Genomic DNA, 55,078 nt, shown 5'->3' with positions numbered 1-55,078 from the left:
CTTTCGCGCCGCCTCCAGAATACGCACCTGGTTGGGGATGACGGTCTGGCGCAGGCGCTTGTGGTAATAGCTGTCGGCATCTTGCGGATGGGTCGGGTCGAGGTTCGGCTCGCACCAGATGCGTTGCATGTCGACGAACAGCAGCGAGGTGCGCCCAGCCTCATAGGCGCTGTCGCGCCTCAAGAGATCGTCCCCAACCTTTACAGTGACTGCACTCATTCGAATTCTCCTCGGTTTGTCTGGTTCGCCGTGACGGCGGAAAGGCTCAGCGGTCGTCCTCGACCTGCGGATTGAAGGCGTCCTCGGTGATCGCGTAGCCGCGGCGCAGCTCCTCCATGCGCTCGATGCGGCCGCGCGACTGGGTGGCAAGGCGGGCGGTCAGCGCCGCGATCAGCGCCTCGGTCTGGGCGATCGCCGGCACCATGGTGTCGTAGGGCGAGACCGTGTCGACCGGCGCCATCAGCGTCACGGTGGCGAAATCGGCGATCGGCGAGACCCAGCGGTCGGTGAAGAGCACGATGCGCGCGCCTTGCGCCGCCGCCTGGCGTGCGAAGCGGATCGTGTCGTTCTGGTACCGGCGGTAGTCGTAGACGAAGAGCACGTCGCGCTTGCCGAGATCGACGAGCTGGTCGACCTGATCGGCCTGGCTGCCGTTGATCCAGCGCGTATCGCCGCGCAGCTGCTTCATGTGCGACCAGAGGAGGCCGGCAAGAAAGCCGCTGAAACGGCCGCCGAGGCAATGGATGCGGGCGCTCATGTCGGCTGCGGCATCGACCGCGGCCTCGAAATCTTCCGAAGGCAGCATCTGCATCGAGGATTCCAGCGCATGGATGCTCGCGCGCAGGAAATACTGGTAGAAATTCTCCTGCTCCAGCGACGGGCGCCGCTCGTCGAGCATCGAGAGCGGCGAGCTCATGCGCTCCTGCACTTCGCTGAGAAGCGCCTTCTGGAACTCCGGATAACCCTCGAAGCCGAGCTTGTTGGCAAAGCGCACAACGGTCGGATTGCTGACGCCGGCGGTCGCAGCGAGATGCGCGACCGTGTTCAGGCCTGCTGCCGGATAGTTCGACAGTAACTGCCTCACGATCTTCAGTTCCGAGCGCGTGAAGGTGATCGCGCCGTCTGTCAGTCGGTCCCGGATTGCCACGATTTCTGCCTCCCAAAAATGATGGCGTGAACCCCAATTTCTGCTTTTTGTTACAGAATTGCTAGCAGAGAATGTTTTTTGAAACAAGATTGACATTTGGTCGATCTGCGATAACGTTCATTTCGGGAACGGGCCCGAGCCAAAAACATGAGGCGGGCCGAAAATTTGGGGGAATGCGGATGGTGCGCGTCAGGCGAGAAACCGTCTTTGGTATCCTTGTAACGTCGCTGCCGCTTCTGGCCGCCGCCGTGGTCGCCTCGCTGTTCTTTCCGGGCAGCGGCGAGCGCCTGGTGACGCTCTACATGATCAACGTCATCGCCGTGCTCGGCATCGGCATCTATGCCGGCAATTCCGGCATCGTTTCCTTCGGCCACGTCGGCTTCATGGCGATCGGCGCCTATGCGTCGGGCCTGTTGACGCTCAACCCGATCATCCAGAAGACGGCGCTGCCGCATCTGCCGGAATGGCTGGCGGGCATCGGCATGCCCTTCCTGCCCGCGCTTATGCTTGCGCTTGTCGTGGTCGCCTTGGTCGCGGTGCTGATCGGTATTCCGGTTGCGCGCCTTGGCGGCTCATCGGCCTCGATCGCCACCCTCGGCTTCCTCGTCATCGTGCATGTCGTGCTCGTCGCCTCGACCGACTTCACCCGCGGCAGCCAGACCTTTTTTGGCATCCCGCGCGCCGTCAATCTCTGGGTGGCGCTGCCCTTTGCCATTGCGGCCGTCGCGGTCGCGCGCCTCTACCGGGATTCAAGTGCCGGCCTGAAGCTCCGGGCCTCGCGTGAGGACGAGATCGCCTCGACCGCCGTCGGCGTCAACGTCAAGCTGCACCGGTTCTTCGCCTGGGTTCTGGGTGCCCTGCTTGCCGGTGCCGCCGGCGCGCTGCTTGCGCATTTCCTCGGCGCCTTCTCGCCCAAGGACTTCTATTTCAACCTGACCTTCATGCTGCTGGCGATGCTGATCCTTGGCGGCATCACCACGGTCTCGGGCGCCGTCGGCGGCGCCGCGGTGATCATGCTGATCGTCGAATTGTTACGTAAGCTCGAAGGCGGCGTCGATCTCGGCTTTCTGAAGCTGCCGACGGTGTTCGGCCTCACCGACATCGGCATCGGCGTCGCGATCCTCGTGGTGATGTATCGCCTGCAGGACGGCCTCTTCGGCGTGCGCGAGCTCGACGAGCGTTTCGGCTGGTTCAAGCGCTTCGCTTCAAAAAGCGCCGCCAGCTCTGCGCCGGCAACGGCTGCCCTTTCAGCCGGTCAGGGCGTGCTTCAAGTTGAAAACCTTGGCAAGAGGTTTGCGGGGCTCGTGGCGCTGGAGAACGCCAATTTCGAGATCAGGCCCGGCCTCGTCACCGGCCTCATCGGCCCGAACGGTGCCGGCAAGTCGACCTTGATCAACAGCGTTTCCGGCGTCGTTCCGCCATCGACAGGCCGCGTCTTGATCGATGGGCAGGATGTCGCCTCGCTCGCGGTCCATGCCGTTCCGGTCGCGGGTCTTGCGCGCACCTTCCAGAACATCCGCCTGTTCAAGAACCTGACGGTGCTCGAAAACGTCACCGTCGCGGCAAGTGCCCTGACGTCGAGTGAGGATCCGGCGGCGCGCGCCCTGACGGTACTGGCAGAGGTCGGGCTCGAGGACTTTGCCGACAGGCTGGCCGGCACGCTTTCCTATGGCGCCCAGCGTCGGCTCGAGATCGCCCGCGCGCTGGCGCTGAAACCCCGCTACCTGCTGCTCGACGAGCCGGCCGCGGGCATGAACCCGGCCGAGACCGACGAGCTGATGCATGTGCTCGACCGCATCCGCACGAAGTATCGCCTCGGGCTGCTCGTCGTCGAGCACGACCTGAAGCTGATCATGCGGCTCTGCGATGTTGTCGTGGTGCTCAACAAAGGCCAGCAGATCGCCATCGGCACGCCGGCGGAGATCCAGGCCAATCCTGAAGTCATCGAGGCCTATATCGGTCGCCGCCGCTCATCGGCGCAGGCGCGAAGCGAGCAGGGGGAAGTCTCCGGGCTCCCGTCCAGCACGCCGGGTCTGCGCAATCCTGCATAATCAAGAGAGGGAACTTTTCAGATGAAAAAGAACGTTCAGGCCCTGTGCCTCACCACCATGCTCGGCGGTTTCGTGCTGTCGCCGCTGCCGGCCCTTGCGGAAGACCTGGTCATCGGCCTTGCGACCGCGCAGACCGGCGGCCTCGCGCCCTATGACCAGCCTTCTCTGAAGGGCCTGGAAATGGCCGTCGAGGAGATCAACGCCGCTGGTGGTGCGGCCGGCAAATTCCCGATCAAGCTCGTCGCCAAGGACACGCGTTCGGATGCGGCACAGACGGCGCTGGTGGCGCAGGAACTGGTCGACCAGGGCGTCAAGATCATGATCACGCCCTGCGACGCCGATCCGTCGATTGCCGCCGGCCAGGTGACCCAGGCCGCTCAAATCCCGGCCTTCTCCTTCTGCGCGACGACACCGACCATGCCGCTTGCCGTCGGCGACTACATGTTCGGCAACTATCCGGCCGACAACGTCCAGGCCTCGGTGCTCGCGACCTACGCCACCGAGAAGGGCTACAAGAAGGCCTATATCCTGAAATCGCCGGACAGCGCCTATACGCTGAAGCTGCCTGAATATTTCGCCGCGGCCTTCACTGCCAAGGGCGGCGAGCTCTTGGGCGAGGGCACCTTCAGCATGGGCCAGCAGGATTTCGGCGCCGAAGTCACCAAGATCAAGGCGATGAATCCGGCGCCCGACGTCATCATGACGGCGGCCTACGAGCCTGATTTCCCGGCCTTCATCCGCCAGTTGCGCGGCGCCGGTGTGACGATCCCGATTCTCGGCAGCGACGGCATCGACTCGCCGACCACCTTCGGCCTTGGCGCGACCGTCGACGGCGTCGTCTTCACCACCGCCGGCTTTGCCAGCGAAGGCAGCCCGCTCGCCGACTTCAACGTGAAGTACAAGGAGAAGTTCGGCCAGGTGCCGGACACCGTCTACATCGCCAACGGTTACGACCTCGGCAAGGTGATCGACGCGGCGGTGACGGAAGCCAACAGCACTGATCCGGTTGCCATCCGTAACGCGATTGCTTCGCTCGAAAACGTCCAGGGCGTGACCGGCCCGATCAGCTATGCCGGCACGCAGGGCATGCCGCTGCGCTCGGTCTCGCTGGTGCGTATCGAAGGCGGCAACCGCGAACTGATCAGCCAGGGCGTTCCGGCCGCTGCCGACATTCCGGCTCCCTGATCCGCTTTCGTCCGGCGATTCCCGTTTTGTCGGGGATCGCTCCCGCTGCCTGCGTCGCCTCGCAATTCATGGCAAGGACTTTGCCCCGATGATGATGAGTGAAATTCCCGTCCCGAAGCCGCTTCTGGAATTGAGCGGTCTCAAGGTCGCCTATGGCGCCGTCGAGGCGCTGAAGGGCGTCGACCTCAGCGTCGGCAAGGGGCAGATCGTCACGCTGCTCGGCGCCAATGGCGCCGGCAAGAGCTCGACCTTGAACGCGCTCGTCGGGTTGGCTGCGAAGAAGGCCGGACGCGTCTCGTTCAACGGCCAGGATATTTCCAATCTCGCGCCGGAACAGATCGTCCGGCTCGGCATGACGCTAACGCCGGAGGGGCGGCGGATCTTTCCGAGCCTGACGGTCGACGAACATCTGCTGCTCGGCGGCGCCATGCACAAGGCGCGCGGCGCGATTTCGGAGGTGCGGGAAGACATGCTGTCGCGCTTCCCGATCCTGAAAGAGCGGCTCGCCCAGAAAGCCGGTTCGCTCTCCGGCGGCGAACAGCAGATGCTGGCGATCGCCCGCTCGATGATGTCGTCGCCGGATCTGCTTTTGCTCGACGAACCCTCGCTCGGCCTTGCGCCGCAGGTGGTCGACCTGATCTTCGATCTGATCGCAGGGCTCCGGCAGAAGGGCCTGACGATCTTGCTCGTAGAGCAGAACGTCTCGCTGTCGCTCGAGATCGCCGATACGGGCTACGTCATGGCCAATGGCCGGATCGTGCTGTCGGGTACGGCTGCCGAACTCCGCAATTCAACCGAAATCCAGGGCGCCTATCTCGGCGCCTGAGCCGAGTGCGTGGAGGGTCAATTCATGGACATGTTCCTGCAGCAGCTCGTCAATGCGCTCAGCCTCGGCGGCACCTATGCGCTTCTCGCCCTCGGGCTCGCAGTCGTCTTCTCGATCATGGGGCTCATCAACTTCGCCCATGGCGAGCTGATGACGGCGGCCGGCTACGGCCTCTGTTTCGCCCTGTTGCTGGGCCTGCCGTTTCCGCTCGCCGTTTGCGCGGCGCTGATGATCGCGATCGTGCTGGCCATGCTGATGGAGCGCATCGCCTTTCGGCCGGTGCGCGGCGCCAGCGGCACGACGCTGCTTCTGACGAGCTTTGCGGTCAGCGCCATCCTGCGCGTTCTCTTCCAGAACTTCATTTCCGCCCGTCCGAAGCCGGTGCCGATGCCCGAGAGCTTTTCCGGCACGATCGAGATCGGCGGCCTGCATCTCGGCCTCATCCAGGGCACCTCGATCCTCGTCACTATCATCATGCTTGTCGGTCTCAATCTCTTCCTGCGCACGACCGTGCTCGGACGCGCCATGCGCGCGGCTTCGGAGGATTTCGCCATCGTGCGGCTGATGGGCATCCGCGCCAATGCCGTCGTCGCCACCACCTTTGCGATCTCCGGCCTGCTCGCCGGCGTCGCCGGCATCCTTTGGGTGGCGCAGCGTGGCAGCGTCGATCCGCTGATGGGTTTCCTGCCGGTGCTGAAAGCCTTCATCGCCGCGATCATCGGCGGGCTCGGCAGCCTCTCGGGTGCCGTTGCCGGCGGCTTTCTGCTGGGCTTCATCGAGGTGTTCCTGCAGGCCTACCTGCCGGAAGGGCTGCTCAGCTATCGCGACGCCTTCACCATTCTGCTCGTCATCGGCGTGCTGCTCTTCGCACCGCAGGGCCTGCTTGCGCGGAAAACGATCGTCAAGCTCTAAACACACAGCAGCCGGTGATCGGCCGCTTTAATGCTGAACTGCAAAACGCCGCGATGGAAATCCGTCGCGGCGTTTGTCTTTGTGTAATTGATGCGGGAACCAATTGGGCCAGTTGTTCCGATCAATCGGGCAGTCGTGCGAAGCGCGTGCTTGCTTCCAGGGTGACCCAAAACGAAAACGCCGCGGGGAGGGCCGCGGCGTCTCGTTGGCGCTTTTCCCGATCGAGCAATTCCGGTCGGAGACCCTTCGGAATTGCTAAGGGATCAGCGTGCCGGCGGAGCGTACATCAGGCCGCCCTGGCTCCAGAGTTTGTTGAGGCCGCGCTCGATCTTGAGCGGGCTGTCCTTGCCGAGGTGGCGTTCGAAGATTTCGCCATAGTTTCCGACGGCGGATACCACCTGGTAGGCCCATTTCGGGTCGAGGCCGAGCGACTTGCCGGCCTCGTTCTCGATGCCGAGGAAGCGCTTCTGGGTGGTCGTCCCGCTTTCGAGCAGCTTGGCGGCATTGTCCTTGGTGATGCCGAGTTCTTCGGCTTCGACCAGCGCGAACAGCGTCCAGCGCACGACCTTGAACCACTGGTCGTCGCCCTGGCGGACGGCCGGGCCGAGCGGCTCCTTGGAGATCACCTCCGGCAGTACGACGAAGCGGTCGGGGTCGTTCAGCGTCAGGCGCTGGGCGTAGAGCGCCGAAGCGTCGGTCGAATAGACGTCGCAACGGGCGGTATTGAAGGCCTGGATCGTCTGGTCGGCCTTTTCGAAGGCGACCACCTGGTACTGGATATTGTTGGCGCCGAAATAGTCGGCCATGTTCTGCTCGGTCGTCGTGCCGGTCTCGGTGCAGACGGAGGCGCCCGAAAGTTCCTTGACGCTCTTCACGCCGAGGTCGTTGCGCACCATGAAGGCCTGGCCATCATAGTAGTTGACGCCGACGAAGCTCATGCCGAGGTCGGTGTCGCGCGACAGCGTCCAGGTGGTCTGGCGCGACAGAAGGTCGGCCTCGCCCGATTGCAGCGCGGTGAAGCGCTCCTTGGTCGATAGCGGCACGTATTTCACCTTGTCGGCATTGCCGAGCGCTGCGGCGGCTACCGCGCGGCAGAAGTCGATGTCGAAGCCGCCCCATTCGCCCTTGTCGTTGGGCGCGGAAAAGCCGAGCACGCCCTGGCTGACGCCGCAGCGAAGCTCGCCGCGTTCCTTGATGACGTCGAGCATGCCGGCGTTGGCGGCGGTGCCGGCGAGGAACGCCGCGCTCGCCAGTGCCAGAACTCCAAGTTTCACTCCAAGTTTCATTGTCCTGTTCTCCTCTTTTTCATGTTTTAAGGCATGCGCCTTCGCTGTCGGGATGCGTCCACGTCCCGGCCAATCTGTTTTGTTTTGCTGCTATTGGCCCGGCCCTAGCCGAGCGTTTTCGATACGTCCGCGAAGGTCTCTTCGAGCACCGCGATCAGATGATCGGCATCGCGTTTCGAGAAGATCATCGGTGGGCGCATTTTCAGAATGTTGTCATGCGGGCCTTCCGTGCCCATCAGCACGCCGCGGCGCCGCGCACCGTTGGAGACGGCCCGGGCGAACTCGGTTGCCGGCGCCTTCGTCTTGCGGTCGCTGACGAGTTCGATACCGAGGAACAGACCCATGCCGCGCACGTCGCCGATCACCTCATAGCGGGCCTGCATGGCGCGGAAGGCATCCATCAGATAGTTCCCGATCGTCAGCGCGTTGCCGCGCAGATCCTGTCCCTCGATCACGTCGAGCACGGCAAGACCGACGGCGCAGGAGACCGGGTTGCCGCCGAAGGTGTTGAAATACTCCATGCCGTTGTTGAAGCTGTCGGTCACTTCCCGGGTCGTGACGACGGCTGCGAGCGGATGGCCGTCGCCGATCGGCTTGCCCATCGTGACGATATCGGGCACGACCCCTTGCGTCTCGAAGGCCCACCAATGGCTGCCGACGCGGCCGAAGCCGACCTGTACTTCGTCGGCGATGCAGACGCCGCCTGCCTCGCGCACCAGCCGATAGACTTCCTTCAGGTAACCTTCCGGCAGGAAAACCTGGCCGGCCACGCTCGGGATCGATTCCGCGATGAAGAAGCCGGGGCCCTCACCCTTGGCCTTCATCGCCGCGATCAGTTCGGCAACGCTTTCGGCGAAGCGCTTGCCGTGTTCCTCGACCGGCCAGTCCCCCGGTGCATGATAGCTGTCCGGAATGGTTGCCACATGGATGTGCGGCTTCTGTCCCTTGCCGCCCTTGCGGCGGAACTTGTAGGGGCTGATGTCGATCAGTTCCTGGGTCGTGCCGTGATAGGACCAGTCGAGCGTGATCGCATTCTCGCGGCCGGTATGGGCGCGCATCAGCCGTAGCGCCAGGCTATTGGCTTCCGACCCGCTGTTGACGAAGCCGGCGACCGTCAATTCCTTCGGCAGCGTTGCCGTCAGCCGTTCGGCATAGGCGACGATGTTGTCATGCAGGTAGCGGGTGTTGGTGTTGAGGATGGCTGCCTGCTTCGCCATCGCCTCGACCACCGCCGGATGGGCGTGGCCGATGTGGCAGACATTGTTGAAGCAATCGAGATAGGCGCGGCCGCTGTCGTCGATCAGCCAGACGCCTTCGCCGCGCACGAACTTGATCGGCTTGTCGTAGGAGATCGAGAGGTTCGGTAGCAGCAGTTCCTTGCGCCGCTTGACGATCTCCTCGTGCGAGCGGCCTTTCTTCTCGTAGAATTCTTCGGCGATGCCGGCAAAGGTACGCGCGTCCGGGAACAGCTCGGCCCAGACGTCGAGAAACTGCGCCTCGCCGACGCCGAGGATTTCGGTCGCGGTCAGGCTGGTGTCGACCGAAAGCTGCAGGTGCAGATGCGGTGCCCAGCCGCCGTTTTCCTTCGGTGCTCCTATTTCGCCGACGAGTGCGCCGGCCTCCAGCCTGTCGCCGGCCTTGATGCGTCCCGTGGCCTCATGCGCCATATGGCCCCAGAGCGTGACGAAGGGCGGGCAGCCCTCGGGCTCGTGGCGCAGTGCGATCAGGCAACCGTAACCGAGCGGGTCTTTCTCGATCTCGACGCTGACGACGGTTGCGGCAAGCGGGGTGTAGAGCTTGGTGCCGGCGGCCATGAACAGGTCGAGGCCGAGATGACGGGTACGGCGGGTATGGTCGATGAAGCGCGAGACGAACATCTCGCCCGCATAGACGGTGCGCTCTTCGCCGAAGGGGCCGATGCCGAGCTCGACGCCATGCGCGCGGCAATAATCCACCCAGATCGCCTGGGCCTCATCCGGCTGTTCGCCTGATGATTTCACCGTCATCGGATGCGTCGGGTCGCCATAGGGAACCAGGGCTGCAGGATAAGTTGCGGCCGGCCGTTCGAGCAGCGGCTTCAGCGTCTTGCGGTTCTCGCGGATCCAGGAAGCGACTGCACGCGCACCGGGAACGGCCTCGAAGCCGCAGGCCTTGCGCAGGATGGCGGTGGCGAAGCGCGGGTTCATCCGGTCGAGTTTGCGCAACAGCGTCCAGGCCGGCCGTTCGCTGATCGCGAGATAGGGATTGTCGTCGGTGTGGGCCCGGCGCGAGGCCGAGATGGTCACGGAGGTCACGAGGCGCATCGCGATGAGATCGAACAGCAGGTCGACCTCTTCTTCCGTCAGTGGATATTCCGCATGGAAGCCATGGGCGATCGCGGCGGCAGCGCCGATCGGATCGGGATGGTCGAGCCCGGCATAGGCGGCGGCGATCGCCACTTCGGCGATGACGGGCGCGTGCAGCGCATCACCGAAATCGATCAGGCCGGAGATGGTGTCATGGTCGACCTTGTCGACGAGCACGTTCCAATCGTTGGCGTCATTGTGGATGACGGCGGCGCGAAGGGTGGCGAGCCGCGGCGCGACGGATTTTTCGAAACGGGCAAGGAAGCGCTCGAGCAAGGCGCGGTCCTCGGCGGCGGCGACGTGATGCAGCCGATCCGCCGAGCGGCCGGCATGGCGCATATCCCAATCGAGATCGCGCAGCGCGCCCGGATGCATGAAGCCCTTGAGCGAAGCATCGAAGCGGCCGAGCATCTGCCCGAGCGATTGCAGCGCCGCGTCGCTGCGGCCGGTTTCGGCGAGCGGCAGGCCTTCGACCCAGCTCACGAGCCGCACGCGATGCGTGACGCCGCGCGCGCTCATCGTCGAAGCGAGGCTCGAGCCCGATAGGGTCGGGCGGATATGCGGCACCGGCAGATCGGCGGCGTGTGCGCCGACGTGCTTCAGCAGTGCCGTCTGGAAATCACTTTCGACTTCGGGTTCGGCACCGTTGATGATTTTCAGGATATAGGTGTCGCCACCTTCGGCCTCGACCTTGAAGTTCTGGTCGCGTTCGCTGGCAAGCAACGACAGCGCGCCGGTCAGGCCATAGTGCTCCTTCAGCAGCGCCGCTGCGGCTTCGGTCGAAAAGTCAGGCGTCGTCTTCAGCATATCGTTCATGGGGACCCTCATCTGTTGGCGAGATTTACACGAGCGGCCCAGCGATGCATCCGGCAATGTGCCGGTTGCACCGGCACTATGTTTATAATAACCGTCATCTTGTCGGCGGGTCCCGGAGGAGCAGACATGCAGGACATAGACGCGATCGACCGCACGATCCTCAGCATTCTGTCGCAGGAGGCGCGCATCCCGATGAAGTCGCTGGCCGGCCGGATCGGTCTTTCCCGAAGTGCGACGACCGAGCGGGTCAGCCGGCTCGAAAAGGCCGGCGTCATCCGCGGCTATCGCGCCGATATCGGGCAGTTGGAGGAGGGTACGATCCAGGCCTTCCTGCTGGTGACCTTGGAGCGCACGCCGTCGATCGGCGTGCTCGACCGGCTGGCCGGCTTTTCCGCCGTCCGCAAGGTCTCCTCCGTCAGCGGCCAGCTCGATCTCGTCGTCGAGGTGGAGGTCGGGTCGATCAACGCCCTCAACGAGTTGCGCAACGAAGTGGCGACGATGGACAATGTCGAGGATCTGACGACCTCGATCGTGCTCCGGCGGGATATCGAGCGGAGCTGAAACTGGGGAATATCGGGCGGGCCTGATACCCCGGGGATATCGAACGGAGCTGATACGCCAGGAGGGTACCGGAGACGCCCGATACCCCGGGGATATCCAAAAACCTTAGCCTTCGCTCAGCATTTCCGCTTCGCCGCCCAGGCGTTCGAGCAGCGAACGGCGCACGCGGCCGATGTCGCGCATCGGCGGTTCGCCGAAATGGCGGGCATATTCGCGGCTGAACTGCGACTGGCTTTCATAGCCGACCTGATGGCCGGCATCGCCCGCGTCTAGGCTCTCCTCCAGCATCAGCCGCCGCGCTTCCTGCAGCCGGAGCTGCTTCTGGTATTGCAGCGGACTCATGGCGGTGATCGCCTTGAAATGATGATGCAGCGACGAGACGCTCATCGACACGCGGTTGGCGAGGTCGTCGATCCTGAGCGGGCGCGAATAATGCTCCTTGAGCCAGGCGACGGCGCGGCCCACCTGATGCGGCTGGCTGTCGGTCGTCGCCATCTGCCGCAGGCGGTGGCCGTGCGGACCGGTCAAGAGGCGGTAGAGGATTTCCTGCTCGATCAGCGGCAGCAGCGCCGGTCTGTCTTCCGGTCGCTCAAGCAGGCGCAACAGTCGGAGGGCTGCGTCTTCGAGATCGGCGGTGATCTTGCTCACCGTCATGCCGCGGGCCGAGGCGGCGGGCTGCGGCAGTTGCGGCAAGGAGGTGAGCAGCGCCTGGATCCTGCCGGGATCGAGCGCGAAGGCCATGCTGAGATAAGGTTCCTCCGCCGAAGCCTGGCAGACCTGGGAGAGAACGGGCAGATCGATCGAGGTCAGCAGATAGTCCGAGGCGCCGTAGATCAATGTCTCTTCACCGAGCACCACGCGCTTCGCGCCTTGCACGATGATCGCCAGGCTTGGCCGATAGGCGGAGCAATTGACCGGAGCGTCGCCGCCATGGCGATGAAGGGTCAGTCCGGAAATCTCGGTCATGTGGTCGCCGTCTCGCTCGGCGAACCGGGCAATGACATCGATCATCTGGTGGCGGGTGGTCTGTCGCGTGACTGTCATAATCTTTGGCCTTTCCAGATGCTTAGCATTGTCTGAGATGCTGCTCAGATAAGGCTGCCGTGCGACATCTCCAGCAGCCTTATCGAAAACTCGGAGGATCGTGCAAAAACTTTGCAGGATCGCTCTAACGCCCTTGCCGTCAGCGCGCCCATATTCAGCGGTGCGTCAGGCCGGGCTCCCTCCGGACCTGCACCCTTTCCCAAAATGAAGGACAGACTGATGGCCATTGCAAGAGGATATGCGGCGACGGATGCGTCGAAGCCGCTTACGCCCTTCACCTTCGAGCGCCGCGAACCGCGCGACGACGATGTGGTGATTGAGATCAAATATTGCGGCGTCTGCCATTCCGACATCCACCAGGCCCGCAACGAATGGGGCAATTCGGTATTCCCGATGGTTCCGGGCCACGAGATCGTCGGCATCGTGACGGCGGTCGGTTCCAAGGTCACCAAATTCAAGGTCGGCGACCGCGCCGGCGTCGGCTGCTTCGTCGATTCCTGCACCACCTGCGCCACGCGCGACGTGGATCTGGAACACTACATGCCGGGTTTGATCGTCACCTATAACGGTGTCGAAGCCGACGGCAAGACGCCGACCCAGGGCGGCTATTCCGACAGCATCGTCGTCAAGGAAGGCTATGTGCTGTCGATCCCTGAGAACCTGCCGCTCGATGCCGCAGCACCCTTGCTCTGCGCCGGCATCACGCTTTACTCGCCGCTGCGTCACTGGAAGGCCGGCCCGGGCAAGAAGGTCGCCATCGTCGGAATGGGCGGCCTCGGCCACATGGGCGTCAAGCTGGCGCACGCGATGGGCGCGGATGTGACCGTTCTCAGCCAGACCCTTTCCAAGAAGGAAGACGGGCTGAAGCTCGGGGCGGATCACTACTACGCCACCAACGACCCCGAGACCTTCAAGGCGCTGCAAGGCACCTTCGACCTGATCATCTGCACCGTCGCTGCCGAGATCGACTGGAACGCCTATGTCAATCTCCTGAAGGTCGACGGCGATTTCGTGCTGGTCGGCATTCCGGAAAATGCGGTGCCGGTGCATGCCTTCTCGCTGGTGCCGGCGCGCCGCAGCATTTCCGGTTCGATGATCGGTTCGATCAAGGAAACCCAGGAGATGCTCGACTTCTGCGGCGAGCACGGCATCGTCTCGGAAATCGAAACGATCCGGATCCAAGAGATCAACGAAGCCTATGAGCGGGTCATCAAGAGCGACGTGCGCTATCGCTTCGTGATCGACATGGCGTCGCTGGCGGCGTGATAAGGCGATGGCGCGGTGAATCTCCTAGGCATGCCGCGCCATTCGGGACGATGGTGGGGGCGTCATACCCCCTCTGTCCTGTCGAGCAGAGGGGATAACCTCCGAAGCAGGCGACCCGCCGCCATCGCAGCGCCCTAACTCACACCAGCGGCAGCGGCCCGTCGTTCTTGATCTCTTCCATCACCGCATAAGTGCGCGTTTCCTTGACGCCCGGCAGCGTCCAGAGCACCTGGCCGAGAAAGTTGCGATAGGCGGCCATATCCTCGAATCTCGTCTTCACCAGATAATCGAAGCCGCCCGCTACCATGTGACATTCGAGCACGGCCGGCGCCTGTTTGATGGCGGCGGCGAACTGGTCGAAGACATCGGGCGTCGTCTTGTCGAGCATGACCTCGATGAAGACGAGGAGCCCGAAGCCAAGCTTTTGCGGGTCGAGCCTTGCGCCGAAGCCCGAGACGTAACCCTCCTTCAAGAGCCGGCGCAGGCGTTCGCTGGTTGCCGTCGGCGACAGGCCGATGCGATCGGCAAGTTCCAGGTTGGTGATGCGGCCATCGGCCTGGAGGATGTTCAGAATTCTACGGTCAATCTTATCGATCTGATGCATGGTGCCTCCCGCCCGTGCCTCAGGCGGCAAGTCGCGTTTCCGCGAGCTTCACCCAGTAGGAGATGCCGTGCGGGATCGCCTCGTCATTGAAGTCGTAGGCGGGGTGATGCAGCCCGGCGGTCTCGCCGTTGCCCATGAAGACGAAGGCGCCGGGGCGGGCGAGCAGCATGTAGGAGAAATCCTCGCCACCCATCATCGGGTCGAGCGAAGGCTTCACGTTGCCTTCGCCGGCGATCTCGGCCGCGGCCTTCAAGGCGTAGCCGGTCTCTTCCGCATGGTTCACGGTCACCGGATAGTTGCGGTTGTACTGTACGGCGACGGTCGCGCCGTAGAGGCCGGCGACACCCTCGGCGATCGTGCGGATGCGGCTCTCGCCGATGTCGCGCACCTCGGGCACGAGCGTGCGTACCGTGCCGCCGAGCACGGCCTCTTCCGGGATGACGTTGTGGGCAAAGCCGGCATTGAACTTCGTGACCGAGACGACGACCGAGGCGAGGGGATCGACGGTGCGCGATGCGATCGTCTGCAGCGCCGTGACGATCTGCGTGCCGACCACGATCGGGTCGATCGTCTTGTGCGGCTGGGCGGCGTGGCCGCCGCGGCCCTTGATGGTGATGGTGAACTCGTCGGTCGAAGCCATGATCGGCCCGACACGGCTGCCGAAATGACCGATCGGCATGCCCGGCATGTTGTGCATGCCGTAGACTTCCTCGATCGCGAAGCGCTCCATCATGCCGTCCTTGACCATCTCGTTGCCGCCGCCGCCGCCTTCTTCGGCGGGCTGGAAGATGACGGCGACATTGCCGGCGAAGTTGCGGGTCTCGGCGAGATACTTGGCCGCTCCGAGAAGCATGGCCGTATGGCCGTCGTGGCCGCAGGCATGCATCTTGCCTGAAGTCTGCGATGCCCAGGCCTTGCCGCTCGTCTCGGTGATCGGCAGCGCATCCATGTCGGCGCGAAGCCCGATGGTGCGGCCCGCGCCGAGACTGCCGCGGATAAGACCGACGACACCGGTGCGGCCGAGCCCCGTCACGACTTCGTCAACGCCGAATTCCTTCAGTTTCATTTCGACGAAGGATGCCGTATTTTCGACCGCGAACAGGAGCTCCGGGTTCTTGTGCAGGTGGCGCCGCCATTCGGTGACTTCGTTCTGGAGCTCGGCGGCACGGTTGAGTATCGGCATCGGTTCGTCCTGTCGGTCTGTTCGATCACTATGTATCTGCGGTGGATTGGCAGGGGTGCCCGTGAATGGGCTTTGCCATCTCCTCGCCATATAGGCTAAATAGCCGGACGAGACGAGGCAACAGCGGAATTTCGAGGTTCTATCGTGGTGACAGCAGGATTTTTCATGCGTGGCAAGATGAAGGCGCTGGGAGTGACGGTGGCGACCTGCGCGACGCTTCTTGCGGCGCTGCCGGCTGCGGCCAATCCGAGGCTCGTCGTCGACGTCAATTCGCTGAAGGTCTACGAGCACCAGGACATCTTCCAGAAATGGTATCCGGCATCGCTGACCAAGCTGATGACGGCCTATACCACCTTCCGCGCGATCAAGTCGGGACAGCTTACGCTCGAAAGTCCGGTTGTCATGACCAAGAACGCGGCGTCCGAGCCGCCGAGCAAGATGTTCTACAAGCCCGGCCAGGCGATGACGCTCGACAGCGCGCTGAAGATGATGCTGGTCAAATCCGCAAACGACATCGCCGTGGCAATCGCCGAGACGGTCGGCGGTTCGGAACCCGCCTTCATCGAGCGGATGAATGCCGAAGCGCGCCGCATCGGCATGACCTCTTCGAACTTCATCAACGCCAACGGTTTGCCCGGCCCCGGCCAATACACAACGGCGCGTGACCTTGCCGTGCTGGCGATCACGCTCAAGCGCGAGTTCCCGCAATACGCCTCCTATTTCTCGCTGGAAGGTTTCACCACCGGCAAGAAGGATTATCCGAACTACAACATGCTGATCGGCCGCTTCGAAGGTGCTGATGGCATGAAGACCGGCTTCATCTGCGCGTCCGGCTTCAACCAGGTTTCGTCTGCCACCCGCGACGGGCGCAGCGTCGTTTCGGTCGTGCTCGGCGAGAGCAGCCTCGGTGCGCGCGCGGATGAATCCGCGCGGCTCATGCAGATGGCGTTGACGACGAGCGGCAACGGCAAGCCATCGCTGGTGCAGATTGCGCCCTATGGCGAGACGCGCGACACGGTGGCCGATGTCAGCAAGCAGATCTGCTCGAAGGCAGCGGCCAAGGTCCGCAGCGAAGGCCGCGACGAGGCCGGCCGCCAGAAGCTGCTCTCGCCCTATATCCACGAAATCAACCGGCCGCTGAAGCTCGCCTTCGCCGGCCTTATCGCCGGCAGCGGCGAAAAGGCACCGAAGGTTGCCGGCGATCCGGTCGGCCAGGGCGACGTCGCCAATGTGCCGATCCCCGTGCCGCGGCCGACCTTCTGATCGGAGTTCATGATGGTTAGTCCTTTGCCGGCGGTGCCGGTCTCGATCCTCACCGGCTTTCTCGGTGCGGGCAAGACGACGTTGCTCAACCGGCTGCTGAAAGACCCCGATCTCTCGGACACGGCCGTCATCATCAACGAGTTCGGCGACGTCTCGATCGACCACCTGTTGGTGGAAGCTTCCAGCGACGGCGTCATCGAGCTTTCCGACGGCTGCCTCTGCTGCACCGTGCGCGGCGAACTGGTCGACACGCTCGCCGATCTCATGGACCGCATGCAGACCGGGAAGATCAAGCCGCTGAAGCGCGTCGTCATCGAAACGACCGGGCTTGCCGATCCGGCGCCGGTGCTGCAATCGGTGATCGGCAATCCCATCATCGCGCAAAATTTCCGCCTGGACGGCGTGGTCACTGTCGTTGACGCCGTCAACGGCCTGCAGACGATCGCCAATCACGAGGAAGCCCTGAAACAGGTCGCAGTCGCAGACCGCATCGTCATCAGCAAGACCGGTCTCGCCGATGCGTCTGAGCGCGACGCGCTGACGGCCCGGATCCGGGTGCTCAACCCGCGTGCGCCGCTGATCGATGGCGATAGCGACGAGGCGGGACGCTCGGCGCTATTCGCCTGTGGCCTCTATGACCCGTCCTCCAAGATCGCAGATGTCGGCCGCTGGCTGCAGGACGAGGCGCATCACGATGACGGCCACCACCATGATCACCACGATCACGGTGACCACCATCATGACCACGATCACAATCACGACCACGAACATCACCACCATCATCATGATGCGAACCGGCATGGCGGCGACATCCGTTCGTTCAGCATCGTGCATGAGCGGCCGATCGAGCCGATGGCGCTCGACATGTTCATCGACCTGCTGCGCTCGGCGCATGGCGAGAAGTTGCTGAGAATGAAGGCGATCGTGGCGGTCGCCGACCGGCCGGACCGGCCGCTGGTGCTGCACGGCGTGCAGAACGTCTTCCACGCGCCGGAACGCCTGGACGCCTGGCCGGACCCAAACGACCGGCGCACGCGCATGGTGCTGATCACCAAGGGCCTGACGGAAGACTTCGTGCGCGATCTGTTCGATGCCTTTACCGGCAAGCCGCGCATCGACCGGCCGGACGCCCAGGCGCTCTCCGACAATCCGCTTGCCGTTCCCGGCATGCGGTTCTAACCAACGGATCTGAACGGACGCGGCGTCTCAGGCGCCCTTGCGGATGAGGAACCGGTGGCCGCCTTCGGCGGGCGCCGCCTCTTCGAGCTTGTGCCCGTCTTCCTTGCAGAAGTGCGGGATATCGATCACCGCCAGAGGATCTGTCGTCTCGATCTCCAGAAGCGCGCCCGGGGCGAGCGCGGCCATGCGCTTGCGCGTCTTCAAAACGGGAAGGGGGCATTTAAGCCCCCTGAGGTCGTAGATGATCTTGGTTTCGTTCGGCATCAATTGCCCCAGATCTTCCAGAAGGGGCGCTTCTTCGGCGGCTCTTCGGTGAGGACGGGCGTTTGCGCCGCCGCATCGGGGGCGGGTGCCGTGGCAACGGCTGCCGTCTGCTGCTCGGTCGCCGCCGGCGCCGCCGCACGTGCCTGCTTGGCCGTCTTTGCCGGCTCCTGCGCCTGCGGCGCGACGGCCGCCTGCTGTTCGGGGGTCTGGACCACCGGAGCGGGCGCTTCCGCTTCCGGTTCGCTCTTCGAGAACAGGCTCCAGAAGGATTTTTTCACGGGCTGCTCGACGGCCGCCTGCATCACCGGCTGCGGAATGGGGTTGGCGGCCGGAACGGGCACGTGCTTGCCGCCGTCGGTCGCCTTTTCGAGTTCCTTCTTCTGGATCTCGACGGCCTGCTTCGTCTCTTCCGCTTCCTTCTGTTCGGCGAGCTTCTTCTCGAGATCGCTCGCCTTCATCAGCTTGCCGGCATCGAAGGAGTTGCCGGTCGGCGCGTAGGCGAGCTCGCGGCCGACGCGCTGCTTGGCGACGATCGCCTTGCGCTCGGCTTCGCTCGGCTCATACCAGACCATGCCGTCATACTTCTTGAGGGCCTTGTCGTAGTCGGTCTGGTAGGTCTTCTCGAAGCCCGCCATCGCCACCTGCAGCGCCGGCGGGGTCGACATGGCCGGGCACTGGCCGCTCGGATTGAACGGGCCGGAGGCTTGCTGGTTGAAGACGTACTTCTTCTCGCAGACGTTGACTTCCGGCGGGCGCTTGGTGATCTCGAACTGGTCGTAACCGACCTTCAGCATCTTCCAGAACTCGATGTTCGGATTGTTGCGATGGCGCGCCATGTTTTCCGCCGTCATGCGGAAGGGGAAGGCCTGGAGTTGAACGCTTTCCTGGCCGCCCTTGAACGAGTCCCGGGCGAGCGCGAAGATCTCGATCATCTGTTCGTCGGTCATCGAGTAGCAGCCCGACGACGAACAGGCGCCATGGATCATCAGGTGCGTGCCCTGGCGGCCGTTCGCCTTGTCGAAGGCGTTGGGATAGCCGGTGTTGATCGCCAGATAATAGTTCGAATTGGGGTTCATCTGGTGCGGGAAGAGCGGATAGAAGCCTTCCGGCGCCTGCCGGTCGCCTTCCTTCACCTTCGGCCCCAATTTGCCGGACCAAGCGCAGATCTTATAGGTCTTCAGCAGTTGAAAGCGGTTGGCCGTGTTGGCCTTCCAGACCTCGAGCGTGCCTTCTTCCTTGAAGATGCGCAGCGCGATCGGGGCCTGCTTCTGCATCCCGAGTTCGCTCATCTTTTTGAGCATCGGTCCGGAGACCTGGTACTCGGTCTTGTTCTTGACGGACTTGAGGTCGACCGATGTCGTCGTGTCCAGCGTTTCATTGGTGCAGCCGGCAAGCGCGGCGGCAATGGCGGCGGAGGCTACAAGGTTTCTGAAACGCATCAGCGGAAGCCCATTTAAACCCAAACTCGACTACAGCGCCGCGCGTTTTTGACGCGCTAAGGACGCTGTACCACTTTAGATAGCTGCATAATTTTGTCCTTAAATCGATGCCGATTTAAGGAATTATGCAGGAGAACCCAAGTCCGCGAGGGCGGGTTCTTTAGAGAATCACTAAGCGATTATACTTCACGAATTCTTAACCCTGCAGGGGGCGCCTGCCGATGCGCTGTTCATGACCTCATGAATATGGCCAAGATTTGGCCACACTCCGCTTTGCGGTTGCGAAATCCGCTCCAACAATCGCGAACCATCGGGCCGAGATGGGGCGGGGCGCGTGGGATTTCCGCCCGCATCCCGCTCCAGCTTAGAGGTTGCGGCCGATATTGAGGTACTTCTGTCGGCGATCCGTGCGCAACTGGTCGCCATTGCGTCCGGAAAGCTCCTTCAGCGCGTCGGCGATCACGGTTCCCGTGCGGCTGATGACCGCGTTCGGGTCGCGGTGTGCGCCGCCGACCGGTTCCGGAATGATGCCGTCGATGACGCCGAGTGCCTTCAGGTCCTCGGAGGTGATCTTCATGTTGCTGGCGGCTTCCTTGGCGCGGGTCGAATCGCGCCAGAGGATCGAGGCAGCACCTTCCGGCGAGATGACGCTGTAGATCGCATGCTCCAGCATGTAGACGCGGTTGCCGGTGGCGATCGCAATGGCGCCGCCGGAGCCGCCTTCGCCGATGACGACGGTGACGATCGGTACGCGAACGTTGAGGCACATCTCGGTGGAGCGGGCGATGGCTTCCGCCTGGCCGCGTTCCTCGGCGCCGACGCCGGGATAGGCGCCTGCGGTGTCGACCAGCGTGATCAGCGGCAGGCTGAAGCGATCGGCCATTTCCATGACGCGGATCGCCTTGCGATAGCCTTCAGGACGAGGGCTGCCGAAATTGTGCTTGATCCGCGACTTCGTGTCGTTGCCCTTCTCCTGGCCGAGAACGGCCACCGGCATGCCGCGAAAGCGCGCAAGGCCGGCCTGGATGGCGTCGTCGTTGGCGAAGTTGCGGTCGCCGGCAAGCGGCGTGAACTCGGTGAAGAGCTCGGCGGCATAATCCAGGAAGTGCGGGCGCTGGGGGTGGCGGGCGACCTGGGTCTTCTGCCACGGCGTCAGCTTGGAATAGATCTCGACCATCGCGTCGCGGACGCGCGTCTCCAGCCGTTCGATCTCATCCGAAGTGTTCACGCTCTCGTCTTCGCCGGCGAGCTTCTTCAATTCGAGAATCTTGCCTTCGAGGTCCGAGATGGGCTTTTCGAAATCGAGATAGTTGTGCATGAGATGCGTTTCCGATCATTTTGCGACAAGGATATGCGGGCCGAAACCAGCTTCCCGGCGGTCCTAATCCTGTTTTTTCGCCTGTTTGGCAAGGGGGTGATGGTTTTGCACGAGGTTGTGCAGCCGTTCTTCCAGCACATGCGTATAGATTTGTGTCGTTGAAATGTCCGAATGTCCGAGCAGTTCCTGTACGGCGCGAAGGTCCGCGCCATTGGCGAGCAGGTGGCTGGCGAAGGCATGCCGCAGCACATGCGGCGAGATCATCGCGACCCTTATGCCGGCGCGGGCGGCAAGCGATTTCAGATCGCGCGCGAAGACCTGGCGCGGCAGGAAGCCCTGCTTGCCGGAAGACGGGAAGAGCCAGGGGCTTTCGCGGCCGCCCGCGTCCCCCTTCGCCGTCTCCTCGGCGAGCGCCTCGCCATAGGCCCGCATCGCCCGGATCGCGGCCTGCGAAAGCGGCACGAGCCGCTCCTTGTTGCCCTTGCCGCGGATGACCAGGAAGCGGCCGTTCTGGGCCAGCACGCTTGCCGGCAGCGAGACCAGTTCGCTGACACGCATGCCGGTGGCGTAGAGCAGCTCGATCAGCGCATGCATGCGCAACCGCGCAAGCCGGTCGGGCCCGCCTGCCGCGGCTTCCGTTTCGGCTTGCCCAATCAGCCGCGAGACGTCGTCGACGCTCAGCGTCTTCGGCAGGCTGCGCCCCTTCTTCGGGGCGTCGAGAATTCCGGTCGGATCGTCGCCGCGCATACCTTCGGCGTAGAGGAACTTGTAGAATTGCCGGAGCGCCGAGAGACGTCGTGCCTGCGACGAAGGCTTGAAGCCCTGGCCCGAGAGATGGGCGAGATAGGCGCGAAGATCGTCCGGTGTCGCCCCTGTCAGCCCGGTTCCGAGCGTGCGCAGATGCGAGGAGGCGTCCTCCAGGTCGCGCTCATAGGATTGCAGCGTGTTGACCGCGGCGCCGCGCTCGGCACTCATCATTTCCAGGAAGGCCTCGACATGGGCTGCGGAAAGATCGTTCATTGGGGCTTGTTCACCCGCTCGGACGGTATTTTCACGGTCACGTCCCGCTCCACCGGCTCGACGAAGGTGACGAGGGAGACCATCGTGCCGTAGACTATTCCGGCGATAACGGCGCAGAAGAACAGGAACCGGAACAGGGTCGGCATTTCAATCTCCTCTGCATGTGCCCTTCGATGAAGCGGACGCAAGGATACGCATGCAGGCGTTCAAACGGCCAGTGCGGTTCACGCGTTCGAAGGAACACGCGGCGCCATGGCGGGTGCCAGACCTATATGAACGCCGCTTCGGCCGAGTTCAAGAACCGTGAGCGGACGCGCGCGACGACTTGACGCTACACCCCGTTTTGTCGATACCGAAAGGGAATGGGGAATAAGAAGTCCAATGAACGACGTGATCGAACCGGTTTCCGCAACGCTTGCCGAGCGGGCGAAGCTTGTACTCGGTAAACGCAATCTCGTGTTCATCGGCCTGATGGGTGCCGGCAAGTCGGCAATCGGACGGTTGACCGCCCAGGCACTTGGCGTTCCCTTCGTCGATTCCGACCACGAGATCGAGCGCGTCTCGCGCATGACGATCAGCGATCTCTTCGCCCGCTACGGCGAGGAGGAGTTCCGCGCGCTGGAAACGCGGGTGTTGAAGCGCCTGCTGAGGAGTGGACCGCGCGTCGTTTCCACCGGCGGCGGCGCGTATATCAACGAGCGCTCACGCCGACAGATCAAGAAGGGCGGCCTGACGGTCTGGCTCAATGCCGAACTCGACGTGCTCTGGGAACGGGTCAATAAGCGCGATACCCGGCCGCTCCTAAAGACGGAAAATCCGAAGCAGACGCTCGAAAACCTGATGAACGCGCGCTACCCGATCTACGCCGAAGCCGATCTGACCGTGTTGTCGCGCGATGTGAAGAAAGAGACGATGGTGGAAGACGTTCTCGCTGCCGTCATCGAACACCAGGACAAGAAAAGTCATGAATAGCCATGCGATGCCCGCTGCCGAACGCCAGGTCCGCGTCGACCTCGGCGATCGTTCCTACGATATCCTGATCGGCCCCGGGCTGATTGCGGCCGCCGGCGAGCAGATCGCTGCCCGCCTCAAGGGGCGGAAGATGGCCGTCATCACCGACGAGAACGTCGCGCCTCGCTATCTCGAGCCGCTGATGGCGAGCTTGAAGGGGCGTGACATCGATGCGGTGTCGCTCGTGCTGCCCGCCGGCGAGAAGACCAAGAGTTTCGAGCACCTGATCCCGGTTTGCGAAACCGTGCTCGGCGCCCGGATCGAGCGCAACGATGCGGTGATCGCGCTCGGCGGCGGCGTCATCGGCGATCTCACCGGCTTTGCCGCCGGCATCGTGCGCCGCGGTTCGCGTTTCATCCAGATCCCGACTTCGCTCTTGGCACAGGTCGATTCCTCTGTCGGCGGCAAGACCGGCATCAATTCTCCGCACGGCAAGAACCTGATCGGTGTCTTCCATCAGCCGGACCTGGTGCTTGCCGATACGGACGTGCTCGACACGCTGAGCCCGCGCGAGTTCCGCGCCGGCTACGCCGAGGTCGCAAAGTATGGGCTGATCGACAAGCCGGACTTCTTCGCCTGGCTCGAAAAGAACTGGCAGGCGGTCTTTGCCGGCGGCGCGGCGCGCATCGAGGCGATCGCGGTGAGCTGCCAGGCCAAGGCCGATGTCGTCGCGGCGGACGAGCGCGAGAACGGCTTGCGCGCACTGCTCAATCTCGGCCACACCTTCGGCCACGCACTCGAGGCGGCGACCGAGTATGACAGCGCGCGGCTCGTGCACGGCGAAGGCGTTTCGATCGGCATGGTGCTGGCGCATCAGTTCTCGGCACGCATGAACCTTGCGAGCCCCGACGACGCGACGCGCGTGGAGGCACACCTGAAATCCGTGGGTCTGCCGACCCGCATGTCGGAAATCCCGGGTACGCTGCCGCCGGCCGAGCGGCTGATGGACGCGATCGCCCAGGACAAGAAGGTCAAGGGCGGCAAGCTCACCTTCATCCTGACGCGCGGCATCGGTCAATCCTTTGTCGCCGATGACGTTCCGGCATCGGAAGTCATGGGCTTCCTGAGGGAAAAACATCCGCAATGAGCGGCGAAGCCTTTATAGCTTTTCTGACGGAATACTGGCTGTCGATCCTCTCGGTCTTCTGCCTGCTCGTGCTCTCGGCGTTCTTCTCCGGCTCGGAGACAGCGCTGACGGCCGCCTCGCGCTCGCGCATGCATACGCTGGAGAACAATGGCGAAGAGCGGGCCGGCATCGTCAACCGGCTGATCGAACGGCGCGACAGGTTGATTGGCACGCTGCTGATCGGCAACAGTCTGGTCAACATTCTGGCTTCGTCGCTGACGACGAGCCTGCTGATCGGCCTTTTCGGCGATTCCGGCGTGGCGATCGCGACACTCGCCATGACCGTGCTGCTCGTCATCTTCGCGGAAGTGCTGCCGAAGAGCTGGGCGATCGCCTCTCCTGATCGCTTCGCGCTCGCGGTCGCGCCGCTCGTTCGTCCCTTCGTCGCGATCGTCGGGCCGGTCTCCAGCGTGGTCAACGGCATCGTCCGGCGCCTGCTCAACATCTTCGGCGTCAACCTCGCCGCCGACATGTCGATGCTCTCGGCGCATGAGGAGTTGCGGGGCGCGGTGGACTTGCTCCACCGCGAAGGCTCGGTGATCAAGGCGGACCGTGACCGGTTGGGTGGTGTGCTCGATCTCGGCGAACTCGAAATCTCCGACATCATGATCCACCGCACCAGCATGCGGGCGATCAACGCCGACGAGCCGCCGGAAGCCTGCGTCCGCGACATTCTCGAAAGCCCGTTCACGCGGCTGCCGCTCTGGCGCGGCTCGACCGACAACATCATCGGCGTCGTGCATTCCAAGGACCTGCTGCGGGCGCTCGCGGAGCCGAACGTCGAGCCGGAAAACCTCGATATCGTCAAGATCGCGCAGAAGCCCTGGTTCGTGCCCGACACGACCAACCTCAAGGACCAGCTCAACGCCTTTCTGCGCCGCAAGCTGCATCTTGCGATCGTCGTCGATGAGTATGGCCAGGTTCAGGGCCTGGTGACGCTGGAAGACATTCTGGAGGAGATTGTCGGCGACATTGCCGATGAGCACGACCTCGATATCCAGGGCGTTAGGCAGGAGGCGGATGGCTCGATCGTCGTCGACGGATCGGTGCCGATCCGCGATCTCAACCGCGCGCTCGACTGGTCATTGCCGGATGAGGAAGCGACGACGGTTGCCGGCCTGGTGATCCACGAGTCCAAGAGCATTCCGGAAGAGCGCCAGGCCTTCACCTTCCACGGCAAGCGCTTCATCGTGATGAAGCGCGTGAGGAACCGGATCACCAAGCTGCGCATCCGGCCGGCGGAAGACGGTGCCGCTCCGACGGTCTGAATGATACCCGATCGCTACCAGCGGGTCGTTTCGCCGGGTGCCGCCGGCTCGACCGCGAGGGCATGCAGGCCGGCATCGAGTTCCGGCTTCAGAAGGTCGTTGATCGCGCGGTGGCGGGCGACGCGGCTCATGCCGGTAAAGGCGCTCGAAACGATGCGCACCCGCAGGTGGGTTTCGCCGCCGCCATCGAAACCGGGCTGATGGCCGGCATGCATATGGCTCTCGTTGATGACCGCCAGTCTCTCGGGGTGGAAGGCCTCGATCAGCTTCTTTTCGATCGTGTCGGTGAGTGACATTCTTCCGTCCCATTTCCTTGATTGTTTGACGCCCCCTCGCGGGTCTGTCGAACCCGGCAGTCGCAGGCTTGGCGGCGCAAAATGCCCGCACAAAGCCAGCAACATTCTGCTTTGTCAATTCTTGTTGTGGCCCCGGCCAAACCCCATAATGAGCGCCATGAGACTCGATTCAAAATACTTCGATCGTATCCGCACCCGGCGCAAAGTCGAGCCGCGGGCGGAGCCTGCTGCGCCCGTCTGCCAGTGGGACGGCTGTGATCAGAAGGGCGTGCATCGGGCGCCCGTCGGCCGCAACGCCGAGGGGCAATACTTCATGTTCTGCTTCGAGCATGTGAAGGAGTACAACAAGGGGTACAATTACTTCTCCGGCCTGTCCGACAGCGAGGTTGCGCGCTACCAGAAGGAAGCGGTGACCGGTCACCGGCCGACCTGGACTGTCGGTGTCAATAAGAACGCCAGGAACGGTCCGACTCAATCGCAGACGCGATCCGGCACCGCGGGCGCCCAGGCGCGCATGCGCGATCCCTTCGGTTTCGTCAGCGAGGCGCGGGCGCGTTCCGGCCGCCCGGAGCCGCGCCAGCGCAAGTTGAAGACGCTCGAGGCGAAAGCCTTCGAAACGCTCGGTCTCGGTGCGTCGGCGACCGCTGCGGATATCAAGGCCGCCTACAAGGATCTCGTCAAAAAGCATCACCCTGATGCCAATGGCGGAGATAGGGGATCGGAAGAGCGTTTTCGCGCCGTTATTCAAGCCTACCAATTGTTAAAACAGGCTGGCTTCTGCTAACAACGCGGATTATTACAGAATTACTTTTGCAGGCGAATGCGCGGGTGCCGTCCGGTGGCCGCTCTGGAGACATGATGAGCAAGATTGACCTCGATATTTCCAACCTCCCCGACACGACGATCTCTGTCCGGGAGGTTTTCGGCATTGATACGGATTTGCGCGTTCCTGCCTATTCGAAGGGCGACGCTTATGTGCCGGACCTCGATCCGGACTACCTCTTCGACCGCGAAACGACGCTCGCCATTCTCGCAGGCTTCGCCCACAACCGACGCGTGATGGTGTCGGGCTATCACGGTACCGGCAAGTCCACCCATATCGAACAGGTCGCCGCCCGCCTCAACTGGCCGTGCGTGCGTGTCAACCTCGACAGCCATGTCAGCCGTATCGACCTCGTCGGCAAGGACGCGATCGTCGTCAAGGACGGTCTGCAGGTCACCGAGTTCAAGGACGGCATCCTGCCCTGGGCCTACCAGCACAATGTCGCGCTGGTCTTCGACGAATACGATGCCGGCCGCCCGGACGTGATGTTCGTCATCCAGCGCGTTCTGGAATCCTCCGGCCGCCTGACGCTGCTCGACCAGAGCCGCGTCATCCGCCCGCACCCGGCTTTCCGCCTGTTCGCGACCGCCAACACGGTCGGTCTCGGCGACACGACCGGCCTCTACCACGGCACGCAGCAGATCAACCAGGCGCAGATGGACCGCTGGTCGATCGTGACGACGCTGAACTATCTGCCGCATGACAAGGAAGTCGACATCGTCGCTGCCAAGGTCAAGGGCTTCACCGCCGACAAGGGCCGCGAAACCGTTTCCAAGATGGTCCGCGTTGCCGACCTCACGCGCGCTGCCTTCATCAATGGCGATCTTTCGACCGTCATGAGCCCGCGTACGGTCATTACCTGGGCCGAGAACGCCCATATCTTCGGCGATATCGCCTTTGCCTTCCGCGTAACCTTCCTCAACAAGTGCGACGAGTTGGAACGGGCGCTGGTCGCCGAGCACTATCAGCGCGCCTTCGGCATCGAGCTGAAGGAAAGCGCTGCCAACATCGTGCTCGAAGCCACTGCCTGATCCGTGGTCTGCCTTCTCCTCGGGGAGGGCGGACTGTGACGCTGTGGCAAACTCGATGATGCCCGACAGCGCCGCGCGTCTTGTCAGACGCGCAAAGATCGCGGTAGCAGTTTGAATTGCTGCATGTTTTGTCCTTTGATTGGCAACGATCAAAGGAACCATGCAGTAGCGGGGCATCATCGCCGCTGGCTGAAAGAGGAACTGTCGTGAGCTCGAACTCGAAGGCAAAGCCAACCACGCGCGAGAACGCTGCGGAACCGTTCAAGCGGGCGCTTTCCGGATGCATCCGATCGATCGCGGGCGATGCCGAGGTGGAAGTCGCCTTCGCCAACGAGCGGCCCGGCATGACCGGCGAGCGCATTCGCCTGCCGGAACTTTCCAAGCGCCCGACGCTTCAGGAGCTTTCCGTGACCCGCGGCCTCGGTGACAGCATGGCGCTGCGCAAGGCCTGTCACGATGCGCGCATCCACGCGACGATGTCGCCGCAGGGGGCGGATGCCCGCGCGATCTTCGACGCGGTGGAACAGGCTCGCGTCGAGGCTATCGGTGCGCTGCGCATGGCGGGTGTCGCCAAGAACCTGAACGTCATGCTCGAGGAGAAATACGCCAAGGCGAATTTCGCCACGATCGAGCGGCAGGCCGACGCGCCGCTCGGTGAAGCCGTGGCGCTGCTGGTGCGCGAAAAGCTGACCGGCGAGAAGCCGCCGGCATCCGCCGGAAAGGTGCTCGACCTCTGGCGGGAGTTCATCGAGGACAAGGCTGCCGGCGACATCAAGAACCTGTCGTCGACGATCAACGACCAGCAGGCCTTTGCCCGGGTCGTGCGCGATATGCTGACCTCGATGGAGGTCGCCGAAAAATATGGCGACGATGACATCGAGCCGGACGAGCAGGAGAGCGAGACCGACGAAGACCAGCCGCGCAGCCAGGAGCAGGACGAGAACGCCAGCGATGAGGAAGCCGGCGACGACGCTGCCCCCGCCGATGAAAACCAGGCTGCCGAAGAGCAGATGGAAGAAGGCGAGATGGACGGCGCGGAGATCTCCGACGACGATCTCCAGGACGAAGGCGACGAGGACAGCGAGACGCCGGGCGAGGTCAAGCGCCCGAACCAGCCCTTCGCCGACTTCAACGAAAAGGTCGATTACGCCGTCTTCACCCGCGAGTTCGATGAGACGATCGCTTCGGAAGAGCTGTGCGACGAGGCTGAGCTCGACCGGCTGCGCGCCTTCCTTGACAAGCAGCTCGCCCATCTCCAGGGCGCGGTCGGGCGCCTTGCCAACCGCCTGCAGCGCCGGTTGATGGCGCAGCAGAACCGTTCCTGGGAATTCGACCTCGAAGAGGGCTATCTCGACACGGCGCGGCTGCAGCGCATCATCATCGACCCGATGCAGCCGCTTTCCTTCAAGCGCGAGAAGGACACCAACTTCCGCGATACGGTGGTGACGCTGCTGATCGACAATTCCGGCTCGATGCGTGGCCGACCGATCACGGTTGCGGCCACCTGTGCCGACATCCTGGCGCGCACGCTGGAACGTTGCGGCGTCAAGGTCGAGATTCTCGGCTTTACCACCAAGGCGTGGAAGGGCGGACAGTCGCGCGAGAAGTGGCTGGCCGGAGGCAAGCCGCAATCGCCGGGCCGGCTGAACGACCTGCGCCACATCATCTACAAGTCCGCCGATGCGCCCTGGCGCCGCGCACGCCGCAACCTCGGCCTGATGATGCGCGAGGGCTTGCTCAAGGAAAACATCGACGGCGAGGCGCTGATGTGGGCGCATGAGCGGTTGATGGCGCGTCGCGAACAGCGCCGCATCCTGATGATGATCTCCGACGGCGCGCCGGTCGACGACTCGACCCTTTCAGTCAATCCCGGAAACTACCTCGAGCGGCACCTGCGCGCGGTGATCGAGCAGATCGAAACCCGCTCGCCGGTGGAACTGCTGGCGATCGGCATCGGTCACGACGTGACGCGCTACTATCGCCGCGCCGTGACGATCGTCGACGCCGACGAACTCGCCGGCGCCATGACCGAACAGCTGGCCGCACTCTTCGAGGACGAAAGCCAGCGCCGCGGCTCATCGCGCCATCGCCGCGCGGGATGATCCTATCGTTCGGAGGTGGCTTTGCCGCTTCCGAACGCCACTCGGCCGCAGCACGTAACGGCTCTCAGCCGAAGTCAATTTACGGACAAAGTTTTACGGTCTACCAAGCTGCTGTGATGATCTCAGTGCGCCGTGGCGGGCGTGCCTCGTGGTCGTGCTCCGTTTCATTCCCGATGCTTTCCCCTGAAGGTACTCTTCCCATGCGTGGCCGCGGACTTCTAGCCCTCCTGCTTCTGGCGTCGACCGGCTCGGCATGGGCCGCCTCGAACAGCGAAACTTTGCCGATCCGCAGCCGCCAGATCACGAGCTTTGCGGTTGGATCGAGCGACACCCGGTTCGGCGCTCTGGAGTTCGTCGGCGGGCTGGAAATGACATCGCCGAATTCCCTGTTCGGCGCCGTGTCGGCGATCCGTTTTCGACCGGATGGTACCTCGTTCGTCGCGATCATGGACACTGGCCATTGGCTAGAGGGCGCCGTGACCCGCGATGCGGACGGCCGGCTTTCCGGTCTCACGGATCTCATCGCCACGCCGATGGCCGACCGAAACGGTGACGTCGGCCTGGCGAAGTGGAAGGTGGATTCCGAAGGGTTGGTGCTCCGGTCGGGGCAGGTGGTCGTCAGCTACGAACAGGCGCATCGCATCGACATCTACCCGGACCCGGGTTTTGCGGCTTCGACGCCGATCGGCAGCCTGGCGGTGCCGTTCCCGATCAAGGAGCTGCGCAACAATGGCGGCATCGAGACCATCGCGATCGCGCCAAAGAACAGCCCGCTGGCCGGTGCGACGATCGCTGTTGCCGAGCGCAGCGTCGACAAGGCGGACAATCTGCTGGCGGGTATTCTCGACGGGCCAAAGCGTGGCGCCTTTAGCGTCGTGCGCAAGGATCCCTACGCTGTGACGGATGGGGCGTTCCTGCCGAACGGCGACCTGTTGCTCCTGGAGCGGCGCTTCTCTTTCGGTTCGGGTCTCGGAATGCAGATCCGGCGGATCGCCGGGGATACGATCAAGCCCGGCGCCGTGGTCGATGGCGAGGTCATCTTCGAAGCCGACATGCGCTACCAGATCGACAATATGGAAGGGCTCGACGTCGTCGCCCGACCGGACGGCGAAATCCGGGTGATCGTCGTTTCCGACGACAACCATTCGATCCTCGAGCGCAACCTGATGCTCGAGTTCCGCCTCACGTCGCCTCTGACGCAATAGAGCAATCCCAGGAAGAGTGCGGGGCGGTTTTCCGTCGGGCAATAGCTGGCCGCGGAAATGGAAAAGCCGCTGGCATCGGTGCATGCAACCGGCGTCAGCGGCTCGAGCCTTATTGTCGGATCGTGCCTAGATCATTTCACTGTTGAAATTACGCAATTCCGGAAGGAAAACCGTTTCACACTTTTTCTGGAATTGCTCTAGGCGGTGGCCTTTTCGGCCACCGGCATCGGCTTGATGACGCTCATCAGTGCGCCATAGGGCAGCAGCATGACGAGGCCGCAGAGGATCTTGACGCTCAGGTCGCCGATCGCCCAGGAGATCCAGCGCGGTGCCTCGGCCGCGAGCACCCCGAGCAGGGGCGCGGTTTCCAGCGCGAAGCTGTCGTTCGGGCCGAAGAACACGAAGAATGGCGCAAAGGCGAAGGAGAAGAACATGGCGGTGTCGAGCGCCGAGCCGATCAGCGAGCCGGCCAGCGGCGCATGCCACCAGCTCTGGCGGCGCAGGCGGTTGAACACCGAGATGTCGAGAAGCTGACCGAACAGGAAGGCGGAGCCCGAGGCAATCGCGATCCGCGGCGTGGCGGCGACGAAGGAGAGCAGGATGGCGACGATGAAGCCGGCGACCACCACGCGGCGCGCGAGGCGCGGCCCGAACTGCCGGTTTGTGAGGTCCGTCACCAGGAAAGCGAAGGGATAGCTGAAGGCGCCCCAGGTGAGGAGATCGCCGAGCTGCATGCCGGCAATCGAACCCGGCAGCGGAAACTGAACGAGGATATTCGAGGCGACGACCACGAGGGTCATCAGCGCGACATAGAGGAAGAACGTACGGTTGATCAGCATTTTTTTATCCTGGGAGATGCCACCAGCTAGAGGAGCGAAAGCCGGGCAAGATACCCGGCCGATGTGGCAAGCGATGCGCACGAGAAAAAGGCTTGCCGGATGAACCCGCAAGCCTTTTAAACGCGTGTCAAAGACAGTGCGCTGGCGCCGATCAGGCGGCTTCAGCAACCTTCTTGACGATCTGGCGACGCAGCAGGCGAGCACGCATGCTCAGCTCGTTCTCGTCCGACTTCAGCAGGAAGGCGTCGAGGCCGCCACGGTGTTCGACCGAGCGGAGAGCTGCAGCGGAAACGCGCAGGCGGTAGCGCTGGCCGAGAGCATCGGAAATCAGCGTGACGTTGCACAGGTTCGGCAGGAACCGGCGCTTGGTCTTGTTGTTGGCGTGGCTTACATTGTTGCCCGACTGGACGCCCTTGCCGGTCAATTCGCAACTACGGGACATGGTACACCTATTCTCTTTATCGCCGCCGGACAATGCGGTAGCGGGCCCAGAGCCCAGGCCGCGTTCCTAGGCCATTATTGGAAAGTCGCGGTTCTATAGTCAGAGACGGCCCGCCCGTCAAGCCAAACCTCTTGCATTCTCGGAAAACCCGCGGTTTTTCCCCGCCGCTCGTCGGATGTGAGGTCTGATCCGCATAGGAATAATGCCTTGCAGGACCCATTCCAAGCGGCTTTGCTATGCGCTACTTCTGGCATGCGGACGTGGGGCTACCGCGGGGCCGGCCCCACGACCGGCTGCAGCGGGCTGGGCGTAGAAAAGCCGTAAAGAGCCTGCATTTCAGGGTATTGCGGCGAAATTCAAGTGATGGATTTTTCAGGGCATGAAGTTGCGAAATGGCTTTCGCGTGGCGGCGCTACTGTCCGCGGTCTCGTTTTCCACAGCATCATCGGCCGCCGATGTCGAGCATCTGACGGATTACAGCATCTCGCTCGCCGGTTTGCCGGTTGCGCGCGCCTCCTTCCACACCGAACTTCAGAAGAATCGCTACACGATATCGGGAACGTTGAGGTCCGCGGGGCTGCTCGATATCCTCAGCCGGACGTCGGGCCAGACCCAGGTTTCGGGCGTTGTCGACAAGGATCACCTGCGGGCCTCGCAATATTCGATGTCCTATCGCAGCGGCTCGAAGGGCCGGGCGATCAGCGTCACCTATCGCAACGGCAATGTCGTGCATGCAAGCATGACGCCGAAGCGCACGCCCTTGCCGAAGAACTGGGTGCCCGTCACCTCGCGCGACATGCGCAACGTGCTCGATCCGCTTTCCGGTCTGATCATTCCCGCCGACGCGCGTGTCTGTCCGAACACGCTGCCGATCTTCGACGGCGAGTCGCGGCTCGACATCAAGCTTTCACCGAAGGGAACCAAGCCTTTCAAGACGAAGGGTTTTGAAGGCGAGGTGATCGTCTGCGGCATCCGCTTTGTGCCGAAGGCCGGCTACAAGAAGGGACGCGAGGATGTCGAGTATCTGCGTCGCCTGCAGACGATGGAGATCTGGTTCGCCAAGGCGCAAGCCGTAAACGTCTATGCTCCGGTCTATGTCCGAATCCCCACGAAGCTTGGGCCGGTCACGGTCTCGGCGACGCGATTTGGTGGTTGACGCGCGGTCGCGTGCAACTAAAAGGTTAAACACCACGAAACACCGTGATTTTATCGGCGCAGGTTTCCGTGAGAGAAGCCGCGCGAGGGGACGACTATGAAATTCAAGGCAACGCTGATCGGCTTTTCCGCCATTCTGATGTGGTCGCTGCTCGCGCTGTTCACGGCAGCATCCGGCAAGATGCCGCCGTTCCAGCTTTCTGCGATCTGCTTTCTGATCGGCAGTCTGCCCGGCCTGGTGGTGCTGGCGTTGAGGCCGGAGCGCATGGCGCTGCTCAAGCAGCCGGCCAAAGTCTGGATCACCGGCATTGCCGGCCTGTTCGGCTATCACTTTCTCTATTTCACGGCGCTTCGCAACGCGCCGGCGGTGGAGGCGGGGCTGATCGCCTATCTCTGGCCGCTGCTGATCGTCGTCGGCTCGGCCCTTTTGCCGGGGGAGCGTTTGCGCTGGTATCATCTCGCTGGCGCGCTCGCCGGTCTCGCGGGAACGATCCTGATCGTCGCGCGCAATGGTGTCGCCTTCGACGACGCCTATCTCATCGGCTACGGCGCCGCCTTTCTCTGCGCCTTTACCTGGTCGGGTTACTCCTTGATCACGCGTCGTTTCGAGGCGGTCTCGACCGACGTCGTCACCGGCTTTTGTCTTGCGACCTCCATCCTCTCCTTCGTCTGCCATCTGGCGCTTGAAACGACCGTCTGGCCGGCGACCACGTTCGAATGGTTGGCAGTCGCCGGTCTGGGGCTGCTGCCGGTCGGGGCGGCCTTCTACGCCTGGGACTTCGGTGTGAAGAACGGCAACATCCAGCTTCTCGGCGTTGCAAGTTATGCAGCGCCGGTACTTTCGACGCTGATCCTAATCCTGTTCGGCTTTGCCGAGCCGTCCTGGCGCATTGGGCTCGCCTGCCTGTTCGTGACCGGCGGCGCGGTGCTTGCGGCGAAGGATATGATCTTCCGCAAGCGTGCCATGTTGGCGCAGCCGGCGGAGTAATCGGGACCGTTATCGTTTGGGCGGCTGCCAATCGGGAGCCGCCATTTCGAAGGCGGCGAAATCAAATGCCGGCGCGACCGTGCAGCCCACCAGCGTCCAGTCACCCAGCGAAGCAGCGGATTGCCACCAATCGGCGGGGACCACGCCCTGCGGGCGCTCACCGTTCAGAATGTCGGACCCGAGCCGCAGCGTCTCGGCAGGCTTTCCGTCCTCGGCGATGCTCAGTTCGAGCGGCGCACCGAAGTGATAGTGCCAGATCTCGACGGCGTCGCGGACGCGATGCCAGTGCGAGCGTTCACCACGTTGCAGCAGATAATAGATCGCCGTCGAGTGACCGCGTGGGCCACCTGCGGCGTCGCGGAAGGTCTCGATGTACCAGCCGCCCTCCGGATGACGCACCAGACCGAGCGCCTCGATGATCTCCGTCGCCGATTGTGCCCCAGCCACTAGAAGTTATCCTTCCGCTTGCGGATTTCGGCGAAGACTGCGGCATCGCTGGCGTTCTGCATGCCGAGATGGGCGCGGATGGCGGGGTCAGCGGCGCGCAGGAACGGGTTCGTGCGTTTCTCAAGGCCAATCGTCGTCGGCGCCGTGAAGCCGCCATCACAGCGCGTTTCCTCGATCTCGGCCGCGCGCGCCTTGAGCTCGGAATTTGCTGGGTCGATCGTGACCGCGAAATGGGCATTGGAAAGCGTGTATTCGTGGCCGAAGTAAACCGTCGTGTCGTCGGGCAATGCGGCAAGCCGGCCGAGAGACTGCCACATGGTTTCCGGCGTTCCCTCGAAAAGGCGTCCGCAGCCGAGCGCAAACAGCGTGTCGGCGGCAAAGAGCAGTTTATCCTCGGTGAAATGGAAGCAGATATGACCGGCCGTGTGGCCGGGTGTCTCGATCACCTCGACGGAGCGGCCAGCAAAATCGAAATGCTCGCCATGGCGCACGGCCTTGTCGAGCCCCGGGATTTTCGTGGCTTCATTGAGCGGACCGATGATCGTGACGCCGAAGCGCTTCTTCAGCGCATCATTGGCCGCGACGTGGTCGCCATGGTGATGTGTCGTCAGGATATGCGTGAGCTTCCAGCCGCGCCGCTCCAGCGCATCCAGGATGGGCTGCTCTTCCGGCGCGTCGATCGAGGCGGTCATGCCGCTTTCGGGATCATGGACGAGCACACCGAAATTGTCGGTGCGGCAGAGGAAGAGGTCGAGTTCGAGCGCGGCCATGGCACGTCCTCCGGTCAGGAGAGAGGGAATGCTGCCGAATGTAGCGAGGCTTGCCTTGAAGTCTACCGCTTCGCAGCTAACATGTTGCGAATGCACACCGATATCGTCGACCTGCGCGAATTCTATCACTCCGAGCTCGGCCGGATGGCGGAGCAGTCCGTCACCATGGCGCTTTCGTCCGTCTGGGCGCGCCTGCCAGACGAGCGGCTGGTCGGCCTCGGCTATGCCGTTCCCTATCTCGAACGGTTCCGCAAGGATACCGAGCGCACCTTTGCCTTCATGCCGGCGGGGCAGGGGGCGGTGAACTGGCCGGTTGCCGAGCTCTCCTCGACGGCGCTGGTGTTCGATGAGGAATTGCCGCTGCCCGACGCCTCGATCGACCGCGTGCTGATGGTGCATTCGCTGGAATTTGCAGAGAGCCCGCGAGAGACGATGAAGGAGATCTGGCGGGTGCTGGCGCCCGGCGGTCGCCTGGTCATCGTCGTACCCAACCGGCGCGGCGTCTGGGCGCGCATGGAGCATACGCCTTTCGGCTCCGGCCGGCCCTATTCGCGCGGGCAGTTGACGGCGCTGCTGCGCGAGACCAACTTCACGCCCGGTGCCACGGCGGACGCGTTGTTCTTCCCGCCGTCGAAGCTCAGGGCGATCCTGCGGCTGCGCCGGGGTTTCGAGCGGCTCGGCCGCGCGCTCTGGCCGGTCTTCTCCGGCGTCATCGTCGTTGAGGCGCAGAAGCGGCTTTACCAGGGGTTACCGGTCGCCGCACGCGCATCGCGCCGGGTCTTCGTACCTGTCCTGGCGCCGCAGGGCGTACCGAGCACGCGCGAGCGGCCGCATCCCACCCGCTAACCTGCGCGGGAACCGCGGCGGACCCTCGACAAAAGGCGCTTGCGCCGCTAATGCCTTGACCTCTTTTCCTGCCTGCAGCGCCGGGCGCCTCCCAAGGCGCGCATCGGTCGCTGTGGTGCTTTGACGGCAATAGAAAGCTGACCCAATGAGCCTTGCTTCGAAGAGCCCCGAGCCGCGTTCCGGCATCCTGGATATTGCCGCCTATGTGCCGGGCAAGGAGCATGCGCCGGGTGTCGCCAAGGTGCACAAGCTCTCGTCGAACGAGACGCCGCTTGGCGCCAGCCCCAGGGCGATCGAAGCCTTCCAGGCGGCGGCCTTCAACCTGGAACGCTACCCGGACGGCCAGGCGCGGGCGCTGCGAGAGGCGATCGGCGCCGTGCACGGCCTCAACCCGGCAAACATCATGTGCGGCAACGGTTCGGACGAACTGCTCGGGCTTCTCTGCCACACCTATCTCGGGCCCGGCGACGAAGGCATCATCACCGAGCATGGCTTTCTCGTCTACAAGATCCAAATCCTGGCGGCGGGGGCGACGCCCGTTACCGTCAAGGAGAGGGATGCGCGCGTCGACGTGGACGCGATCCTTTCGGCGGTGACCGAGCGGACCAAGGTCGTCTTTCTCGCCAATCCCGCCAACCCGACCGGAACCTACATTCCCGTCGACGAAGTCCGCCGGCTGCACGCGGGCCTGCCCGAGGGCGTGCTCCTGGTGCTCGATGCGGCCTATGCCGAATATGTGCGCCGCAACGACTATGCCGCCGGCCTGGAGCTCGTCTCCGCCAGCCGCAATGTGGTGATGACCCGCACCTTCTCGAAGATCTACGGTCTCGCGGGCTTGCGCATCGGCTGGATGTATGCGCCGCCGGAAGTGATCGATGCGGTCGACCGCGTTCGCGGGCCCTTCAATCTCAGTGCCCCGGCAATTGCGGCGGGTGCTGCGGCGATCCGTGATCAGGCTTTCGTGGCAACGGCGGTCGATCACAATCTCACCTGGCTGGCGCGTGTCAGCGAAGCGCTCGAGGCGATCGGCCTGCGCGTCACGCCTTCGGTCACGAATTTCGTGCTGATCCACTTTCCGGAAGAAGCCGGCAAGCGGGCCGAGGAAGCCGATGATTTCCTGACCGGCCGCGGCTATATCCTGCGGGCGGTCCGCAGCTACGGTTTCCCCAATGCGCTGCGCATGACCATCGGCTCGCAAGAAGCCAACGAAGGCGTCATCGCGGCGCTGACCGAATTCATGGGACGGAAGTAATGGCTCAGCAGTTTGAAACGATCGCCCTCATCGGGATTGGCCTCATCGGCTCGTCGATCGCGCGTGAAATCCGCGAGAAGCAGCTCGCCGGCACCCTCGTCGTTTCCACGCGCAGCGAGGCGACGCTGAAGCGTACGCAGGAGCTCGGGCTCGGCGATCGCTATACGCTGTCGGCGGCCGACGCCGTTCGCGATGCCGACCTCGTCATCGTCTCGGTCCCGGTCGGCGCGTCCGGTGCCGTTGCCGCCGAGATCGCGGCGCATCTGAAACCCGGCGCGATCGTCACCGATGTCGGCTCGACCAAGGGCTCGGTGATCGCGCAGATGGCGCCGCATCTGCCGGAAACCGTTCATTTCGTGCCGGGGCATCCGATCGCCGGTACCGAGCATTCCGGCCCGGACGCCGGCTTCGTCGGCCTCTTCCGCGGCCGCTGGTGCATCCTGACGCCGCCGGAAGGCGCTGATGGGGAAGCAGTCGCGCGGCTCCGGCGTTTCTGGGAAACGCTCGGCTCGATGGTGGAAGAGATGGATGCCGAGCATCACGACAAGGTGCTGGCGATCGTTTCGCACCTGCCGCACATCATCGCCTACAACATCGTCGGTACGGCCGATGACCTGGAGACGGTAACCGAATCCGAAGTCATCAAGTATTCCGCCTCGGGGTTCCGCGATTTCACCCGTCTCGCGGCATCCGATCCCACCATGTGGCGTGACGTCTGCCTGCACAACAAGGATGCAATCCTGGAGATGCTGGCACGGTTTTCGGAGGATCTCGCCTATCTGCAGCGGGCGATCCGCTGGGGCGACGGCGAGAAGCTCTTCGATCTCTTCACCCGCACCCGCGCGATCCGCCGCTCGATCATCCAGGCGGGCCAGGATACGGCGATGCCGGACTTCGGCCGGCATGCCATGGACCAGAAATAGTTTGAGCAGGGCGAGAAGACCGTGAAGCGGTCTTCTTCCCGGAGTTGCGATTCTCGGTGTTTTAAAGCGTCGGCAGAACGCCGATCGGGATGAAGGCGAGAAACGCGGTGCCGTCGCGCACGTTGAGTTTCACCGTCGCTTCGTCCTTGCCGTTGGCGAGCGCCTTCAGCATGTTGGCGGTATTGTCGACGAGGTTGGCGTCGTCGGGGATCAGCTTGACCAGATTGGCCCGCCAGGCCTCGATGTTCGTCATCGTCAGCGAGAACTCGCCGGAGATCAGTCCCTGGTCGTTGACCGAGAAGGGACCGGAAAGCTTGGCGTTCATGCCGGAGCCGAGATCGAGGGTGAGCTGCCTGAGTTCACCCTTGCTGCCGCGAAACATTTCCGGCGTCGGCGTGGCCGTCATCCATGCCGCCTTGTCGGTGAAAGTAAGATCCGCGGCGACGGTGGCCGGTGGCGCGTAGCTTGGGCCTTCCTCAGGGCGAAGATCGAGCTTGTCGACGCTCAGGGCAGCATCGAGATCCGCGCCGTTCTGGCGCAGGTGCAGTTCGCCGTGGCTGGCGCCGAAGCCAAGTCCGTCGCCCGAGAGCGGCAGGCGCACTCGACCGGTGAGATTGTCGTAGGTGAGCGAGGTGCGGTCGACGCCGGACAAGGTCGCGCGCACGCTTGCATGCAGCAGGGTCCAGTCGGCGGAGACGTTGAGGCCGGGCGAGGCCCGGATTTCGGCCGGGCCGTCAAGCTCGATCACGGCATGGCCGGGCTGATAGACCTGGGCGGCCGTCCGCAGCGCTCCGAAGGAGGCCGACGTGCCGTGGCGGGTATCGTCGAGATGGACCTTGTCGCAGAAGAGGCCGATGCGGAACGGAAAGCCGCGCACGTCCATGTTCGTGCATTCGCCGCCGAGGCCGGCTGCCTGCCCATCGGCGAGACGGGCCGTGAGACGCTTCTCGATCTGATCGGCGGCGAAGAACCAGCCGGCTGAATAGATGCCGGCGACAAGCACGATGCCTGCCGTCAGCCAGCGAAACTTCCGGCTGACCGGCGAGGAATTGGAAACTGCGGTTGCCGACATGGGCGCGGATACCTCACTTTAGACCATGATGATCTTGGGTCGGCTCGACCCAAGATCACAAACGGATCGCTTCTAACAAGTTAGAGCGGGATGTGGGCGGAAAACCGCAACACCTTTCCTCACCCCACTCTAAACCGGATTGCGGCTGCCTTTCGGGTGGCGCCGCCAATCCGCAAAACTATTCTTTCGTTCGGGTGCACGAGGACGAGCTTGTCTCTTTCGTGCCGAGATGCTGTGCCGTAGAAACCGACATGGCTGACCATTCCGACGGGCCGATCATGATTCGGTGGCGAGAGCAGACAGCGCGGGTTGAATGACAGTGGATATGGACGAATTTTGGGTCTTTGGCTACGGGTCGCTGATGTGGAACCCGGGCTTTGCCTTCGAGGAGAAACTGACGGCGCGCGCCTTCGGCTATCGCCGCTCGCTCTGCGTGCATTCCTGGGTTCATCGGGGCACCGAACAGCGGCCGGGACTGGTGCTCGGACTGGACCGTGGCGGTTCCTGCATCGGCACGGCATTCCGCGTCGCGCGCGGGCAGCAGGATGACGTCGTCGACTACCTGCGCGAGCGGGAACTGGTGACGCATGTCTACAAGGAGCGCACGATGCCGGTCCTGCTTGCCGATGGGCGACGCGTGCCGGCGCTCGCCTACGTCATCGACCGCGACCACGTTCAATATGCGGGCACGCTCACCTCCTCGGAGGCGGCCGATATCGTCGCCGTTTCGACGGGAAAATCCGGTCCGAATAGCGAGTATGTGTTCAACACGCTCGCCCATTTGAAAGAAATGGGCATCCGCGATCACTGGTTGGAAGAGGTGGTCGAATTGCTCCAGCAGACGCCACGGCGCGCTCGCGCCTGATGCCTCAGGCGCGGCCTGCCGCCTTCAGTTCCTTCAACCGTTGTTCGGCTGTCGGCGGCAGCGGCAAATGCGGATTGTTCTTCACCGTTTCGACCAGCAGTTCGTCGCTGGCCTTCTCCGTGACTTCCACCAGCTTGGCAAGGAATTCATCCGGATCCATGCCGGCCTCGACCGGCGGCAGGATGCGGACCTTGAAATGCCCGGGAAAGCGCAGGAACTTGCGGCGCGGCCAGAAGAGGCCGGGATGCATGGCGACCGGCACGACCGGTACGTTCAGGTCGCGGTAGAGGCGGGCGATACCGTATTTGTACTGCGGCGGCGCGCCTGGCGGGCGGCGCGTGCCTTCCGGGTAGATGATGAGTTCGCGGCCGGTCGCCATTTCCTGCTTGGTGCGATCCATGACGCCGGTCATGGCCCTGCCGCGGGCGGCCCGGTTTACCGGAACCATGCGCTGCTTGAGGATGTACCAGCCGAACAGCGGGATCCAGGTGAGCTCGCGCTTCAGGATGTAAAAGGGGTCGTCGAGCCAGGGGAGAAGCGCATAGGCATCCCAGAAGGACTGGTGCTTGGGGGCGAAGATGTAGGGGACGTCAGGGATATTCTCCAAGCCTTCGATCTCGAAGGTCGTCCCGACCATCTTCTCGAGCAGCCAGTGATTGCTGCGCACCCAGTTCTTGGGAACGAACCAGGCCTTCTTGCGTGGCAGCAGGAAATAGATCGGCGTCAGCACGATCATCTGCACGATCAGATTGGCGTAGAACACCATGTTGAAAAGGATCGAACGCAAGACGATCATCAGGCACGCTCTCGTAGGCGAGGTCTCAAAGGCTCGGCGTCAGGCCGATTGATCGCTGCCTACACGAATACGTGGCGAAGGAAAACTGTCCTTCCTCACTTTAGGCCGGCGACGTCCCCGATGGCCTCTATTCTTCGGCCGGCGTGGCACGGGAGGGATCGGTGCGCAGACCGCTCGTCGGCCGGGCGCCGGCGAAATCGCGAATCGATGCGATCGTATATTTCCCGAATTCCAGGAGGATCGATTTCAACACCATCGGGTTGCGCAGCCAGTTCGTCGTCTTGAGATCCGAGTTGATGACCGGGTAGGGGATGAACTCCGTCTCCGGGCGGGTGCGCCGGAGTTCCAGCAGGCTGCGCGGCATATGGTAATTGTTGGTGACGACGAGCACGCTCGTATAGCCGCGATCACGGATCCATTGCGCCGTCTCCGTAGCGTTGCCGATCGTATCGATCGCCTCATGACCGATATCGACGCAGCATTTGAAAAGATCGGCGGAACTCTGGGTGTTGCGCCGGATCTGGCTGCCGGTGGTCGTCGGGTGAACACCGGAGATCAGCAGGCGCCTGCCGGCGCCACCCTTCAGGAGATCGACCGCCTGGTCGATGCGCTGGAAGCCACCGGTCAGGACGACGATCGCATCCGCCTTGGGATGTACGGGCGGCTGCAGCGATGCGACGGTGTCGGCAAAATTCAGGAAGGCGGCAATCAGGAGTGCGAGCGGCAGCAGCAGGACGAAGAAGGTTCGCCGGAGAATTTTGCGCAAGAGGCTGCGGGGCCGCCGGCGGTCGTCGGCTCTCCCCTGCCATTTGCCTCCTCCGGTCATCCCGTTTCCGCGTAATTCTCGCGCCATCATGATTCTCTTTCACATAGCCGCAGATTACGGCAAGGAATAGATCGAGGCATAGCGAAACATCAGGCGGATCAGCTCTGGTAGAGGTCCGTGCGGCCGGGGTCCGAACGGATGAGATCGATCTCGTAGATCGTGCGCATGACGGTCAAGCGCGCGGTCACGGTCGTCAGGATGGCGATGACGACGATGATGGCGGCGATACCGAGGTAGCCGCCATAGCCGATGGTGAAAGTGCCGAAGAGTGCGGTTGCCTGGTCGGTCTGCGGTGTCGCCAATGTCTGCGACTGCCAGAAGCCGGCAAGCGCGAAGGACAGCGCGGCCAAGAGGCCGCCGGTGCCGGCGCCCTTGAGACTGATCCTCAAGAAATGCTTCTGGAACTCGGAGGCGACGAAACCGGCCTCTGCACCGACGAAATGCAGCACCTCTACGATGTGGCGGTTGCCGGACAGTGCGCCGCGGGTGGCGAAGATCACGGTCAGCACCATGGCCGAGAAGACGAGCGCCAGCACGCCGGTGCCGATCATCGCCGTGGTGTTGGCCATGGCGACGAGCCGGTCGACCCAGGTGCGGTGGTCGTCGAGGAAGGCCTGCGGAATCGTCTCCGTCAGCGCCTTGCGCATGGCGGCGAAATCGGGCGGATTGTTTTCGTCGATGGTGATGATGATCAGCCGTGGCACCGGCAGCTCGTCGAGATCGAGGCCTTCGCCGAGCCAGGGCTCCAGAAGGCGCGCCGTGGCGGCGCGATCGACGATCTTGCCATCCGTCGTACCGCTGAAGGTCAGCGCCAGGTCGCGGGCGTCGGCAAGCGCCTTTTCCATGTCCAGGCTGTCGTCCGGCTTGATCTGGATGGTGATCTCGCGGGAAATCTGCGACTGCCAGCTCTGGGCCGTTGCCCGGACCATGCTGACGCCGCCGAGCGTCAGGCAGGCGAGGAACGACATGATGGCGATGACGCACATCAGCGCATGGCCGGAGACATTGGTCGAGGGCACGATCGGCCCGGTCGGCCGCACGCGCATTTCCGTCCGGCGGGGCTGCTGTTCCGGCGGCTGTTCGGCTGCGTTGCTCTGACGTTTCGTGCGGCTGTCACTCATAGATGTCGAGCCGCCCCTGCGAAAGGATCATGCGCCGCGCCTCCACCTGATCCATCAGCGACAGATCGTGGGTGGCGATCACCACCGCGGTGCCGAGCCGGTTCAATTCGAGGAAGAGATTGAGGAGACGCCTGGCCATTGGCGGATCGACGTTGCCGGTCGGTTCGTCGGCAAGCAGGATCTCCGGCCGGTCGATCAGCGCCCGAGCGATCGCCGCGCGCTGCTTCTCGCCGCCTGAAAGGACCGGCGGCAGGACATTGATGCGCTCGCCGAGACCGACCCATTTCAAGAGTTCCAGCACGTCGGCGCGGTAGCTCGATTCCTCCTTGCCGCGGACGCGCAGCGGCAGAGCGACATTCTCATAGGTGGTGAGGTGATCGAGCAGGCGAAAATCCTGGAAGACGATGCCGACGCGCCGGCGCAGCATCGGGAATTCCTCGCGCGGGATCGACGAGATGTTGCGGTCGAACATCCGGATCAGGCCGCGCGTCGGCTGCAGCGAGAGGAAGAGCAGTTTCAAAAGGGTGGTCTTGCCGGCGCCCGACGGGCCGGTCAGGAACTGGAACGACCGGCGCGGAATATCGAAGGTCAGGTCCCGGAGGATTTCCGGTCCCATGCCATAACGCAGTCCGACGTTCTCAAAGTGAATCAAGCGGCAGCCCAGTCTCTCTCACGGCCCTGCAACCGATGGCCGGTTCCGGTCCTCCGCGCATAGGACGACCAGCCTCGAAAGGCAAAACCGCCAGCGGAATCATGGTTAAGCAGCGGTTAATTTTTCATGAAAAGGCGCCGCTTTCGCGACGTCTTTCCGAAACATTAACCATTCCGGTTTACGTGTCGGAAAGATTTGATGCAATGCCTAGATTCTTGCAGGCCAAGGGTCAGCATTGCCCGATGGTTTCGCAGCCGAGGTGGTCGGTCGATTGGCCGCATCGTCTTGCTGTGGGACAGGAGGAGCTGGTCATGCATGCTTTCCGGACCAAAACCGCCGGCGCCCCGGCGGACTTCCTGCCGCCCGAACGGGGCGGACGTGAGGGAGCCGCAATGCCGCGACGCGTCGACTATGTCGATGCCGAGTTCGAGGTGATTGCTGCCTCCTCGCGCCGAGCGCCTTATCCGGTGTTCAATGACAAGGCCAGGATTGGAAATCAGAAACGGCCGAGTTTGACGGTCGTGGCCGACGAAACGTCGCCTGCCGGCCGACTGCTGAGCCTCGTCGAAGCGCGGCTTCGCGACATGCCAACGCGCCGCTTCGCCGGCTTGGTCGCCGGTTTCGCGGTTGCGTCCTTTCTGATGATCGTCGGTTTCGCGCGTGACGGGCAGGCCGACGTCCAGCCGCTCACGATATCAGGGGTGACGAGCTCACTGGATTATTCCGGCGGCATGCGCGTGCTTTCCGTCTACGGCTCCATCGACAACCGCTCGGATGCCGAACAGCGCCTGCCGCTCGTCGTGGTGGGGGTGGCAGCCAACGGCCGCCAGGTTACGACGACACGGGTGAAGCCCGAAGGCGCGGCGATCGCAGCCGGCGAGAGCCGTCATTTCATGACGCGACTGCCCTATGCAGGTGGAAAAATGCCCGATGTGACCGTTTCCTTCGCTGAAAACGGTGTTTCAGCCCGCTGATTGTGCTAAGCGGCGCGGATGGGAAGGCTTCGGTCTTCCGGATGAAACGCTGGAGAAGCCTTGATGCCCGTTGTTCGCGGTAAGAATATCGAACCTCTCTACACGGCCGAAACGATTGCAGCGCGCAACAGCGAGCTGGCCGGGATGATCGTCAACGGTCCGCACAAGGATCTGCTGGTGATCGCGGTGCTCAAGGGATCGTTCATCTTCGCCGCCGATCTGATCCGCGCCATGCATTCGGCCGGTCTTGCGCCGGAAGTCGAGTTCATCACTCTGTCGAGCTACGGCACCGGCACGGTTTCGCAGGGCGTCAAGATCACCAAGGATATCGACAGCGACGTGCATGGGCGCGACGTGCTCTTGATCGACGACATTCTCGAATCCGGCCGGACGCTGCGTTTCGCCAAGGAGCTGATGTACGAGCGCGGCGCGCGCAACGTGACGATCGCCGTGCTGCTCGACAAGCGGGTCAAGCGCAAGGTCGAGCTCGAAGCCGATTATGTCGGTTTCGAGTGCCCCGATCACTTCGTTGTCGGCTATGGCATGGATGTCGCCTATGCCTTCCGCGAGCTCCCTTTTGTCGGCGTCGTCACCGGCGACGCCGAGTAGGCTGTGTCAAAACGGCACGCCTATCCTGAAATCCGGTCGCTCAGCGTTTACCGAACACAAACGAAAAACTGATTGGTTGGGGATGCGCCGCGTGGTGATTCCCTATCGGATTCGCGGTGCTGCAGCGCCGTCAGGTCCGGTCGATGACCGACGCCCGCTGTAACCTTTTGGATCAGGTGCGGGCGCCGGCGTGAGAGCCGCGCCTCGGAAACGCGGAGGCCATGATGGCGAAGATCCTGATTACCGAGGACGAGGATGCGTTGCGTTCCTTCGTCGCGCGGGCATTGAAGCTCGACGGCCATGAGACGGTCGAGGCGGGCGACGGTGCCGACGGCCTTGCCTGCCTCCAGACCGAGGCTTTCGATCTCCTGCTTTCCGATATCCGCATGCCCGTCATGGACGGCATCGAGCTGACGCACCAGGCGTCGGCCGCCTTTCCGGCAATGAAGATCCTGCTGATGACCGGCTATGCCGAGCAACGCGAGCGGGCCGACGATCTCGCCGACAAGATCGTCGACGTCATCTCCAAACCCTTTTCCCTTCCCGATATCCGCAAGGCCGTTGCGCTTGCGCTGGCCGCCTGACGAAGCCCAATCCGGCGATTGAGTTCTATCCCGCTTGCGGGCCTCACTGCATGTCGAGCAGTCGCTCGAGATATTGGCGTTCCACTTCCGGCGACAGGTTATCCCCGAGCCGGCGGCGGATTTCTTCGAGGATCTGACGGGCGCGTTGCGTGTCGAATTCCTCGGGCACCTTCACGTGGTCGCCAAATTCCGGACCCCGGTTGTTCTGGGGTCGGCCGAGCGGATCGCGTCCGTTCTGGCCGAATTGCGGAACGCCCATGCCGGGGCCCTGACCCTGGCTCTGCATCTGGTTCATCATGTCCTGGGCGCCCTGGCGCAGGGCTTGCAGCGCGCGCCCCTGGTTGCCAACCGCCTGTTCGCCCTGGCCCTTGCCGAGCGCGCCGGAAGCGCCGTCCATTTCCCGATGGGCTTCGCCGAAGCCTTTGCCCGGCTTGATGCCCATGCTTTCAAGGCCCTTGTTGAGTTCGCCGAGCTGCTTGCCGAGCTCATCCTGCTGCTGCTTCAACTGCTTCAGTGCATCCTTCAACTGTTCGGCCGTCATGTCGTCGAGAGGATTGGGCTGGCCGTTCGGATCGCTGCGCTGTCCCGGGTCCTGCGGCATCTCCTGGCCGAAGAGTTCGTTGTCCTCGCCCTGCAAGGGATCGCCGCGTTGCATGCGGTCGCGCTGCGCCTGATCGAGCTTGAACGTCTCGTCCATAAGCTGCTGCTGCTGCTGCATCAGTTTGCCGAGCTTGTCCATCTGCTGGCGCATGGCGTCGTTCTGCTCGCCCATCTGCTGCTGGCCGCGTCCGGCCTGCAGGTTGTTCATCATTCGCTGCAGCTCCGACAGCATCTGGCGCGCCTGATCACGTGCGCCGGAACGCGCCAGGTTCTCGATCTGATTCATCATCTTTTCGAGATCCTGTTGGCGCAGGATGTTGTTCGGGTTCATTTTTCCGGCCATGCGCGGGTCTTTCGCCGCCTGCTGGGCGAGGGCCTGCATATATTCCTGCATGGCCTGGCGCAGCTCCTGCATCAGCTTGGCGATTTCCTGGTCGGAGGCGTTGCGCTCCAGGGCGTCCGAGAGCGCCTGCTGCGCGTCACGCAGGCGCCGTTCGGCAAGCGACAGGTCGCCGTCTTCGATACCGAGTGCAATCTCCCAGAGGTATCCGGCGGCGTCACGCAGCATGTCGTCGTTGTAGGCAAGCGCCATGCGTGTCCGCGCCGACTTCAACAGCAGGAAATGCGTGAGGTTCGGGATCCAGTCCTCGGCAAGGGAGGCCACGGCGTCGTTCAGGTCGATGGCGCGTGGCAGGTCGTTGGCATCGAGCGCAAAGACCTGGCGCTGTTCCGCGACGGCGCCGGCGAGCGGCTGGGTGAATTGGCGGGCAGGCAGGATCATGTCCTGCGGCGGGCTGCGGCCCTCCTGGCCCGCGGCGTCGCGGGCGACGAGGGTGACCCGCACGCGCTTGCCCGCAAGCGGGTGTTCGCTGAGGTTTCGGCTGGTCGTGCCCTTGGCCTCACGCGCGTTGCGGCGCGGCAGGTCGAGGCGGTATTCGGGCAGCGGATAGAGCGGACGGGCCCCTTCAGCGGCTTCGTCGAGCGGCTTGATCTCGGCCCAGGCCTGGGCGATGCCGTAGTCATCTGTCGCCGCGAAGGTGATTTCCAGCGCCGCATTGACGGTGGGACGCGGAATGCCGTCGAAGGAGATCTGCGGCACGCCGTCCGGGATGATCTTGAAAGCCCAGCGCCGATCCCCGACGACAAGCTCGCCGTCCTTGACGATCTTGTACACATGGTTGCGCACGGCATTCGGGTTGCGGGCGGGCTCCGGCGCAGCCATTTCGGCGACCTTCGGTCCGGCTTCGCCCACCTTCGGCTTGGGCTTCGTTTCCTCGGCTTTCTCGCCGGCTGCCGGAATGGCGATTGCCTTGGCCGCGCCACTTTCGGCAAAGCGGACGACCTGGTCCGGTCCTGCCCCGGTGACCCGGACGGTGAGGTCGCTGAATTGCGGGATGGTGATGGCTCCGCCGTCCTCCGCCGCAGATGCCGTCTCCGGCTTGCCGGTGAGGAAGATCGGGGCGCGGCCGGTATAGGCCGGCGGCGTCACCCAGGCATCGATGCGGATGTCAGCCGTTTCGACCGACGCCTGCGGCAGGCGCAGCGCGTCGCTGAGCAGGCCGGCGCGGTTGGAATAGGAGTACGCAAAGGCGATACAGGCGAGAAGAACCGGCACGGCACGCAGGGCAAAGGGGTCGTGGCGGGCGATATCAGGACGCGGAAGCCCCGTATCGAGCGCGCCGATCATCCGTGCCATGCGGGCCTGGTGCTCGCGCCAAAGCGCTTCGCCCAGGGGATTGTCGGTTGCGGGCCGGTCGTCCTGGACGCGGATTGCCTGATGGGGCAGGGCGTTGCGCTCTTCCAGCATGCGGTCGGCGTCGACATTTCCGGGCAAGCGGATGCGCGCCAGCGACAACAAGGATGTGAGGAAGCCGATGGCGAAGATAAAGAGCGTCACGGCATGCAGCCAGAACGGCGCCACGCGGAAGAAGCCGAGCCAGGCGAAGGCGAGAAACAGAAGAACGATGGAACCGGGCAGGAGGATGCGCGGCAGAAGCTGTTCGGCGACCAGCACCGAGCGCGCCAGCCATCTCTTCAGTGCCAGGGTTCTCGAAAACGGCTTCGGTTGTGGCGTTTCATCCTGCCGGAATTGCGTCATCCGCCCAAGTTTCCTTTCGGTCGCCCATCAATGCTCGTGGCTGACCCAATATAGTAACGCGAGATGCGGCTGGAAACGGCACGCAGCTTCCCCGCTGGCGTTCAGGATACCATCGTTTGTGGCGAAGACGAGGGCGCAAACAGAATCGTGATCGCCCGAGTGGCGACCACAGATTGTCGTCGTTGGTGCGGAGTGCCTCAGGCGAGCCAGTCCGGAACCGAATCGAGGCCGATCAGGGCATCGTAATCCTGGCGCGGGCGAACCACGTGGAAGCGGTCGCCCTTGACCAGAACTTCGGGGATCAGCAGACGGGAATTGTAGGTGCTGGCCTGGACGGCGCCGTAGGCACCCGCCGAGCTGATCGCGAAGAGATCGCCGGGCTTCGGCATCGCCATCTCGCGATCGAGCGCCAGATAATCGCCGGTTTCGCAGACCGGCCCAACGACGTCGGCCCGGATGCGCGGGGCGTTGGCGGCAGAGATGCGAACAGGGCGGATCTCGTGATAGGCCTCGTAAAGCGTCGGGCGGATGAGGTCGTTCATCGCGCCGTCGACGATGACGAAAGTCTTGTCGCCGCCATCCTTCACGTAGATCACTTCGGTCACGAGGATGCCGGCATTGCCGACGATCAGCCGGCCCGGTTCGGTGACGATCTTGCAGCCGAGCGATTGCAATTGGCTCTTGACGATCTCGGCATAGGCGTCCGGCAGCGGCGGCGGGTTGTTGTCGTCCTTGTACGGAATGCCCAAGCCCCCGCCGATGTCGACATGGTCGATCGAATGGCCGTCGGAGCGCAGCGTATCGACCAGTTCACGCAGCAGCTTGAAGGCGTCGTCGAAGGGCTGCAGCTCGGTGATCTGGCTGCCGATATGCATGTCGATACCGGTCACCTGGATACCGGGCAGGGTGGCGGCGTGGGCATAGACGGCGCGGGCGCGCTCCCAGGAAATGCCGAACTTGTTTTCCTTCTTGCCCGTGGAAATCTTGGCGTGGGTCTTGGCGTCGACGTCCGGATTGATGCGGAAGGAAACGTGGGCGCGCTTGCCGGCGCGCACGGCACGCTGGTTCAGCACCTCGAGTTCCGGCTCGGATTCGACGTTGAAGCAATAGATGCCGGCGTCCAGCGCCAGATCCATCTCCTGCGGCGTCTTGCCGACGCCGGAGAACATGATCCGGCTTGCGGGAATGCCGGCGGCAAGTGCGCGGCGCAATTCGCCGCCCGAGACGACGTCGACGCCGGCGCCGAGGCGACCGAGCGTCTTCAGCACTGCCTGGTTCGAGTTCGCCTTCATGGCATAGCAGACCATCGCGTCCACATCGGCGAAGGCCTTTGAAAAGACCGTGTAGTGACGCTCGAGCGTGGCGGTCGAATAGCAATAGAAGGGTGTGCCGACGGCGCGCGCGATGTCGGTGACCGGCACGTCTTCGGCGTAGAGGATTCCGTCGCGATACTGGAAGTGGTTCACGGGCTGCAGCTCGGCTTTAAGCAATTCCGGGAAAATGTGAAGCGGTTTTCCATCTGGAATTGCGTAATTTCAACTAGAGGAGGGGATCGAGCAGGAAAGGGCGATCGTCCGGCTTTTCTTTCTGCTCCACGGTTCCGGCGGGCGCCTTGGTGTTGATCGGCGCCGTCGAACCGGGGCGGTCGAGATCACCCTTGCGTCCGCAACCGACAAGAACCAGCCCGGGGATCGCCAGCAGGAGCGCAAGCCGGGCCGCCTTCGTGAATGTCATCGTGATTTTCCTTCGCGGGACTGATGCTGGTGCGATGTCTTATCGATTTTTCCGGCGCTTGTGCACCCTGAATTTGCGGGCGGAAACCGCCCGCACCTTCGTCCGGCCCTCAGTTACGGGCGCGCCACCAGGCGATCTGCTTGCGAACTTCGTTGGGGGCCGTGCCGCCGAAAGAGGTACGGCTCGCAACCGAGGCCTCGACGGTCAGCACGTCGAAGACCTTCTCGGTGATATCGGGATGAATCGACCGCAGGTCCGCAAGCGAAAGATCCGCCAGATCGCAGGCCTTCTGTTCGGCAAGCGCGACGGCACGGCCGGTGACGTGGTGAGCGTCACGGAAGGGCAATCCCGCCTCGCGCACCAGCCAGTCGGCAAGATCGGTCGCGGTCGAATAGCCGGAGCCGGCGGCCGCCTTCATGCGGTCGGTGCGAACAGTCATGTCGCGCACCATGCCGGTCATGGCGGCAATCGCCAGTTCGAGGCTTTCGGCGGCGTCGAAGACCTGTTCCTTGTCTTCCTGCATGTCCTTGGAATAGGCGAGCGGCAGGCCCTTCATGACCGTCAGCAGCGCGATCAGCGAACCGTTGATGCGGCCGGTCTTGGCGCGCACCAGTTCCGCGGCGTCGGGGTTCTTCTTCTGCGGCATGATCGAGGAGCCGGTCGAAAACGCATCCGACAGGCGGATGAAGCCGAATTGCGGCGTCGACCAGATGACGATCTCTTCGGCGAGACGCGACAGGTGCGTGGCGGCGATCGATGCCATCGACAGGAATTCGAGCGCGAAGTCGCGATCGGAGACGGTATCGATCGAGTTGCGCGTCGGGCCGGCGAAGCCGAGCGCCTTGGCGGTCATGTGCCGGTCGATCGGGAAGCCGGTGCCGGCCAGTGCCGCGGCACCGATCGGGCTTTCGTCCATATGCTCGATAGCGTGGCGCACGCGCGAGCGGTCGCGGCCGAACATTTCGACATAGGCCATGCAATGGTGGCCGAAGGTGACGGGCTGCGCCGTCTGCAGGTGGGTGAAGCCCGGCATGACGGTGTCGGCATGTTCCTCGGCGCGGTCGAGGAAGGCGGCGATCAGCGCGGTCAGTGCCTTCTCGGTCTTCTGCAGCTCCTCCTTGACCCAGAGGCGGAAGTCGAGCGCCACCTGGTCGTTGCGCGAGCGGGCGGTGTGCAGGCGGCCGGCCGAGGGGCCAATCAGCGTCGCCAGCCGCGCTTCGATGTTCATATGGATGTCTTCGAGGCGGCGCGAGAACTCGAACTGGCCGCTTTCGATTTCTGACAGGATCGTGTTGAGGCCGTGAACGATCTTGTCTTTGTCTTCAGCCGAAATGATGCCTTGATGCGCCAGCATGGTCGCATGCGCTATTGAGCCGCGGATGTCCTGGGCATAGAGCTTCTTGTCGAAGCCGATCGAGGCATTTATCTCCTCCATGATCGCGTCCGGACCCGAGGCAAAGCGACCGCCCCACATCTGGTTGGAGGATTTCGTCTCGGAATTGCCGTCAGTCATGAAGAATGCCCGCCTTGGAGAATGAAATGCCCGACCAGAAGAAATCCCCCCCGGCCGTGAAACTGTTCGCGCTCGCCGCCCTGTTCGGCGTGATCATCGGTGCGGCAGCGGTATACGTGAAGGAGACCGGGTCTGGCAATGGCGAGGAGGCCGAAACGGCCAGTGCCAGCTGCCCGCTGACATCAGCCAAGGTCGCATCGCTGACGCCGTTTATGAAGGGGCAGGTGGCCGCCATGGCGCCGGCGTCGTCACCGCGGCCGATCGCGCTCGACTTCAACGGTCCCGACGGCAAGCCGACGACTGTCTCGGCCTTTGCTGGCAAGACCCTGCTCGTCAATCTCTGGGCCACCTGGTGCGTGCCCTGCCGCGAGGAAATGCCGGCGCTGAATGCGCTGCAGAAATCGCTCGGCAGCGACAAGTTCGAAGTGGTGGCGATCAATATCGACGTCGGCGACGACGAGAAGCCGAAGGCGTTTCTCGACGAGACCGCCGTGCACGAGCTTGGCTATTATCGCGATGCGTCGATGGGCGTGTTCAACAACATGAAGAAGGAAGGTCTCGCCTTCGGCCTGCCGGCAACGCTGCTGCTCGACGACAAGGGCTGCCTCATCGGCTCGATGAATGGCCCGGCTGCCTGGGACAGCGACGACGCCAAGGCGCTGATCACGGCAGCCATTGGAGGGTAGGGTCAACCTCTGTCGGATACGCCCCGATTGTCACGCAACAGGTACCACTGAACCTTGCGGGGTGTGAAATGCGCTGCCGCTGCACGATTCCATAGTGGCGTGGTATGGTCGCCGACGATGAAGATGTCGGTCGGCGGCAAGGCCGGGTCCTTGGCGATCGTTGCGACGCTGTCAAAGACGTCGGCCCACAACTCGGTCAACTCGCAGACTTGCGTGCTCGCTATCGCGGCTGCATCGCTGCCGCACTTTAGTTCGCCTTCCTGCTTACGCACGTAAGGTATGTGAGAATTCAGCGTCAGCCAGTACAAGAATTTCCGCTCGGCCGGTTGTTCCGTCAGCCGGTCGCGGATGGCGTCCGCGACATCCTTGTCGCACAGGCCCGCAAACACGCTGCCGCAGCGCCGGCGAAACCTATCATCGGTGCGCGTCAAACTCTCGAGGAAGTGCAATTCCTGAAAACCAATGCGTGGATACCACGTCTCCCGTTCGAACATCCGTTGAGAAAAGCCGTGATAGGAGATGGTGCGGTAGCCGCGATCAGCCAGTGCGGCCGGGAGGCAGTCATAGGCGGTCCGGTCAAGATAATCCGTATGATCACCCCATTGCCCGCAGAGTTCGCGGGATTCAGCCCCGGTCGTCGAACCCTCGAAATTGCTGAGACCGCTCGAAAGCTTGTAGCGCCCGGTATCGAGCGCCGGCTGCAGGCGATGCGAGAGAATTGCAGCATGCGCGGGGTTGGACAACGCACCAAGCCCCTCCACCATGACGAACAGCACATTGCGACCACCGTCCGCTATGGCTGCGGCGTCGAAGTTGTTGATCGAGAACGCGCTTTCGAATGATTGAGCGGGCTGCTTGAGGAAAGGGCGGTTGATATGGTGCTCAAACGACGCCACGCCGATTGCAACCAGAACCGCTGGCAGCACCATTGCGCCCTGCAAGGCCTGCCGATTGCGGTTCACGAGGCAGGCGATTGCAACGCCGTTGGCGACAAAGAAGCCGAGCACCACGAGGTAGAAGACCGATGAGGTGAGATCCAGCGACGCCATGTAGCGCATGGACTGGATCGCAGTACCGAACGGCAGATGGAACGCCGCCATGGCCACGAGGCTCAAATCGGCGACGGCAATGAGTGGGAATAGAAGGTAGGACAGTGCAGGTCGGGCGCGCAGCGCAAGTGGGCCTGCAAATACGTAGAGGAGTGGCGAAAGCGGTCGCGCGGCTACGTAGAACGGCAAGACCAGAAGCATTGCCAGATTGGGCGCCACACCGAGGATCAATGCGAATCGCCACGCCCTCGCATTCAACAATGAGGGCACCGACCGCGCTGCTATCGCGGATATGGCTTGCGAACCCATTCTCTCTCTCCCGCTTGGTTGGGAGAGGGTAGCGGCACCTTCTTTAGATTATACTACCATCGCTGCGGGCATTTTCTTCGGAAGATGTATTCAGAGTCGAGTTAGTCCCAAGCAGAGCTGGCATCCCCCATTGAAATGCCTTCTGGGTACAAGACTTACCGGGTCGGAACCGGGACTTCGCCGCGGTAGTCGTAGAAGCCGCGGCCAGACTTGCGGCCGAGCCAGCCGGCTTCGACATATTTCACCAGAAGCGGGCAGGGGCGATACTTCGAATCCGCCAGGCCGTCATAGAGCACCTGCATGATCGACAGGCAGGTATCGAGGCCGATGAAGTCGGCAAGCTGCAGCGGGCCCATCGGATGGTTGGCGCCAAGCTTCATGGCCGTGTCGATGGCCTCGACGCTGCCGACTCCTTCGTAAAGCGTATAGATCGCCTCGTTGATCATCGGCAGCAGGATGCGGTTGACGATGAAGGCCGGGAAATCTTCGGCGACCGTCACGGTCTTGTCGAGCGTCGCGACGAATTCCTTGGCGGTCTTGAAGGTCTGCTCGTCAGTGGCGATGCCGCGCACGAGCTCCACGAGCTTCATGACCGGAACCGGGTTCATGAAGTGGATGCCCATGAAATGCTCGGGGCGATCGGTGGCCGAGGCCAGGCGGGTGATCGACAGAGAAGAGGTGTTGGTCGCCAGAATTGCCTCCGGCTTGAGGATCGGACATACCTGGCCGTAGATCTTGCGCTTGATCGTTTCGTCTTCAGTGACGGCTTCGATCACCAGGTCGGCCTGCGACAGGTCGTTGATGTCGGAGGAGCCCTTGATCAACGCAAGCGCCGCCTTGCGCGCCTCGTCTGTCATCTTGCCCGAGGATACCTGGCGGGCGAGGTTGCCGTTGATGGTGGCAAGGCCCGCTTCAATCCGTTCAGCGGCAAGATCGTAGATCTGCACCTTGTATCCGGCCATTGCCGAAACATGCGCAATGCCGCAGCCCATTTGCCCGGCACCAATAACTCCGACCGTCTTGATCATTGCGGCGAACATCCATCTTCAAGAGTGGGCGGCAAGGCCGCCTCAGACACGCAAACCGGGCCGGTTTGGCCGGCCCGGTAGATTGTTAATGCCAAGTCCGCGCTTTTGCCAGCCCTTTTCATGGGCGGCGGCGGGCGGATCTTGCCGTGGGCTACAGGGCCTTCTGCAACTCCGGCAGGGCGTCGAAGAGATCGGCGACGAGGCCGTAGTCGGCGACCTGGAAGATCGGCGCCTCCTCGTCCTTGTTGATCGCGACGATGACCTTGGAGTCCTTCATGCCGGCAAGGTGCTGGATCGCACCGGAGATGCCGCAGGCGATGTAGAGGTCG

General features: G+C 63.2%; 54 protein-coding genes (1 of these 54 cut by a window edge). 25 read left to right on the top strand and 29 right to left on the bottom strand.

Features of this window, described 5'->3' with window-relative positions:
- Nucleotides 1-219, bottom strand: the start of a protein-coding gene (locus ACQ5BM_RS32445) for an isochorismatase family cysteine hydrolase (protein ID WP_429820038.1). 444 nt of this gene lie to the left of the window's left edge; the window shows 219 of its 663 coding nt (coding positions 1-219); its start codon is at nt 217-219; its stop codon lies beyond the left edge, outside the window.
- 46 nt (nt 220-265) lie between these two features.
- The gene (locus tag ACQ5BM_RS32440; protein WP_429820036.1) at nt 266-1,147 is read right to left on the bottom strand and encodes a MurR/RpiR family transcriptional regulator; all 882 of its coding nucleotides are present in this window, start codon (nt 1,145-1,147) and stop codon (nt 266-268) included.
- 179 nt (nt 1,148-1,326) lie between these two features.
- On the opposite strand from ACQ5BM_RS32440, the gene ACQ5BM_RS32435 reads away from it, so the two are divergent.
- From ACQ5BM_RS32435 to ACQ5BM_RS32420, 4 genes are all read left to right on the top strand, one after another.
- Nucleotides 1,327-3,198, top strand: coding sequence for an ABC transporter permease subunit (locus tag ACQ5BM_RS32435; protein WP_429820034.1), 1,872 nt, complete (start codon nt 1,327-1,329; stop codon nt 3,196-3,198).
- A gap of 21 nt (nt 3,199-3,219) precedes the next feature.
- The gene (locus ACQ5BM_RS32430) at nt 3,220-4,383 is read left to right on the top strand and encodes an ABC transporter substrate-binding protein (protein ID WP_429820032.1); all 1,164 of its coding nucleotides are present in this window, start codon (nt 3,220-3,222) and stop codon (nt 4,381-4,383) included.
- A gap of 88 nt (nt 4,384-4,471) precedes the next feature.
- Nucleotides 4,472-5,209, top strand: a complete 738-nt coding sequence (locus tag ACQ5BM_RS32425) for an ABC transporter ATP-binding protein (protein ID WP_429820029.1) — start codon at nt 4,472-4,474, stop codon at nt 5,207-5,209.
- Between the two features lie 24 nt (nt 5,210-5,233).
- Entirely contained in the window at nt 5,234-6,121 is an 888-nt protein-coding gene (locus ACQ5BM_RS32420) for a branched-chain amino acid ABC transporter permease (RefSeq protein ID WP_429820027.1), read from the top strand.
- Between the two features lie 263 nt (nt 6,122-6,384).
- Here ACQ5BM_RS32420 and ACQ5BM_RS32415 read toward each other — a convergent pair whose 3' ends face one another.
- Both ACQ5BM_RS32415 and ACQ5BM_RS32410 read right to left on the bottom strand, forming a co-directional pair.
- On the bottom strand, nt 6,385-7,407 hold the full coding sequence (locus tag ACQ5BM_RS32415) for an amino acid ABC transporter substrate-binding protein (RefSeq protein WP_429820024.1): 1,023 nt from the start codon (nt 7,405-7,407) through the stop codon (nt 6,385-6,387).
- A gap of 104 nt (nt 7,408-7,511) precedes the next feature.
- The gene (locus tag ACQ5BM_RS32410) at nt 7,512-10,568 is read right to left on the bottom strand and encodes an aminotransferase class III-fold pyridoxal phosphate-dependent enzyme (RefSeq protein WP_429820022.1); all 3,057 of its coding nucleotides are present in this window, start codon (nt 10,566-10,568) and stop codon (nt 7,512-7,514) included.
- Nucleotides 10,569-10,646: 78 nt separating this feature from the next.
- Here ACQ5BM_RS32410 and ACQ5BM_RS32405 point away from each other — a divergent pair, with 78 nt between their 5' ends.
- The gene (locus ACQ5BM_RS32405; RefSeq protein ID WP_429820020.1) at nt 10,647-11,129 is read left to right on the top strand and encodes an Lrp/AsnC family transcriptional regulator; all 483 of its coding nucleotides are present in this window, start codon (nt 10,647-10,649) and stop codon (nt 11,127-11,129) included.
- A gap of 105 nt (nt 11,130-11,234) precedes the next feature.
- Here the strand turns inward: ACQ5BM_RS32405 and ACQ5BM_RS32400 are convergent, their stop codons facing one another.
- On the bottom strand, nt 11,235-12,173 hold the full coding sequence (locus tag ACQ5BM_RS32400) for an AraC family transcriptional regulator (protein WP_429820018.1): 939 nt from the start codon (nt 12,171-12,173) through the stop codon (nt 11,235-11,237).
- A 219-nt stretch (nt 12,174-12,392) separates the two neighbouring features.
- Here ACQ5BM_RS32400 and ACQ5BM_RS32395 point away from each other — a divergent pair, with 219 nt between their 5' ends.
- The gene (locus ACQ5BM_RS32395; protein ID WP_429820016.1) at nt 12,393-13,439 is read left to right on the top strand and encodes an NAD(P)-dependent alcohol dehydrogenase; all 1,047 of its coding nucleotides are present in this window, start codon (nt 12,393-12,395) and stop codon (nt 13,437-13,439) included.
- A gap of 139 nt (nt 13,440-13,578) precedes the next feature.
- Here ACQ5BM_RS32395 and ACQ5BM_RS32390 read toward each other — a convergent pair whose 3' ends face one another.
- Both ACQ5BM_RS32390 and ACQ5BM_RS32385 read right to left on the bottom strand, forming a co-directional pair.
- On the bottom strand, nt 13,579-14,043 hold the full coding sequence (locus tag ACQ5BM_RS32390) for an Lrp/AsnC ligand binding domain-containing protein (RefSeq protein WP_173520517.1): 465 nt from the start codon (nt 14,041-14,043) through the stop codon (nt 13,579-13,581).
- Nucleotides 14,044-14,062: 19 nt separating this feature from the next.
- Complete coding sequence (locus ACQ5BM_RS32385) at nt 14,063-15,226, bottom strand: M20 aminoacylase family protein (protein ID WP_429820013.1); 1,164 nt, start codon at nt 15,224-15,226, stop codon at nt 14,063-14,065.
- Between the two features lie 165 nt (nt 15,227-15,391).
- On the opposite strand from ACQ5BM_RS32385, the gene ACQ5BM_RS32380 reads away from it, so the two are divergent.
- Both ACQ5BM_RS32380 and ACQ5BM_RS32375 read left to right on the top strand, forming a co-directional pair.
- Nucleotides 15,392-16,489 (top strand): D-alanyl-D-alanine carboxypeptidase family protein, encoded by a 1,098-nt coding sequence (locus ACQ5BM_RS32380; protein ID WP_429820011.1) that lies wholly within the window; start codon nt 15,392-15,394, stop codon nt 16,487-16,489.
- Nucleotides 16,490-16,501: 12 nt separating this feature from the next.
- Nucleotides 16,502-17,668 carry a CobW family GTP-binding protein gene (locus tag ACQ5BM_RS32375; protein ID WP_429820009.1) on the top strand — a complete coding sequence of 389 codons (1,167 nt, stop codon included), beginning with the start codon at nt 16,502-16,504 and terminating at the stop codon, nt 17,666-17,668.
- A 27-nt stretch (nt 17,669-17,695) separates the two neighbouring features.
- Here ACQ5BM_RS32375 and ACQ5BM_RS32370 read toward each other — a convergent pair whose 3' ends face one another.
- The 5 genes from ACQ5BM_RS32370 to ACQ5BM_RS32350 all read right to left on the bottom strand — a co-directional run bounded on the left by ACQ5BM_RS32370 (nt 17,696) and on the right by ACQ5BM_RS32350 (nt 21,855).
- Nucleotides 17,696-17,932 (bottom strand): sulfurtransferase TusA family protein, encoded by a 237-nt coding sequence (locus tag ACQ5BM_RS32370; RefSeq protein WP_429820007.1) that lies wholly within the window; start codon nt 17,930-17,932, stop codon nt 17,696-17,698.
- Entirely contained in the window at nt 17,932-19,371 is a 1,440-nt protein-coding gene (locus tag ACQ5BM_RS32365) for a L,D-transpeptidase family protein (RefSeq protein ID WP_429820005.1), read from the bottom strand. The genes ACQ5BM_RS32370 and ACQ5BM_RS32365 overlap by 1 nt, the downstream gene beginning before the upstream one ends.
- A 364-nt stretch (nt 19,372-19,735) precedes the next feature.
- Nucleotides 19,736-20,689: an acetyl-CoA carboxylase carboxyltransferase subunit alpha gene (locus ACQ5BM_RS32360; RefSeq protein ID WP_173520522.1), complete on the bottom strand. Its 954-nt coding sequence runs from the start codon at nt 20,687-20,689 to the stop codon at nt 19,736-19,738.
- A 63-nt stretch (nt 20,690-20,752) separates the two neighbouring features.
- Entirely contained in the window at nt 20,753-21,709 is a 957-nt protein-coding gene (xerD, locus tag ACQ5BM_RS32355; RefSeq protein ID WP_429820003.1) for a site-specific tyrosine recombinase XerD, read from the bottom strand.
- A complete protein-coding gene (locus ACQ5BM_RS32350) occupies nt 21,706-21,855 on the bottom strand; it encodes a hypothetical protein (RefSeq protein WP_173520524.1) in 150 nt (49 codons plus the stop codon). Before ACQ5BM_RS32350 ends, xerD begins: the two co-directional genes overlap by 4 nt.
- 235 nt (nt 21,856-22,090) lie before the next feature.
- Here ACQ5BM_RS32350 and ACQ5BM_RS32345 point away from each other — a divergent pair, with 235 nt between their 5' ends.
- The 3 genes from ACQ5BM_RS32345 to ACQ5BM_RS32335 are packed head-to-tail and all read left to right on the top strand — an operon-like array spanning nt 22,091 to nt 25,114.
- Nucleotides 22,091-22,681, top strand: a complete 591-nt coding sequence (locus ACQ5BM_RS32345) for a shikimate kinase (RefSeq protein WP_429820000.1) — start codon at nt 22,091-22,093, stop codon at nt 22,679-22,681.
- Nucleotides 22,674-23,807: a 3-dehydroquinate synthase gene (gene aroB, locus ACQ5BM_RS32340; RefSeq protein WP_429819997.1), complete on the top strand. Its 1,134-nt coding sequence runs from the start codon at nt 22,674-22,676 to the stop codon at nt 23,805-23,807. Before ACQ5BM_RS32345 ends, aroB begins: the two co-directional genes overlap by 8 nt.
- A complete protein-coding gene (locus ACQ5BM_RS32335) occupies nt 23,804-25,114 on the top strand; it encodes an HlyC/CorC family transporter (protein WP_429819995.1) in 1,311 nt (436 codons plus the stop codon). The genes aroB and ACQ5BM_RS32335 overlap by 4 nt, the downstream gene beginning before the upstream one ends.
- A 14-nt stretch (nt 25,115-25,128) precedes the next feature.
- Here ACQ5BM_RS32335 and ACQ5BM_RS32330 read toward each other — a convergent pair whose 3' ends face one another.
- On the bottom strand, nt 25,129-25,410 hold the full coding sequence (locus tag ACQ5BM_RS32330; RefSeq protein ID WP_247960695.1) for a BolA family protein: 282 nt from the start codon (nt 25,408-25,410) through the stop codon (nt 25,129-25,131).
- 148 nt (nt 25,411-25,558) lie between these two features.
- On the opposite strand from ACQ5BM_RS32330, the gene ACQ5BM_RS32325 reads away from it, so the two are divergent.
- From ACQ5BM_RS32325 to ACQ5BM_RS32310, 4 genes are all read left to right on the top strand, one after another.
- Entirely contained in the window at nt 25,559-26,194 is a 636-nt protein-coding gene (locus ACQ5BM_RS32325; protein WP_429819993.1) for a J domain-containing protein, read from the top strand.
- A gap of 74 nt (nt 26,195-26,268) precedes the next feature.
- Entirely contained in the window at nt 26,269-27,264 is a 996-nt protein-coding gene (gene cobS, locus ACQ5BM_RS32320; RefSeq protein ID WP_034806552.1) for a cobaltochelatase subunit CobS, read from the top strand.
- A 185-nt stretch (nt 27,265-27,449) separates the two neighbouring features.
- On the top strand, nt 27,450-29,366 hold the full coding sequence (gene cobT / locus ACQ5BM_RS32315; RefSeq protein WP_429820074.1) for a cobaltochelatase subunit CobT: 1,917 nt from the start codon (nt 27,450-27,452) through the stop codon (nt 29,364-29,366).
- A gap of 200 nt (nt 29,367-29,566) precedes the next feature.
- Nucleotides 29,567-30,571 carry an esterase-like activity of phytase family protein gene (locus tag ACQ5BM_RS32310; protein WP_429819990.1) on the top strand — a complete coding sequence of 335 codons (1,005 nt, stop codon included), beginning with the start codon at nt 29,567-29,569 and terminating at the stop codon, nt 30,569-30,571.
- A gap of 197 nt (nt 30,572-30,768) precedes the next feature.
- Here the strand turns inward: ACQ5BM_RS32310 and ACQ5BM_RS32305 are convergent, their stop codons facing one another.
- Both ACQ5BM_RS32305 and rpmB read right to left on the bottom strand, forming a co-directional pair.
- The gene (locus tag ACQ5BM_RS32305; protein WP_429819988.1) at nt 30,769-31,410 is read right to left on the bottom strand and encodes a queuosine precursor transporter; all 642 of its coding nucleotides are present in this window, start codon (nt 31,408-31,410) and stop codon (nt 30,769-30,771) included.
- Between the two features lie 151 nt (nt 31,411-31,561).
- Nucleotides 31,562-31,852, bottom strand: coding sequence for a 50S ribosomal protein L28 (gene rpmB / locus ACQ5BM_RS32300; RefSeq protein WP_034806568.1), 291 nt, complete (start codon nt 31,850-31,852; stop codon nt 31,562-31,564).
- Between the two features lie 379 nt (nt 31,853-32,231).
- Here rpmB and ACQ5BM_RS32295 point away from each other — a divergent pair, with 379 nt between their 5' ends.
- Nucleotides 32,232-33,008: a DUF3108 domain-containing protein gene (locus ACQ5BM_RS32295; protein WP_429819985.1), complete on the top strand. Its 777-nt coding sequence runs from the start codon at nt 32,232-32,234 to the stop codon at nt 33,006-33,008.
- Between the two features lie 96 nt (nt 33,009-33,104).
- On the top strand, nt 33,105-33,995 hold the full coding sequence (gene yddG, locus ACQ5BM_RS32290; RefSeq protein ID WP_429819983.1) for an aromatic amino acid exporter YddG: 891 nt from the start codon (nt 33,105-33,107) through the stop codon (nt 33,993-33,995).
- A 9-nt stretch (nt 33,996-34,004) separates the two neighbouring features.
- Here the strand turns inward: yddG and ACQ5BM_RS32285 are convergent, their stop codons facing one another.
- Nucleotides 34,005-34,442, bottom strand: a complete 438-nt coding sequence (locus tag ACQ5BM_RS32285) for a cupin domain-containing protein (protein WP_429819981.1) — start codon at nt 34,440-34,442, stop codon at nt 34,005-34,007.
- Complete coding sequence (gene gloB, locus ACQ5BM_RS32280) at nt 34,442-35,212, bottom strand: hydroxyacylglutathione hydrolase (protein WP_429819979.1); 771 nt, start codon at nt 35,210-35,212, stop codon at nt 34,442-34,444. The genes ACQ5BM_RS32285 and gloB overlap by 1 nt, the downstream gene beginning before the upstream one ends.
- An 81-nt stretch (nt 35,213-35,293) precedes the next feature.
- Here gloB and ACQ5BM_RS32275 point away from each other — a divergent pair, with 81 nt between their 5' ends.
- From ACQ5BM_RS32275 to ACQ5BM_RS32265, 3 genes are all read left to right on the top strand, one after another.
- The gene (locus ACQ5BM_RS32275) at nt 35,294-36,058 is read left to right on the top strand and encodes a class I SAM-dependent methyltransferase (protein ID WP_429819977.1); all 765 of its coding nucleotides are present in this window, start codon (nt 35,294-35,296) and stop codon (nt 36,056-36,058) included.
- Nucleotides 36,059-36,203: 145 nt separating this feature from the next.
- A complete protein-coding gene (gene hisC, locus ACQ5BM_RS32270) occupies nt 36,204-37,310 on the top strand; it encodes a histidinol-phosphate transaminase (RefSeq protein WP_429819975.1) in 1,107 nt (368 codons plus the stop codon).
- Nucleotides 37,310-38,233: a prephenate/arogenate dehydrogenase family protein gene (locus ACQ5BM_RS32265; RefSeq protein ID WP_247960705.1), complete on the top strand. Its 924-nt coding sequence runs from the start codon at nt 37,310-37,312 to the stop codon at nt 38,231-38,233. Before hisC ends, ACQ5BM_RS32265 begins: the two co-directional genes overlap by 1 nt.
- Nucleotides 38,234-38,294: 61 nt before the next feature.
- On the opposite strand, the gene ACQ5BM_RS32260 is transcribed toward ACQ5BM_RS32265, so the two are convergent.
- Nucleotides 38,295-39,305 carry a DUF2125 domain-containing protein gene (locus ACQ5BM_RS32260; RefSeq protein ID WP_429819973.1) on the bottom strand — a complete coding sequence of 337 codons (1,011 nt, stop codon included), beginning with the start codon at nt 39,303-39,305 and terminating at the stop codon, nt 38,295-38,297.
- Between the two features lie 313 nt (nt 39,306-39,618).
- Here ACQ5BM_RS32260 and ACQ5BM_RS32255 point away from each other — a divergent pair, with 313 nt between their 5' ends.
- On the top strand, nt 39,619-40,170 hold the full coding sequence (locus ACQ5BM_RS32255) for a gamma-glutamylcyclotransferase (protein WP_429819971.1): 552 nt from the start codon (nt 39,619-39,621) through the stop codon (nt 40,168-40,170).
- 4 nt (nt 40,171-40,174) lie between these two features.
- Here ACQ5BM_RS32255 and ACQ5BM_RS32250 read toward each other — a convergent pair whose 3' ends face one another.
- The 4 genes from ACQ5BM_RS32250 to ftsE form a co-directional block, all read right to left on the bottom strand.
- Nucleotides 40,175-40,966, bottom strand: coding sequence for a lysophospholipid acyltransferase family protein (locus tag ACQ5BM_RS32250; protein WP_429819969.1), 792 nt, complete (start codon nt 40,964-40,966; stop codon nt 40,175-40,177).
- Nucleotides 40,967-41,093: 127 nt separating this feature from the next.
- Entirely contained in the window at nt 41,094-41,792 is a 699-nt protein-coding gene (locus ACQ5BM_RS32245; RefSeq protein WP_429819967.1) for a YdcF family protein, read from the bottom strand.
- A 98-nt stretch (nt 41,793-41,890) separates the two neighbouring features.
- The gene (locus ACQ5BM_RS32240; protein WP_429820072.1) at nt 41,891-42,838 is read right to left on the bottom strand and encodes a cell division protein FtsX; all 948 of its coding nucleotides are present in this window, start codon (nt 42,836-42,838) and stop codon (nt 41,891-41,893) included.
- A gap of 67 nt (nt 42,839-42,905) precedes the next feature.
- Nucleotides 42,906-43,565 (bottom strand): cell division ATP-binding protein FtsE, encoded by a 660-nt coding sequence (gene ftsE / locus ACQ5BM_RS32235; RefSeq protein WP_173520545.1) that lies wholly within the window; start codon nt 43,563-43,565, stop codon nt 42,906-42,908.
- A gap of 311 nt (nt 43,566-43,876) precedes the next feature.
- On the opposite strand from ftsE, the gene ACQ5BM_RS32230 reads away from it, so the two are divergent.
- The 3 genes from ACQ5BM_RS32230 (at nt 43,877) to ACQ5BM_RS32220 (ending at nt 45,732) form a co-directional block, all read left to right on the top strand.
- Nucleotides 43,877-44,539 carry a hypothetical protein gene (locus ACQ5BM_RS32230; RefSeq protein WP_429819965.1) on the top strand — a complete coding sequence of 221 codons (663 nt, stop codon included), beginning with the start codon at nt 43,877-43,879 and terminating at the stop codon, nt 44,537-44,539.
- Nucleotides 44,540-44,602: 63 nt separating this feature from the next.
- Nucleotides 44,603-45,148 carry a hypoxanthine phosphoribosyltransferase gene (gene hpt / locus ACQ5BM_RS32225; RefSeq protein ID WP_429819963.1) on the top strand — a complete coding sequence of 182 codons (546 nt, stop codon included), beginning with the start codon at nt 44,603-44,605 and terminating at the stop codon, nt 45,146-45,148.
- Between the two features lie 224 nt (nt 45,149-45,372).
- Nucleotides 45,373-45,732 carry a response regulator gene (locus ACQ5BM_RS32220; protein WP_173520548.1) on the top strand — a complete coding sequence of 120 codons (360 nt, stop codon included), beginning with the start codon at nt 45,373-45,375 and terminating at the stop codon, nt 45,730-45,732.
- Between the two features lie 43 nt (nt 45,733-45,775).
- Here ACQ5BM_RS32220 and ACQ5BM_RS32215 read toward each other — a convergent pair whose 3' ends face one another.
- The 4 genes from ACQ5BM_RS32215 to argH all read right to left on the bottom strand — a co-directional run bounded on the left by ACQ5BM_RS32215 (nt 45,776) and on the right by argH (nt 51,677).
- Nucleotides 45,776-48,430 carry a TIGR02302 family protein gene (locus ACQ5BM_RS32215; protein WP_429819959.1) on the bottom strand — a complete coding sequence of 885 codons (2,655 nt, stop codon included), beginning with the start codon at nt 48,428-48,430 and terminating at the stop codon, nt 45,776-45,778.
- 197 nt (nt 48,431-48,627) lie between these two features.
- The gene (gene lysA, locus ACQ5BM_RS32210; RefSeq protein ID WP_057254768.1) at nt 48,628-49,896 is read right to left on the bottom strand and encodes a diaminopimelate decarboxylase; all 1,269 of its coding nucleotides are present in this window, start codon (nt 49,894-49,896) and stop codon (nt 48,628-48,630) included.
- Nucleotides 49,897-49,969: 73 nt separating this feature from the next.
- Entirely contained in the window at nt 49,970-50,164 is a 195-nt protein-coding gene (lptM, locus tag ACQ5BM_RS32205) for an LPS translocon maturation chaperone LptM (RefSeq protein ID WP_057254769.1), read from the bottom strand.
- A gap of 109 nt (nt 50,165-50,273) precedes the next feature.
- Entirely contained in the window at nt 50,274-51,677 is a 1,404-nt protein-coding gene (gene argH, locus ACQ5BM_RS32200; protein WP_429819957.1) for an argininosuccinate lyase, read from the bottom strand.
- Between the two features lie 26 nt (nt 51,678-51,703).
- Between argH and tlpA the strand changes: the two genes are divergently transcribed.
- Nucleotides 51,704-52,363 (top strand): thiol:disulfide interchange protein TlpA, encoded by a 660-nt coding sequence (gene tlpA, locus ACQ5BM_RS32195; protein WP_429819955.1) that lies wholly within the window; start codon nt 51,704-51,706, stop codon nt 52,361-52,363.
- A gap of 2 nt (nt 52,364-52,365) precedes the next feature.
- On the opposite strand, the gene ACQ5BM_RS32190 is transcribed toward tlpA, so the two are convergent.
- The 3 genes from ACQ5BM_RS32190 to ACQ5BM_RS32180 all read right to left on the bottom strand — a co-directional run.
- A complete protein-coding gene (locus ACQ5BM_RS32190; RefSeq protein ID WP_429819953.1) occupies nt 52,366-53,721 on the bottom strand; it encodes a sulfatase-like hydrolase/transferase in 1,356 nt (451 codons plus the stop codon).
- Between the two features lie 155 nt (nt 53,722-53,876).
- Nucleotides 53,877-54,749, bottom strand: coding sequence for a 3-hydroxybutyryl-CoA dehydrogenase (locus ACQ5BM_RS32185; RefSeq protein ID WP_429819951.1), 873 nt, complete (start codon nt 54,747-54,749; stop codon nt 53,877-53,879).
- Between the two features lie 151 nt (nt 54,750-54,900).
- Nucleotides 54,901-55,078: electron transfer flavoprotein subunit alpha/FixB family protein (locus ACQ5BM_RS32180; RefSeq protein ID WP_210303392.1), on the bottom strand; the 178-nt coding region annotated here is incomplete at its 5' end.

This window comes from Ensifer sp. B1-9, assembly GCF_050474445.1.
Lineage (GTDB): Bacteria > Pseudomonadota > Alphaproteobacteria > Rhizobiales > Rhizobiaceae > Ensifer.
The sequence above is the reverse complement of the archived record's forward strand: the minus strand, read 5'-3'. Positions and strand labels throughout refer to the sequence as shown.

Coding starts and splice junctions, on each gene's coding strand:
- ACQ5BM_RS32435 (WP_429820034.1), top strand. CDS start 1,327: ATGGTGCGCGTCAGGCGAGAAACCGTCTTTGGTATCCTTGTAACGTCG.
- ACQ5BM_RS32430 (WP_429820032.1), top strand. CDS start 3,220: ATGAAAAAGAACGTTCAGGCCCTGTGCCTCACCACCATGCTCGGCGGT.
- ACQ5BM_RS32425 (WP_429820029.1), top strand. CDS start 4,472: ATGATGATGAGTGAAATTCCCGTCCCGAAGCCGCTTCTGGAATTGAGC.
- ACQ5BM_RS32420 (WP_429820027.1), top strand. CDS start 5,234: ATGGACATGTTCCTGCAGCAGCTCGTCAATGCGCTCAGCCTCGGCGGC.
- ACQ5BM_RS32415 (WP_429820024.1), bottom strand. CDS start 7,407: ATGAAACTTGGAGTGAAACTTGGAGTTCTGGCACTGGCGAGCGCGGCG.
- ACQ5BM_RS32410 (WP_429820022.1), bottom strand. CDS start 10,568: ATGAACGATATGCTGAAGACGACGCCTGACTTTTCGACCGAAGCCGCA.
- ACQ5BM_RS32405 (WP_429820020.1), top strand. CDS start 10,647: ATGTTTATAATAACCGTCATCTTGTCGGCGGGTCCCGGAGGAGCAGAC.
- ACQ5BM_RS32400 (WP_429820018.1), bottom strand. CDS start 12,173: ATGACAGTCACGCGACAGACCACCCGCCACCAGATGATCGATGTCATT.
- ACQ5BM_RS32395 (WP_429820016.1), top strand. CDS start 12,393: ATGGCCATTGCAAGAGGATATGCGGCGACGGATGCGTCGAAGCCGCTT.
- ACQ5BM_RS32390 (WP_173520517.1), bottom strand. CDS start 14,043: ATGCATCAGATCGATAAGATTGACCGTAGAATTCTGAACATCCTCCAG.
- ACQ5BM_RS32385 (WP_429820013.1), bottom strand. CDS start 15,226: ATGCCGATACTCAACCGTGCCGCCGAGCTCCAGAACGAAGTCACCGAA.
- ACQ5BM_RS32380 (WP_429820011.1), top strand. CDS start 15,392: ATGCGTGGCAAGATGAAGGCGCTGGGAGTGACGGTGGCGACCTGCGCG.
- ACQ5BM_RS32375 (WP_429820009.1), top strand. CDS start 16,502: ATGGTTAGTCCTTTGCCGGCGGTGCCGGTCTCGATCCTCACCGGCTTT.
- ACQ5BM_RS32370 (WP_429820007.1), bottom strand. CDS start 17,932: ATGCCGAACGAAACCAAGATCATCTACGACCTCAGGGGGCTTAAATGC.
- ACQ5BM_RS32365 (WP_429820005.1), bottom strand. CDS start 19,371: ATGCGTTTCAGAAACCTTGTAGCCTCCGCCGCCATTGCCGCCGCGCTT.
- ACQ5BM_RS32360 (WP_173520522.1), bottom strand. CDS start 20,689: ATGCACAACTATCTCGATTTCGAAAAGCCCATCTCGGACCTCGAAGGC.
- xerD (WP_429820003.1), bottom strand. CDS start 21,709: ATGAACGATCTTTCCGCAGCCCATGTCGAGGCCTTCCTGGAAATGATG.
- ACQ5BM_RS32350 (WP_173520524.1), bottom strand. CDS start 21,855: ATGCCGACCCTGTTCCGGTTCCTGTTCTTCTGCGCCGTTATCGCCGGA.
- ACQ5BM_RS32345 (WP_429820000.1), top strand. CDS start 22,091: ATGAACGACGTGATCGAACCGGTTTCCGCAACGCTTGCCGAGCGGGCG.
- aroB (WP_429819997.1), top strand. CDS start 22,674: ATGAATAGCCATGCGATGCCCGCTGCCGAACGCCAGGTCCGCGTCGAC.
- ACQ5BM_RS32335 (WP_429819995.1), top strand. CDS start 23,804: ATGAGCGGCGAAGCCTTTATAGCTTTTCTGACGGAATACTGGCTGTCG.
- ACQ5BM_RS32330 (WP_247960695.1), bottom strand. CDS start 25,410: ATGTCACTCACCGACACGATCGAAAAGAAGCTGATCGAGGCCTTCCAC.
- ACQ5BM_RS32325 (WP_429819993.1), top strand. CDS start 25,559: ATGAGCGCCATGAGACTCGATTCAAAATACTTCGATCGTATCCGCACC.
- cobS (WP_034806552.1), top strand. CDS start 26,269: ATGAGCAAGATTGACCTCGATATTTCCAACCTCCCCGACACGACGATC.
- ACQ5BM_RS32310 (WP_429819990.1), top strand. CDS start 29,567: ATGCGTGGCCGCGGACTTCTAGCCCTCCTGCTTCTGGCGTCGACCGGC.
- ACQ5BM_RS32305 (WP_429819988.1), bottom strand. CDS start 31,410: ATGCTGATCAACCGTACGTTCTTCCTCTATGTCGCGCTGATGACCCTC.
- rpmB (WP_034806568.1), bottom strand. CDS start 31,852: ATGTCCCGTAGTTGCGAATTGACCGGCAAGGGCGTCCAGTCGGGCAAC.
- ACQ5BM_RS32295 (WP_429819985.1), top strand. CDS start 32,232: ATGAAGTTGCGAAATGGCTTTCGCGTGGCGGCGCTACTGTCCGCGGTC.
- yddG (WP_429819983.1), top strand. CDS start 33,105: ATGAAATTCAAGGCAACGCTGATCGGCTTTTCCGCCATTCTGATGTGG.
- gloB (WP_429819979.1), bottom strand. CDS start 35,212: ATGGCCGCGCTCGAACTCGACCTCTTCCTCTGCCGCACCGACAATTTC.
- ACQ5BM_RS32275 (WP_429819977.1), top strand. CDS start 35,294: ATGTTGCGAATGCACACCGATATCGTCGACCTGCGCGAATTCTATCAC.
- hisC (WP_429819975.1), top strand. CDS start 36,204: ATGAGCCTTGCTTCGAAGAGCCCCGAGCCGCGTTCCGGCATCCTGGAT.
- ACQ5BM_RS32265 (WP_247960705.1), top strand. CDS start 37,310: ATGGCTCAGCAGTTTGAAACGATCGCCCTCATCGGGATTGGCCTCATC.
- ACQ5BM_RS32260 (WP_429819973.1), bottom strand. CDS start 39,305: ATGTCGGCAACCGCAGTTTCCAATTCCTCGCCGGTCAGCCGGAAGTTT.
- ACQ5BM_RS32255 (WP_429819971.1), top strand. CDS start 39,619: ATGACAGTGGATATGGACGAATTTTGGGTCTTTGGCTACGGGTCGCTG.
- ACQ5BM_RS32250 (WP_429819969.1), bottom strand. CDS start 40,966: ATGATCGTCTTGCGTTCGATCCTTTTCAACATGGTGTTCTACGCCAAT.
- ACQ5BM_RS32245 (WP_429819967.1), bottom strand. CDS start 41,792: ATGACCGGAGGAGGCAAATGGCAGGGGAGAGCCGACGACCGCCGGCGG.
- ACQ5BM_RS32240 (WP_429820072.1), bottom strand. CDS start 42,838: ATGCGCGTGCGGCCGACCGGGCCGATCGTGCCCTCGACCAATGTCTCC.
- ACQ5BM_RS32230 (WP_429819965.1), top strand. CDS start 43,877: ATGCATGCTTTCCGGACCAAAACCGCCGGCGCCCCGGCGGACTTCCTG.
- hpt (WP_429819963.1), top strand. CDS start 44,603: ATGCCCGTTGTTCGCGGTAAGAATATCGAACCTCTCTACACGGCCGAA.
- ACQ5BM_RS32220 (WP_173520548.1), top strand. CDS start 45,373: ATGGCGAAGATCCTGATTACCGAGGACGAGGATGCGTTGCGTTCCTTC.
- ACQ5BM_RS32215 (WP_429819959.1), bottom strand. CDS start 48,430: ATGACGCAATTCCGGCAGGATGAAACGCCACAACCGAAGCCGTTTTCG.
- lptM (WP_057254769.1), bottom strand. CDS start 50,164: ATGACATTCACGAAGGCGGCCCGGCTTGCGCTCCTGCTGGCGATCCCC.
- argH (WP_429819957.1), bottom strand. CDS start 51,677: ATGACTGACGGCAATTCCGAGACGAAATCCTCCAACCAGATGTGGGGC.
- tlpA (WP_429819955.1), top strand. CDS start 51,704: ATGCCCGACCAGAAGAAATCCCCCCCGGCCGTGAAACTGTTCGCGCTC.
- ACQ5BM_RS32190 (WP_429819953.1), bottom strand. CDS start 53,721: ATGGGTTCGCAAGCCATATCCGCGATAGCAGCGCGGTCGGTGCCCTCA.
- ACQ5BM_RS32185 (WP_429819951.1), bottom strand. CDS start 54,749: ATGATCAAGACGGTCGGAGTTATTGGTGCCGGGCAAATGGGCTGCGGC.